Here is a 48,760-nt window from a genome sequence, read left to right on the forward strand (position 1 = left end):
GCGTAAGTCTCGCTCCCTAGCTGCGTAAGTCTCGCTCCCTAGCTGCGTAAGTCTCGCTCCCTAGCTGCGTAAGTCTCGCTCCCTAGCTGCGTAAGTCCTAAATTAATAACTAATCTCTAATTTCATGTCACCAGCAACAATTCTCAACCCTAAACCCCTTCAAACTACTTCATCTAATGATTCTTTAACCATTGCCGGACGAACTTTTAAATCTCGCTTGATGACAGGGACAGGCAAATATCCCAATCTCAAAACTATGCAAGAAAGCATTATAGCCAGTGGTTGCGAAATTGTCACCGTTGCAGTGCGACGAGTGCAAACAAAAGCCCCTGGTCACGAAGGACTCGCAGAGGCGATCGACTGGGACAAAATCTGGATGCTTCCCAATACTGCCGGCTGTAAAACCGTCGAAGAAGCTGTGCGTGTTGCCCGTTTGGGGCGAGAAATGGCTAAACTTTTGGGACAAGAAGAGAATAATTTTGTCAAACTCGAGGTCATTCCCGACGCTAAATATTTACTTCCCGACCCCATCGGCACCCTAGAAGCGGCAGAACAGTTGGTTAAAGAGGGTTTTGCCGTTTTACCCTACATCAACGCCGATCCCCTGCTGGCCAAGCGTTTAGAGGAGGCTGGTTGCGTCACGGTGATGCCGTTAGGTTCTCCCATAGGTTCCGGACAAGGGCTAAAAAATGCTGCCAATATTGCCATTATCATCGAACAGGCCAAGGTCCCCGTGGTCGTCGATGCGGGGATCGGTAGCCCCAGTGAGGCAGCCGCAGCAATGGAAATGGGTGCAGATGCCCTGCTGGTGAATAGCGCGATCGCCCTTGCGAAAGACCCTGTTACAATGGCTAAAGCAGTGGGTATGGCCGCAGAAGCCGGACGCATGGCCTATCAAGCCGGACGTATTCCGATTAAAGCCTACGCAAGTGCGAGTTCTCCTTTAACAGGAACGGTAGGTTAATCTAGGCATAATGGGAGAAGGAAGGATAAACGAGAAATTTCTCTTTTTTCCGATCGCTTTCTCCCGATTACCAGTTGTCAATTACCTAAAATAATGGACGAAAAAACAGCAATTCTTGCCCTTAATGACACCTTTTATCGTGCTTTTGAGAAGAAGGATATTGGTGCAATGTCTGAGGTTTGGTCCCAAGGAACATGGTGTTCTTGCATCCATCCTGGACGGGAAACCCTACGAGGATGGGAGAATACGCGCACTTCTTGGGAACAAATTTTTCGCAATACCAATTACCTCGAAATTGAAACGGAAATTATCAATGTTGAGATCGGAGAGGCGATCGCCTACATCATCCTGGTGGAGAATGTTATGCAAATTGTGGGAAAGCAACGTTATGAAGCGCGATCGATGGCAACGAATATCTTTCGGAAAATGGCACAAAAATGGTATCTCGTTCACCATCACGGTAGCCCTATTGCCAGTAAAAGGGAATAAAAAATGCGATTAATTTCTAAAATTATCAATTATAAAAATGACTTCTTTTGCATTGAAAAACGATCGCCTTCTCCAAGTTGCTTTGGATAATGAGGAAATCTTGGCAACAGCCGGATCGATGGTTGCTTGCAGTGGAAATATTAAATTTGAAAAGGCTTTATTAGGGGGAGAAGGACTATTCGGTGTTCTCAAACGTAAAGTAACAACAGAACAATTTGAACTCATGTGCGTTAAGGGTTCTGGAATTGTGTATTTTGCCAATAAAGCGCAAGAGATTTCCATTCTCCCTTTAAATAATGAAAAAGTATTTATTGAAAGTAATAGTCTCTTAGCATTTGATAAAAATCTGAAAACTAATGTTGCTTTTGCTGGAATTGCTGGGGCGACATCAGGGCAAGGTTTATTTACAACAACGGTTGAAGGAATTGGCCATGTTGCCGTAATTTCTCAAGGGGGAATTTTAGCATTTGAGGTGAATGGAATTTATCCCTTTTGTGTCGATCCTGATGCGTTTATCGGTTATCAAGGTAATGTTCAAAAAGAATTTATTTTTGATGTGAATTGGAAAACAATGATCGGCGAAAATTCTGGAGAAAGCTATCAGTTAAAGTTTACTGGACAAGGAATTGTTTACATTCAAGCGGCAGAACGTCCAAGACCAAAAAGCTAGAATTTAGATAAATTATTATCAGGAGAAATTATGCCAACTTATAGCTTAGTTAATTATAAAATGCTGGCGATCGCACTGGCAAAAGAAGAAATTTTTGCAAAACGCGGTTCGATGATTTGCTATACGGGGAAAATTAATTTTACTCGCAGTTATCTTGCTGGAGGTGGAGTCCAAAATTTAGCCATGCGAGAAGTAACCAATGAAGAATTAATTGTGATGCGGGCCAGAGGAACGGGAAAAATTTGTTATGGTTATGATGGCAAATATGTGACGATTATTCCTTTACGAGGAGAAATGTTATATATTGAAACTGATAGTGTTTTAGCTTACGATAGTCGCTTACAAACTGGAACGATTTTTCAAGGTAATCAAGGAGGAGTACAAGGTATTATTAAAGGGGTTGCAAGCGGTCAAGGTTTATTTACAACGACATTTTCGGGATCGGGTGAAGTAGCTATTATTTCTCAAGGAGATGCGATCGCCCTTGAGGTAACGCAAAAAGAGCCTATATTTGTCGATCCTAATGCTTATCTCGGCCACAAAGGAATGTTAACAACTCAGTTTGTAACGGATGTAAATTGGAAAACATTGATCGGTCAAACTTCTGGAGAAAGCTATCAATTCAAGTTTACCGGACAAGGGACGGTTTATATTCAAGCCTACGAACGAGAAAAAAAACCATGATTTATAACTACGAAACTTTACCCGATAACGACAATCTCAATAATTATAGTTATTGTTTGAATGTTGTCAACCAAATGATTATTACAAAAGGCAAAATGATTGCTTATTATGGAATGTTAAGATTTGAAGCAATTGGAGTAAACTTGCTTGATTTGATTGTACAAGAGTCTTTAAATACACCTCGTTATGGGAATAATTTTGTCGTCGTAACGGGACAAGGAAAACTTGTATTAGGCGATCGCGCTTGCGAAATTGCGTCTTATGATTTAGAAGATGCACATTTGACGGTAAAAGCATCTCGAGTTTTGGCTTTTTCTCCTTCATTAATCTGTCAAGAATCAACGTTAGCTGGTTATTTAACCTTTTTGGGAACGGGTCAATTAATTGCGTCTTCTAACGGTCCTGTGGTGTTTCTGGAGGCTCCTGCAAAGGTCGATCCCGATGCTATTTTAGGATGGGCAGATTTACCCAGTCCTTCTTATCATTATGATTATGAATATATTAAAGATGTTTTCTCTGCGGTGGGAAGTTTAGCCGGATTAAAAAAGTCCGGTGAAGAAAGACAGTTAAATTTTACGGGAAAAGGGACTATTTTGATTCAATCTTCTGAGCAATAATCAGTAATTGATAAAGAATGTGTTATAAAGAACATAACCGATCGCGCTGACAAATTTGCTCAAATAAAAGTTTGGCGATCGCGCTATTTCCTGCGGGTGTGAGATGAACAACATCACGAAAATAAGATTCTGTAGTGGTTGCAGGGTATTGCGACCAAGCTAAGTGAGTATCGATAAAGGAGATATGACGAGTTTTTAAAAACTGCAAAAACTTGGTTTTATAAGCAGGAAGATCGGCATTAGGAAGGACATCAACGCGGTTGGGTGTGAAAAGAACAATAATTGGCAGTGTGCGATCGCGTTTCAGAATACGATCCAACAGCAAGAGATTTTCGTGAAATTGTTCCTCGGGGGTTAAAGTTGGCGGAATTTCTGGATAGGGAGGTTGCAAATGCAAACGGAGGGAAAATTGGGGGAGAAGGTAGCGAGAAAACATTTCTTGTAGTGCTAAAAATGGCTTGTGATCGGGATAATTGGGGTCAATTCCGACGCGATCGCCAACACTGGTGGGTTGAATTAAATCGTGAGTTCCAATCTGTAAAATGAGTAAATCGCTTGCAAATGTACCAAATTTCTGCAAGTATCCGAGTTGATTACCAATGCCCCAAGATCCTGCCGACGCATTCAAAACCTCTGTATTAATTCCTGTCTTTTTTATTTGCGCTTCTAACTGTTCGGAAATAGTTTGTTTTTGATCGGTTAAGGTTCCCCCATTTAATACTGAGTCGCCAACCATGAGAATTCTGAGAGTATTTTTAGGATTTTGGGAAGTAAGGCGATCGGATCTTTGAGAATATTGATTGTAAATGATTTTGCGGCCAAAACGAGTTATATTTTGATTGGGCTGAAAGCGATACCCTGTGGCTGAATCAGTTTGACTTAATACAGGATTCCCTAAGCCAAATTTAAGACGCAATACACCTTCTAAAATGAGAACAAGTAATATAATAAAAATTAGGAAGCGATAGCGAAAAACTGTTTTTAGTTTCATATTTGTCAATGATTACACCCTATTGGTCTGTCAATGATTTTTTGACCGGCAAGTGCTTTCCCGCAAGCCTAGCAAAGCCGTATCGCGATAACTTCGGCGATCGCCCTTATAATGCAAATAATGAAAGGGAAGCAAAAAAATTTTCGACTACCCTTCCCCTCTTCCTTTGTAGATAGTTTTTTGACAGCGAGATAGCAATTATGACCTGGCGCGGTTCTACCACAACACAAGATAAAATCCTAGCAGCTTTAACGTATTTGATTCCCATTCTCGAAGCCTTGCCCTTTGGGATGCTAATTTTTGCCCTCGTCCCCTTTCTGGCGATCCCTTTTATTCCGTTATTTATGTTACTGCCAATTTATTTTCTTTCTATTGGCGGCCTCGCGATCGTGGAAATGGGCATATTCTTCGCAGTTTACATTCTCGTGGTGCAAAATCAAAGACTGCCCCATTTTCTCCGCTTTAATGCCCTACAAGCCCTATTAATCTCGATTTTTGCCTTCTTGTGTCGTTTAGCCCTCGATATTTTGGGACTTTCTCGGGTATTATTCGATCCCTTAGTTGGTCGAGGCAATACTGGTGCCGCGATCGATCTGGGAACACTTTTATCTACCACCGTCTTTATTGGTGTCATTGGTGTATCGGGTTATGCGATCGCCCAGTGTTTTCGCGGTCGCTATGCCGAAATTCCCACCATCTCAGAAGCCGCTTACAGTCAAATTCGCTAAACTATTTAGGATTTAAAATAGCGATCGTGTTTCTAGGAGAGTTGGAATGATACGATCGCATTTGCAATAATCAAGAAAGAGAATCAAGATCGATGTTTAATTTTTGCAGTTTTTCTTGTAATTTTTGCAGTTCAGATTGGATTTGTTCTTTTTGTTGTCGTTCGCGATCGCGCTCATTTTCAGCATTATCTGCCCTTTGTTTTTCGAGTTCCTTTTCCAATCGTTCGCGATCCTTCTCTGCTAGTGCGCGATCGCGTTGCTCGATCGCCTCAACAAACTCAACAAAACGCTCTCCATCGGGATGAAATAAAACCAAATCCCCCTCCCTCGTGCTAAATTTTACCCCCAAAAGTGGACTTCTCCAATTTTCCATTTGAGAAATTTCTTCCAACTTATTCCCTTTTCTCAACCATCCTTGCAAACGATTCTTTTTCGGATTGTAAAGGTAATATTCCTCAATTCCATGCTCTTGATAAAACTTAAACTTGGTGTCCATATCCTTCTTCTTATTACCAGGAGAAAGGATTTCAAACGCCACTTGCGGAGCAATATTGTCCTCTTTCCACTGCATATAAGAACCGCGATCGCCTTTGGGTCGTCCAAAAACGACCATAACATCAGGGGCTTGCTTTTTCGGTTTTTTGTCTGCCAGAATTTCGGCTTGAGTCAGTTGCACCGGATACCAGAGTAAATCCGCAGCCACGAACACATCGTCTCTGTCCTTGAAGAGGGCATCAAGACCCCCTTTAATGGTAAAAATTAAGCGTAATTGGGTCGTGTTATCAGCCAAGGGTTTACCGTCGCTATCGGGATAGAGAAGTTCCTCTTCAATGGAGAGGAATTGGAGTTGTTGTACCATTGCCTCAAAAAAAAGAAAGAGTCAATACATTTGACCCCATTATATAGAATGAGAGAAGAAGTCTTACTTTTTCCTCCTCCTTCCTCTCTGTTGCTCTTTGCCTGTTTCCTCTTGCCTTCTTCCCCTCTTGCCTTTTTCTCGATTATGATAGTGTTTGCTTGCTCAATCCCCAATGCGCTAAAGGAGAAATTCATATTGTCTCGTCGTTATCTCTTTACCTCAGAATCCGTCACTGAAGGACATCCCGACAAAATTTGCGATCAAATTTCGGATACTATCCTTGATACTCTCTTGACCGAAGACGAATATAGCCGCGTTGCTGCCGAAGTGGTGGTTAATACGGGTCTAGTTTTGATCACCGGAGAAATTACCTCTCAGGCACACATTAATTTTGTCAATTTGGCGCGGAAAAAAATTGCCGAAATTGGCTACACGGATTCTAGTAACGGCTTTGCTGCCGATAGCTGTGCTGTCCTCGTTGCCCTTGACGAACAATCTCCCGATATTGCCCAAGGAGTCACCAGCGCCCAAGAAGAACGGCACGAATTAAGCGATGATGAACTCGATCGCATTGGTGCAGGAGATCAGGGCTTAATGTTTGGCTATGCCTGCAACGAAACCCCGGAATTAATGCCCCTACCGATTAGTTTGGCACACCGGATCTGTCGTCGTTTGGCTGCCGTCCGTAAAACTGGGGATCTTCCTTATCTGCGTCCCGATGGCAAATCCCAAGTTAGCGTCATTTATGAAGATGGCAAACCCGTCGGCATCGATACGATTTTGATTTCCACTCAACACGCCCCGGCGATCGGCGAATTGACGGACAATGATGCCATTCAAGCCAAAATCAAAGCCGATCTGATGGAAGCGGTGGTCAAACCCGTTTTTGCGGATATGGCCATTAAACCTGATGCAAATACCCGCTTTCTGGTTAACCCCACGGGCAAATTTGTCATCGGCGGTCCCCAAGGAGATGCTGGGTTAACGGGTCGGAAAATTATTGTTGATACCTACGGTGGCTATTCTCGTCACGGTGGCGGGGCTTTTTCCGGTAAAGACCCTACGAAAGTCGATCGCTCTGCGGCCTATGCTTGTCGTTATGCTGCTAAAAATATCATTGCGGCGGGACTGGCGGAAAAATGCGAGGTACAGGTGAGTTATGCGATCGGTGTGGCGCGTCCTGTTAGTGTTTTGGTGGAAACCTTCGGCACGGGTAAAGTAGATGAAGAGATTCTCTTGCAATTAGTGCAGAAACATTTTGAACTGCGCCCGGCGGGAATTATCCAAGCCTTTAATTTACGCGGTTTACCGAAAGAACGGGGTGGACGTTTTTACCAAGATATCGCCGCTTACGGTCATTTGGGACGGACGGATCTCGATCTGCCTTGGGAACAAACTGATAAGGCTGAATTGTTGAAGTCAGAGGCTTTAGGGGCGGCGGCAGTTTAGTTACTTCCTGAGTTGAATTTATTGCGATCGCCAAGGGATGCTATTTAATTAAATAGCATCCCTTAAAAATCTTCTGGTTGTAAATTCTGCGATTAATTTTGCTTTGCGGATTTACTCAACAGTCAGTGTGCCTGTCATCCCTGCACCTTTGTGAGGAGAGCAGTAGAAAGAGTAAGTACCAGGGGCAATATCATCAGGAATGGTAACGGAATGAGAATCTGAGGGATTAAATAAGGTTTTAGAAGCAGTCATTCCCAATGAAGCAAGGGGTTCTTGGTCGAAAACAACGTTGTGAGGAGCAAGTTTATTGTTTTGGAATTTTACTGTGTCACCGGGGGCAACCGTGAGGGTAGATGGGTCGAATTTGAGTTGGTAGCTATCTGTCCCCATTTTGACAGTGTAGGATTCAGCCGCAGCAGGAGAGGCGGAAAGGGCAAAGGCGGCGATCGCCAGTAAAACCGTAGAAAGAATTAAACCTAGTTTCTTTAACATGATCTTTGACAATGTGTCGTATTTAACTTCAATCAGGATTGTATCAGGAAGTTTGACACTTTGTCGAATTTCTTTGGCGATTCTGTGGGGAGTTGGGGGAGTGTGGGGGGGTGGGGGGAGATTTAGCCATTACTTGTTATCCCTTCTGTCTCGTGGGAAATGGCTAGAACAACCCGCAATGTCTCGATAAAACCAATCAGCCATTGACATTCTGCTTCGGGTTGAGTTTCATGTTCTTGAATGAGTTCAACTGTACAAAAGATAAGCTGCTTGTAACTACTCTGAGAAATAAGAACAATTTTCAGTAAGAGGGTAGCAAGAGTTAGATAATTACTACGACGAGTGAGAATTGTAAAGGGATGACTGGAAATTTCCCAGTTAGGCTTGAGGAGATAGACAATTAAACGCTTACAGGTTCTTAATAGTAAATTACTGTCAACAATTTTATCATTATAGTTTGAGTAAAGAGATTCTAAATATTTGGCAATACTGGCTTGTAACCAAGTTGAGGTTTGGCCTTGTTTAAGGGAAAATAATAAGTATTTGAGAAGACTTTTTTTGAAGTCTTTATACACCATTCCTTCTGTTTGTTTGAGGAAAATATTGGCGAGTCCTTGATAATTTATATTTTTGCGCTTGACTAAAATCTGTTGAATTAAACATAAAGTGCGAAGGTTTAAAGTGGTTGGATTTTGGTCACTTCTCTGAGAAGAGTTGGGTAAGTTAGCACGAGCCAAAAACAAAGCTAGTTTGAATTTGAATTGTTTATGGGACTTATAAGCTAATAACTTGGCAACTTCTCGATGTTCTCTCGGATAATCGGGATTGAAGTATTGAGCCGTTAGTATATAAGCAGTATAGCGGTTTTTCCAAGGGGTAGTATCTTCCGATTTTTGGCGATCGCAAGGCACGAATAACTGCAAACCTTGAAAATAATTACTTTCGAGAAATCCTAAAACCCATTCTTTTAATCTTCGGCGAGTGGGATGGAGACTTTTATAAGAACCTATTTCATTTTTCAATACATCTAATAAAACGGCTATATATTTTTCCTGTTTTGTTACGATCCATTGCTTAATAAGAATAGAACAACATCGATCTAAGAGAATAAAGAAATCTTCTTCACAATTGAGAACAATAAGATCGTATAAAGATTGCTCGATCGCTTTGCCAATGCGATCGCTTTTGAGAATAAAGAAATCTTTAAAATGGTCGATCGCGCTTTGAGGAGATTCGCTGCTAACAATTTCTGTAAAAAAATCACAGATTAGGGTTTGGGGATGCTTGGTATTATTAAGAGAATGAGGCGATCGGTTCTGATCTTGAGAGCGTAACGGTGTCACCTTTTGGTGTTTAGAGTGTCGCACATTTGAGAATGTACTGGAGAATACAGTATTGCGATCGCCATTACTGTTAGGCAAAAACGATAAATCTCGGTCGGCTCTCATTTATTAATCCTCCTAAAATGTCCCTGAGTAAATGGATTATACAAATTTTGCCTTAAATTGGAAACTTGCTGCGATGGATCTTGTTGGAAAAAATATATTCGTAGAGAGAAAATTAAAGATTTGATGAAGGGACAATAATTAAATTAAGAATTTTGGCGATCGCCGCGATCGAAAGTCAAGGTTAGAGAAACTTTACAATTCTCAACGCCCATTATGGTGTTTTCAACGCTTATACTCGATCTCAAAATAGGAAAATAATTTGATGAGTAGTAGCACCGATCCCATCTCTCCTTTGACATGGGAAGAACATCTTAAAACCCTCTTTGACGATCTCTTCCTGACTCGCGAACAAGCATTACAGGAATTGAAAGAAAACCTACAAACTGCCGTTCAGATCGAATTGGCAACGATTCCAATCTACCTTTATACTTACTATTCAATCAATCGTATCCACACAAGAGGTGAAAATGTTGATAATCCCAGCCTCTATGCCAACAAAGCTGCGGGAATTATGATGAGTATTGCCGTAGAAGAGATGCTGCATATGTCCCTTTCTGCTAACATTCTCTATTCTCTGGGAGTCGAGCCGCAATTGTATAAGCGATCGCCAAATTCATACCCCACACCTCTACCTTCTCATAACCCCAAAGGACCCCCCGGACCAGATCGCCAAACAAAGGTACTTGTCCCCCTCTCAAAGTTCAGCTACGAACAACTTTGGCATTGTTTGCAAATTGAGTATCCCGAACCGAAAATTGCTTGGCCTAAAGATAGAAATTGGAATACCATCGGACAGTTTTATTCTTACATCAGATGCTTGATTGAATGCCATCATCTTAAAGACGAAGATTTCCAAGTCAACGGTGCAGAAACCCAAATTCAGAGCTACAATTACTCCCCCAATAGCATCGATACAATCTATCCCGCTCAAAAATTCGATCCGTGGAAAACCCCCGAAGGCAGCCATCCAGGAGGATATCCCAGTGCTGCTGCGGTTGCTCAATATCCGAATAAACCCGACAGCCATGCGGGTCACGCAGAATTGATTACCATTAGTAGCAAACGCGAGGCATTAGAGGCGATCGCTACAATTTGCGATCAAGGGGAAGGATACGCCCATCGAGAGATAGACGATCCCAGTCAAAGCGAATACTCTCACTATTACAAGTTTTTGGGACTGCAAGCGCAACTGGAACGGTACGAACATCATATCGAAAAACTGCCCAATTTGCCCAAACCTCCCGCCCCCATTACCCCCACGATCACCGATACGGATCTCGAAGAAATCATCTACAATTTCCCCGATAACCCCACCACCGCCGGATATCCCCAAGACTACCAAGCCCTATCCAATCTCTGCAACGGGGTCTACCAATATATGCTCATTCTCACCGAAACTATTTACAAAGTGCCGAATCCAGAGCAGAAATTGTTCTTTAATGAAGCCATGCACCGCTCCATGTTGTGGGTCTTAAACCGCTTGATTAAACATACCCGCACCTTTGTTATGGACAACGGCTATAACTTTGCCCCCACATTTGAAAACATCGATCTCGGTTCCCGTCAGGATGCTTACACTAACTTGCTTGCTTTGACCGAAAAAATTACTGAAGAGAGTCAACTAAAGGTCGTGAAAGAGATGATCGAAACGATTAAAACACTACCAGACGCGGGTCCGTACTGGAAATAATCCCGCGCAATTCTGAAAGATTACAAGGAGTACAAAATTATTTATTATGTCTGATTCTCAACCAAAAGCAGGCGAACCCGTCCCTCAACCCTATCCTTATCAAGAGGCACCAACTTGGCCACAGCAAATTGGCACACCTTTGGCATCAGCACATCCTCCTCATGCCTGTATGGGGCTAAATAGTTGCAAAGGTCAAGATCGCTTTGGGGCTGCTGGACCCACAGACGGACCCGAAGATAAAATTGGCAAGCCCAATGAATGTGCGGGTCAAGGATATTGTTCCACGACGACGGATCATAAATGCCACGTGCAGAATGACTGTCGAAATCAGGGGGGTTGCGGGCTGAATGGTACGGCTGAGGAGTTTGAGCAACCCGGTATCAATGATTGTAAATCCCTCGGTTCCTGCGCTACTCCCATCAATTCTGAGCGCTTTATCGTCAATGGGCGCTATCAGGGGCAAAGCGTTTGGCTGAGGGCGCGACAGGTGTTCCATGAAAAGGTTTGGCCACAACTGCGGGAAGAAAATCCCGATCTACCCGAGGAACTTCCCCCTATTGGTGGTGGCGATCGCATGGGTGAACTTTTCCAAGCTGGTCCTGCCTTTTTGTGGATCTCTGATAATAATGCCAATCGCCGCAGCATTGTTGCTTGTGGTTCTAGTGATATGAGTGGTGCTACCCCGTAACATGGAGAGAAACGGTACAGGGGCGATCGCCTCTCTGCCTAAGCTCGGTCTGGGTTTGGGGCTGCGAAGCCTCCATTTTGACCAAATTATCGAGCAGCAGCCGGCGATCGCTTGGTTTGAGGCTATTTCAGAAAACTTTATGGACTCAGGAGGTCGTCCTCGCTGGGCTATTCGCGCGATCGCGGAGCATTATCCTGTAGTTCTTCACGGGGTCTCTCTCTCCATCGGTAGCACAGATCCCCTAAATTTCCCTTACCTTGGCAAGTTGAAAGCCTTAGCAGAGGAAGTAAAACCCGCATGGGTGAGCGATCATCTCTGTTGGACGGGAGTACAGGGGATTAATTCCCACGACTTGTTACCGATTCCTTTAACAGAGGAGACTTTAAGCCACGTAGCGGCACGGGTTCATCAAGTACAGGATTTTCTAGAACGTCCTCTCATCCTTGAAAATCCCAGCACCTATCTCACCTTTACTCAGTCAACCCTCACGGAGCCAGAATTCTTGCGTCAGCTTGTCGAGGAAACTGGGTGCGGATTATTACTCGATGTTAATAATGTTTATGTTACCTGCTTCAATACGGATGCAGACCCCCTCGCTTATCTCGATTCCTTCCCTTGGTCTAATGTCATCCAAATTCACTTAGCGGGACATCAACATTGCGGCACTCACATTATTGATACTCACGATCGCGCTGTAGAGCCTGCTGTTTGGGAATTATATCGCCTAGCGCGATCGCGAAGTCAGGGTGCTTCTACTCTCTTGGAATGGGATGGCAATATTCCCTCCTTGGCAGAATATCACGCCGAATTATTAAAAGCGAAACAGTACATGGATGAAAATGGCAAACCGATGGCGATCGCCGAAGTATCCTTCAACAACAAGGAATCTGTTTCGACTCCCGTAGATTTTCTCGTACCGGAAGTGATGGGAAATACCATCTGGGAGCAAAAATGAAGGAAACAAGCCCATCATTACAAGGGCTACAAAGTTGGATGCAAAATGCTTTGATTGACCCCCAGCAAGCCTCAAGGGAACAAATCGAGGGGATGGTGGCATCTTCGTCGCGCTTAAACAGCAGTCAGAGATTAGCAATCTATCAGCGCAACTATCACATCCGACTATTAAAATGTATGCGAGAGCAATTTCCTGCCCTCTGTCACGCCCTAGGAGCGGATTTGTTTAACGATTTCGCTCGTCAGTATTTGCAAACTTATCCCTCTATTAGTTACACTTTATCGGATTTGGGTAAAAGATTTCCCGCTTATTTGGAGGAAACGCGACCGGATCGGCAGGAAACCTCAGATAAACGAGAAAGTTGGATTGATTTCATGGTGGATCTGGCGCAATTTGAACGACAACTCTTTGTTATGTTCGATGCACCGGGACATGAAGGTAAACCCTTTGCTAATCTGCACAGTCCCGATAGTTGTCTGAAATTGCAGCCTTGTTTCGCCCTGGGAGATTATCGCTTTCCGGTAGCTTGGTATTACCATGAGGTGAAACAGAACAACGATCCCCCTTTTCCACCCTTGCAACGATCGCCTATCGCCCTAATCCGTAAGAATTACTTAACCCATACCTTCTCTTTAACAGGAGTACAGTATATATTTTTGCAGGCACTTTCTCGCGGCTTGAAGATTGAAGAGGCGATCGCCGTTGCGGCACGAGAAGCAGCACAGCCCAGAGAACAAGTATATCGCTCTTGGGCGCAAGCAGGCAGTACGCGGGAACGTTGGCTGGAAGCGTGCTTTTTTATTGTCGGGGATTGAAAAACTTGGAGCAACCAGTAAAATTAAGCAAAATCAAGATTTTTTTCATTCTATGCCAAGATCGCTACCGTAAAAGAAGCTAGACCAACCGAGAAACATCATGACTCAAGCAGCCACTGCCAATTCCGGCGAATTTTTCAACTTTGAGCCTTCTGCTCCTTATCCTACTCAAGATAGCGATCTACTCAAAACTCTCTCCTTTATCCCCAGTTTGCAAGAAGTTTTGATGTTGCGTCAGGTACACGCCCTCGAACACGCTACAGTTTGGGTTTTAAGCGAAATGGGCGATCGCGTTGCTATTCCCGATGTAAATCAAAGCGACGATAATGCTTTAGGGGGATTATCGACAGAAAAAGGGTTTTATTTATACGGTACAGTTAACCCAGATCATCTTCGCCAAGCCGTCCAACGCGCACTCGATCGCCTCCAAGGAGGAGAATGGGATCTTGCTGTTCATCCTCGCTGCGGAACCAATCTATCGGTTAATATTCTGCTGGCAATGGGATTGGCTGCGGGGGCATCTTTTCTCCTGCCGCGCAATCCCCTCGAACAAATGCTGGGCATGGGATTGGCTGCGGTTGTTGCCACTCAAATCGCCCCCGATCTGGGAGAACTGGCACAGAAATATATTACCACCTCGATCCCGTTTAATTTAGTGGTGGATGAAATTGTACAGACCTCCGATTTTTGGGGACGTTCCGCCCATTTTATCTCAGTGCGCTGGCAGGATTAAAGCGAAAAGGGGAAGAGAAAAAGGGGGATTGATACCGGTTTTGCTTAATAAAACTTAAAAACAAAAGCGGGTAGAGAACTCCCGTTGAATAGTAGGCTGTAAGCTAGAGAATCAAAGGAGAATGACTTATGGTTAAACGCAATGACAAAGTAAGAATCTTGCGTAAAGAATCTTACTGGTATAAAGATGTTGGTAAAGTTGCCAGCGTTGACAAGAGCGGTATTATCTATCCCGTCATCGTTCGTTTTGATAAGGTTAATTACTCTGGTGTAGCCACCAACAATTTTGCTGAAGGCGAACTGCAAGTGATTGAGTAAGCAACAGTAAAAGTGGAGATTGGGGATTAATCGTGCCGGAGTTACCAGAAGTCGAAACGGTACGTCGCGGGTTAAATAGACTAACCCTAAATCAAATAGTGCAGGGTGGGGAAGTGTTACTCGAGAGAACCCTTGCCTACCCTGCTTCTATTGGGTCATTTTTAGAGGGTTTACAGGGAGTCTCCATTACTTCTTGGCAGCGACGCGGGAAATACTTGCTGGCACCACTGCGTCAGTCAGACGATCGCGCAGGGGGATGGCTAGGGGTTCATTTGCGAATGACGGGACAGTTATTATGGGGCGATCGCGACGATCCTTTGTCTCCTCATACGCGGGTGCGCTTGTTCTTTCCTGAAGGCAAGGAATTGCGCTTTGTTGATATTCGTACCTTTGGGAAAATGTGGTGGGTTCCCCCCGATCGCGATCCCGAGACGATTATTACAGGTTTACAAAAGTTGGGACCTGAACCTTTAACTAGCAATTTCTCCCCTGCTTATTTAAGCAAAACTCTTGCCAAAACCAAACGACCGATTAAAACTGTGCTTCTCGATCAGCAGGCGATCGCGGGGTTAGGGAATATTTATGCAGATGAGGCACTCTTTAAAAGCGGCATTCGTCCCGATGCGATCGCCTCTCACTTAGAGGAAAAACAGATTGATCGACTCTATCAAGCCATTGTGGAAGTATTAGAAACGGCGATCGCCAAGGGAGGAACAACTTTTAGTAATTTCCTGAGTCTCCTCGGTGTTCCAGGAAATTACGGAGATACGGCGCTTGTGTATGGGCGCAAAGGAAAGCCCTGCGTACATTGTAGCAAGGCGATCGAACGAATTAAAATAGGCGGACGTTCCTCTCATTTCTGTCCTCAATGTCAACAATAAATTTCAACAATAAATGTCAGAAATAAAATTCAGAAATAAAAGAGAGAATCGGTAATCGGAATCGTTAATTGCTAGAAAACCAGGTATCTTTATTTATTGGTCATTTCTTTAGCAATCCAAAGCGGCCAAAAGAGAGGAATTTCTAGCTTCTGTAATACTGGTATCGGTTGACCTTGGCGTTGTTTTTCAGCACGCAAGGCGAGGTAGCATATCGAACCCGAGAATAGATAGGCCATTGCCGAGGAAGTCAAAAATAAAGCTGCAAACATAGTGACACACTCCTGATTAAAAACAAAACAAGTAAGTTAAAACAAGAACTAAAATTGAACAGCATAATAAATTATCTGTAAAATTATTAGCCTCCGTATTTTTACTTATCTTTCGAGGTAAGTCAACCCGAAGAAAGCTAACCGAAGAAAGCTGAGAGTTGAAACTTGCCCCTCATTCCAACATACCCTAGACTTTCAGAAAATCATTCAGAGAAATTGCTGTTTTAATTTTATTATTTCGCAAAGCATTTAAAGCATTTATCGTTATGGTTGGAACATTAAACATTAACGGCGATCGCCTTCTGCAAAATATTGTAGAATTGGCAGCGATCGGGTCTCTTCCTCAAGGAGGTGTCCGTCGTATCGCTTATACTCCCGAAGATATCCAAGGACGAAATCTGGTCAAGCAATGGATGCAGGATGCAGGTATGAACCTTCGTATCGATCCTGCGGGTAATATTATTGGCACTTATGCGGGGAAAATGCCCCAACTTCCTGTTTTAGCAACGGGTTCTCATATCGATACTGTCCCCAGTGGCGGGCGTTACGATGGTACTCTGGGGGTTTTAGCGGGTTTGGAGATAGTACGAACCCTACGAGACGAGAATTTACAATTAAATCATTCCCTCGAAGTGATTGTTTTTACCGATGAAGAAAGCAGTACCATCGGTTCAAAGGGAATGTCGGGAAATATTGTTCGCGATCCCAACTATTATCGCCGTCCCGATGGAAGCGATATTCAAACCTGTTTAAAACGGGTGGGGGGAAATTGGGATGAGATTGAAATTGCCAAGCGAAATGAAAGGGCGATCGCGGCTTTTGTGGAGTTGCACGTGGAACAGGGACCTGTTTTAGAATCAATGCAAAAGGAGATTGGTATCATTGAGGGGATTGTCGGCCAGAGACGCTTTAAAATCCTGGTAGAGGGCAGTGCTAATCATGCCGGAACTACTCCCATGTCTATGCGTCGAGATGCCCTTGTTGCCGCTTCTAGGGTGGTTTTAGCCGTGAACGCCATTGGCAATACTCCAGGTCAGCAAGTGGCAACGGTGGGACAATTCCAAGTTTATCCCAATGCCGCCAATGTCGTCCCCGGTAATGTCGAAATGAGTTTAGATATTCGCGATTTATCTAGCCGACATATCGATCGCCTTTTGCAACAGTTACGCTTGTATTTAGAGGAAATTGCGATCGCCACAGCTACAAAAATCCAAATTCTGCCCCGTTTGCATTTAGAACCCGCCCTGGCAGAGCCTCACATCCAGCGAGCCATTTCTCGTTCTTGTGAATTGCGAGGCTTTACTTACACCTATCTCCCCAGTCGTGCCAGTCACGACGCGCAGGAAATGGCTAGTATTACCGATATGGGGATGATTTTCGTGCCATCTTCTGGGGGAATCAGTCATGCAGAAGAAGAACATACTTCCCCAGAAGAATGCGTTCGCGGTGCCAATATATTACTCGATACGTTATGGCAATTGGATCGATACTATCAATAGGGCTTGCTGTACAAGTGAACAATTCACAACCGAGTCACAACCGAGTTGGAGAAGGCAATCTATCAGATAAGTTACAGAAATTTAATGGGGTTAATTCCTGCAAGATCGAGAATATTAGGAATTAAATCTTCTCTTTTAACCGCCATTAAGTGAACGCCTTGACATAAGCTCTGAGCAAGTTTCACTTGTTCTGCTGCAATTTTTACTCCTTCTTGTAAGGAATTTTCTGCCGTGGCAAGGCGATCGATAATTTCTGAGGGAATATCGACTCCAGGAACATTACGATTGATAAATCGGGCATTTTTAGCCGATTTGAGGAGAAAAATTCCCGCTAGGATGGGTTTATCTGTCCCTGTGGCAATTTCCTGCATGAATTTGTCGAGGCGATCGAAATCTGTAATCAATTGACTTTGAAAAAACTGCGCCCCTGCTTCTAATTTGCGCTCAAAACGCCGTTGTAAACCTGACCAGCTTTTGGATTGAGGATCTACTGCTGCCCCGGCAAAAAGGTCGAGAGGTTCATTAGGAAGGGATTTCTCGTTCAAGTCAAGACCTTTATTTAATTTGCCAATCACGTTTAACAAACGTACCGATTCAAATTCAAAAACACTTTTAGAGCTTTTATGATCTCCTGCTTTAAGCGGATCGCCAGTGAGGGCGAGAATATTGCGAATACCGAGGGCATGAGAACCCATTAAATCACCTTGCAGGGCGATCGCATTGCGATCGCGGCAGGCAAATTGACAAATCGGTTCGATCCCTTGTTGCACAAGGATCGCAGAGACAGCAACCGCAGACATTCTCAACACGGCACGACTGCCATCAGTAACATTAACCGCATGAACTCGCCCTTTGAGAAGCCTGGCCATCTCGAGGGTATGGTCAATATTTCCGCCCTTGGGAGGCATGACTTCAGCAGTGATTAAAAACTCTTTATTTTCAACAGCTTGACGAAAACGAGTCATTTTTGTTGTTTGTTATTCATTAAACTTTTTGGATAGGAAGAGGGGGCAAGCATTGCACCCCTACAGCCTTTTAAAGGCAAGCATTGCACCCCTACAGCCTTTTAAAGGGGTGTAGAATAGCCTAGAGCAGATTTTACCCGAGCGAGGACTTCATTGGCACTTAATTCAGCTTTTTCGCGACCTTCCCGCAAGATAGTTTCGAGATAATCGCGATCGCCCATAATCTCTTGATACCTCTCTTGAATAGGTTTGAGTGCCTCAATAGTTGCTTCCGTTAATAATGGCTTAAATTGTCCCCAGCCCAGATCTTGACATTCTGCGGTAACTTCTTCTTTAGTTTTGCCAGACAGGAGCAGATATAAGCTCAGTAAATTATGGCATTCCGGGCGCTCTGGATTGTCGAATTCGAGTCCTTTCTGGGGATCGGTTTTACAACGCTTAATTTTACGGGCGATCGCCTCGGGAGAATCCAAAATTTCAATGCGACTCATTTCCGCAGGATCAGATTTTGACATCTTTTTCGTACCGTCGGTTAAACTCATCACCCTGGCACCCTCTTCGCGAATTAAAGGTTTGGGCTGTTTGAGGACGGGCTTTTGCTTCTGACCAAACTGGTCGTTAATGCGAATAACAATATCGCGAGTCAGTTCAATATGTTGTTTTTGGTCTTCCCCCACCGGCACGAGATCCGTATCGTAGAGCAAAATATCCGCAGCCATTAACACGGGATAGTCCAGCAAACCCACACTCACATTTTCTCCCTGTTTAACCGCCTTCTCTTTAAATTGAATCATGCGCTCGAGCCAGTTGAGAGGGGTGATACAATTTAACAGCCAAGTCAGTTCCGCATGAGCGGAAACGTGGGATTGTACAAAGATAGTCGAGTCCTGCAGGTCAATGCCACAAGCGAGATAAAGTGCGGCGATCGTATAGGTATCCTTCGCGAGCTTTGTCGGATCGTGAGGAACAGTAATCGCGTGCAGATCCACCACACAAAAATAATTCTCATATTCGCTCTGTGATGTCACCCAGTTGCGAATTGCGCCTAAATAATTGCCTAAATGTAAATTGCCTGTGGGTTGAACCCCTGAAAGCACGCGCTTTTTACTCATTCCTTTATTCGACTCGCTCCCGACTATTTGTATCCATCTTATCAATTATGCCTGACTGCCGTAGGATGAGGCAATGCCTATCCCTTTTTTATACTCATCGCGCTTGTAATGGGGAATCTTTGGTATAGGATAAAGAAAGAATAAAAATATTTGCAAGGGAGTTAACATGGTCGAACATTTACTATTAGGAATCGTTCTCGGCTTGGTTTCCGTGACACTTTTGGGTCTTTTTGTTGCTGCGTATATGCAATACAAGCGCGACGATCGCGCCATTAGCTAGAATAATAGCTAGGAAAATTAGCCCAGAATTCGTAAAACTTAAATCAGAATAGCCCATCTCTTTCAAGATAGGCTATTCTAAAAGCTATGATTTATTTGTAACTCACTCTTCTTCTTGACTGGTTGGACGAGAAGTAAACATCGCACCAGGGGGAGGAGGTTGAATGAGAGGATCTGTGGGCTTTTCTTGGGGATCGATCGCCTGTTCCGGAACCACCTGCATCGGTTGCGCCATTGCACCAGGAGGAGGAGGTTGCACGATCGAAGCCGGCTGTTTTTTCTCCTTCGGTTCTTTGGCTTGTTCCGCTTGCTTAAGTTTTGCAGCTTCAAGACGTTGTTCCGCGTCAGCCATCACCGCATCCATTTTCTCTAAAATCTCCCCTGGATAGGTTTCCAGCATCTTAGTGGAGAAAGAAAGACGATTTTTGAGTTCGTCAATATCAGCAATAATCACCTTGAGTTCTTGACCGATTTTAAAAACCGTATTGAGAGACTGAATAGGACTATCACTAACTTGTTTGATATGTAATAATCCTGTCAAACCGCCAATATCAACAAAAACCCCATAAGGCTGAATGCTGACTACCTTTCCCTCCGCAAGGGCCCCCGGTTCTACCCCCTTAATTGCTTCCGATCGCGCTGCATCTCGTTGAGATAGAACTAATTTGCGTCGTTCCGCATCAACCTCCAAACAAGTTACTGTCAGAGATTTGCCAATTAAATCATCTAAATTTTCCTTTTCCATTAAATGCGATCGCGGAATAAAAGAACGCAACCCATGAACTTGTCCGGTTACGCCCCCTCGATTGACCCCTGTAACTCGCATTTGTACCGACGAGCCATTTTCTTTGATTTCCACCATATCATCCCAGGCTTGCTTGATCGCAAGTTGGCGGCGAGAAAGCAAGACTTGTCCCTCTGCATCTTGTCCGCGAACAATTAAAAATTCTAGTTCTTCATTTAAAGGCAGAATTGTAGAGAGATCGCTTACACGTTCCAAAGCAGCCTCGTCTAGGGGAACGAAGCCAGAAGATTTTCCGCCAATGTCAACATAAGCCCCATCGGAAGCGTGTTCAAAAACTTTACCCTTTACCACTTCCCCTCTCTGAAAACTTTTACTAAAATCTTCTTGTTCGAGGGCTTGGGCAAAGTCATCCATTGAAAAGGATGGATTAGCTGGATTAGAATCGGTGGATTTGGAACTCATAACAGTCTGTACGGTTAAATTAAGCGCTTTCGATCGCGAGGTTATCAAGGGGCAGCTTTTCTCGAGAAAAATTAAACCTTTTCCTGTAAAATCAAAAACGGGATTGCTCTTTATTTACGTTAACCGTTTCCTCGGAAAACTACAGTATTGAGCTAAACAACTGTAACACTTTTTGCCACGCATCTTTTGCGGAAGATTGATCGTAGTCCGAACGGCGATCGCAAAAAAAGCCATGGCCTGCGCCGTCATAAGAGAAAATCTGGTGGGGAATGTTACATTTTTGCAATTCTGTGGCGATCGCCTCTACTTCCGGGAGAGAAATCAACGGATCTTCCTTACCAAAAAAGGCGTATAAGGTCCCTTTAATCTCCTGAGTGCGCGCTATTGTTGGTTCTCCACCCCCAGGAGTCAAAGTGGCAATTCCCGCGCCGTAGAAAGCGGCTGTGGCTTTAATATCTGTCAGGGTAGCCGCCAAATAGGCCACATGACCCCCAAAACAAAAGCCAAGACTTCCCATTCCTGCCGATTTAACTTGAGGCAGGGTTTTAAGATAGTCGATCGCGCTTTGTATATCGCTGAGAAGTTCCTCAGCCTTCGTTTGCACCTTATATTTTCGTCCCAGTTCGATCTCTTTGGGAGAGTAGCCAACGGAAAAACCCGGTGCCAAACGTTGATAAATAGCGGGGGCGATCGCCACGTATCCCTCTTCCGCAATGCGTTCTGTAACATCTTGAATATGCCCGTTAACCCCATAAATTTCTTGAATGACAATTACTCCAGGATAGGTCCCTGGGGCATCTGGTTGGGCGAGGTAGGCATCAATCTGTAAATCCCCGTTGTCTACCTTCACCCATTGTCTGCGAATCTCTGTCACTGTCATAGTTTGTAATCTCCCCCAAAACCGTCTGAGAACAATCTACACTAGAGACACGCGCTCATTTCGTCGAATTCTTAGCTATGGCTAACCCCTTGCAATTTCAGATTCAAACCGATAGCGATATTCCTGCCTCGAAACAACTCTTCGATCAGATTCAGTTTGCGATCGCCTCTCGTCGATACCCTCCAGGTCATCGTCTCCCCAGTACCCGCCAACTGGCACAAATTACGGGACTGCATCGCAACACCGTCAGTAAAGTTTATCGTCTGCTTGAGGAAACCGGACTGGTAGAATCCCAAGCCGGATCCGGCATCTACGTCAAAGCCCAAGGTCACGAAGGAGGCACAAAACTCGGTTCTCCCATTCTCGACCAATACCCAGATGCTTATCAAATCGTCCAAAAAAGCATTGATGAATTATTAGGACAAGGCTGTACTCTTTCCCAAGCGCGGGAATTATTTCTCTCGGAAATTGATTGGCGCTTAAAATGTAGTGCGAGAGTATTGGTCACGGTACCTGAGCGAGATATGGGGGCGGGGCAATTAATGGTTAAGGAATTGGAAGGGGCGTTAAAAATTCCGATTCAATTGGTGTCCTTGGAAGAATTAGTGGGGGTACTCGAACTAACCCACTCCGGCACCGTCGTCACCAGTCGCTATTTTATCGGCGAAGCAGAGGCGATCGCGGCACCGAAGTCCGTGCGGGTGATTCCTGTGGATATTTACGATTACAATCAGGAATTGGTCAAAGTTAAGAACCTGCGTCAAAATAGTTGTTTGGGATTAGTGAGTTTAAGTGATGGGATTTTAGGGATTGCTCAAATCTTAGTTCACAGTTTGCGCGGGGACGATCTTTTAGTGATGACTGCAAGAGTAGACGATACTTATCGCCTTAATGCCCTCATTCGCAGCGCCCACACCATTATCTGCGATCGCGCTAGTTATGACATTACAAAACAGGCTATCCTCGAGGCGCGAGAAGATTTAATTCGCCATCCCGATTTAATTTGCAGTGATAATTATATTGGGGAAAAATCCATCAATTTACTCAAGCGAGAACTGGGTTTGGGGTGATTAGGGATTAACCCTCTAAGGTTTGTTTAAGGCCAGAAGAGAGGTCAAAATTCTCCTCGCATGGCTAGTTTCATTTCTCGCACAGCCCTTTCCATACCCACGAGGACGGCACGACTAACAATCGTATGACCGATATTAAGCTCTTCCATGCCCGAAATGCAACCCACGGGATAAACATTCCAATAGGTTAAACCATGCCCGGCATTGACCCGCAAACCGAGGCTGAGAGCGATTTCGCAGCCTTCTGCCAAAATTTTCAATTCCTGTGCGCGAGAAGTTTCCCCTTCCGCGTCGGCATATTTCCCCGTATGCAGTTCAATGAATTGTGCTTGGGTTTCGGCTGCTGCTTCAATTTGAGCGCGATCGCTGTCGATAAACCAACTGACGGGAATGTTAGCACTTTGAAGGCGATCGACAATTTGAGCGTAGCGATCGCGATCGGCGAGTAAATTCAACCCTCCTTCCGTGGTAATTTCCTCTCGCCGTTCGGGAACAAGAGTGACATAATCGGGTTTAACCTCCAAAGCAATAGCCACCATTTCTTCCGTCGGTGCCATTTCCAAATTAAGGTGAGTTCGCACAGTTTGCCGTAATAGATGCACATCGCGATCTTGAATATGTCGCCGATCTTCGCGCAAATGAACCGTAATGCCATCGGCACCTCCCAATTCCGCCAAAACCGCCGCCGCAATGGGATCGGGTTCTACCGTGCGCCTAGCCTGTCTTATAGTTGCTGTATGGTCGATGTTAACGCCGAGAGTAAGCATAATCAATTATCAGTTTTTTGGTAAAGTTTTGGTAAAGTTTTCTGAACTTGAGGCAAAATCTGCCTCTCGGAAGTGCGATCGCAGGACTTATTTAAACATCAGGTAATTTATATTGACTCACAATTTTCTTGGCAAATTCGGGAACGTGCGCCTCTAGTTTTTCGGGATAATTGCGCTTGACATAAAGATAATTGCGGGTGAAATGAGAATCAATCGAAAAGCGTCCATATTCTAACCCTTTTGGTCCGATTCTTTCAATAACAACCCCCATTAACTGTGCTGCCCACATGGGTAATGTTACACCTTGTTCGTAAGCGGGAATACTTTGCTGTACTGCTTGTTTTCTGTTCCCTTGAGAAGATACTGGCTGAGTATCCAATTGATCCCCAACTAACTCTAACATTTCTGCCCCCGTGTCATTACGAACAACAATCCATTGCCAACCAAAAGGCGCACCCATATATCCCACCACTAAATCGGCGAGAGAGTTAACATAATCAAAACAACTGAGACAAGAAGGTGCAAAAACATCCTTCAATTTCTTAGTATTTAAGCCAAAGAAAGGCACTTTTTCGATTGAACCATCTTCATGTTTAAAATGAACTCGAAAATCCTGCATAAACTCATAATGCACTACTGTATCGGGAGATTTACTCGTTGTATCTAGGAATTTTTGCAACCCTTCCCGACTGACATTATCTACGCAAGGTGTTCCTAAAACATAGAGCTTTTCTAAACCTAATTTCTCTTCTACTTCTCGCAGGGCTTGAATTTGACAACCAACCCCAATAACTAACAGGCGTTTCATGCCCGATTGTTCGACTTGTTCTAAAACTGATAAATTGGGAGAAAGCGTCGGTTTATTGACTTTTGCAGCTAATACTTCTTCTGGTGTCCTAGCAATGACGGGCATGGGTTGAAAGCGATCTTCTGCGGTATTCTGTACGCAAACGACCCCCTCAACTAAACCGCGATCGAGCATTTCACAGGCGATCGCACTAACAATTCCTGTCCATTGCGCCCCTTGAATGGGTTGCTTTTTCCGAGCCGCTATCATAAGCTGATGTACGCCGAAATAAAGTTCGTTTTCATCGTCAAGATGGCGATGGCGATCGTGTATTTTGGCTTCTAATTCGGCAATTTGTTGATTGAGAAAAGCACAGGCTTCTTTCACATAGTGGATATAATAAGTATCGCAAAGACCGCACTCGCTACACAGTTCTTTAGCAGGGCGACGGCTTCCAGGTTTCAAGGCTTTCGATTTTTGGTGCTGGCGATCGCGGGAAGTGGCTGTCATTTAAAAATTTACTATTGCAATAGATTGGGTTCTTCTCTAACAATTTTCTCATACAGCGACTGCAAATAAAAAAATCGCCAGATATTCCGGCGATCGCATTAATAAACAACAAAAGTAAGTTTTTAAGAGTGAAACAGTGTTTCTAAATAAACTTCTGCACAAGCACGATAATTCTGAGCGTCTCTAATAGATTCGTTCGCACTATTGTTTTGTAACAAAAACGAGGAGAGAGCCGCAGCAAATACGCGGTCTTGATCCCAGGTGGGATGACAGTCTAAATAGGTTTTCAAGGATTGGTGCAGATCTTCGGGGATTTCTGCCAAGATGCTAACGATACTTTTCATGACAACCTCGCTGGACTAGATAATGTGGGGGGATACAGCAGGGGGAAAAACTTCCCCGCAACGCTAAATCTCGATACTAAGAACTGGATATTAAATGGGAGTTAGTGCGCTTCTACTCGATGGGGTTGTGTTTTTTAATTCTTAGTTCATTCTCTTCTATTTCGCAGGTAATGGAGCCTTTTGTCAATGCTGAGAAATGTTACGGATTTCTTTGGAAAAACTAAAGATTTACGAGATTACAAGTATTTCAGCCTATTTTTTGTTACTTAACTTTACATAAACTCAGTATAGAATAAATGTTCTGTATCAAGATCAAAAAATTCCCTAGCCTACCGCAATGCTTGAATTTGATTCTTTGACTTGTGGAAAACCTTGGGTAAACTGTGGAAAACTCGGGAAAACCTTGTGGAATGATTGGGGATTTTATGGGGGAAAATAAGGTTAAAGAATAAGAATTACGAACTTAACGTCTTGTTAATGTTGGCTAAACTGCGATCGCCAGCGTCAATTGCTAAAACGAGGAAATGAATTAGAATTTGAAACCCTATCCCAAAATAACCTTTTTTTTGTGATAAAAAAAGGCTTAGTTTCTCACTTTTGTTTGAGTAATTCTGAAGAAAATATAAATCGTTAGAGGTTGTAGCTGTCTTAAGGATTTTCCATTATTTTTAAGCCCAAATCAGCTAATATTTTCGCTTCCACTGATGGAAACTCAATCTTTTCTACCAGTTTTAATGCTTTTTCTATTTCTCCTCGTCTGACCAGTTGTAGGCTTGCAGCTTCGATTATCTCTGAGTTGAAGTTTGTTCCTTGTATTGCATGAAGTAAATGATATCCGCGTTGGATCTCCCCAAGTTTGAGAAATTGGAGTCCGATCGCAATTTTAATGGAGTCTTTCTCTGCTTCCAGATTTTCAGCAATTTTTAAAACTTCCTCTAGTTGCTCGTTTTCTGTCATATTTTCTAGAATCCCGATTAACGCATTTGCTTGTCCAAATTCTTCCTCAATACTAGGAACAAGTTGTAGAGCCTCTTCGATCGCCCCTTGTTCTGCAAAGTTAATGATAATATTAGTTAAGGTTTGCGATCGCCAATATTCATCTTTGATAGTTTGGGCAGTTTGTATCGCACTTTCCTTGTTACCAATGCTTGCTAAAGCTAGGGCAATTTCTCCCTGTAAATTCAAGTTATTCTCAAACTCTTCGAGATCGCGCTCTTCTTCAATAACTGATACTAAATCTAACAATTGTTCAGATGCTACTTCTGTTCTTCCTTCCTGATAATTTTTTTGGGCGATCGCAATTTCAAGGAATACATTCAATACCATCTGGCGAGGTTTGGAGATAAATTGGACAATTCTTCTCCCTTGTTTAACTTCTCCTTTTTCCACAAAAGCTAAAGCAATATCAAGTAAGAAATTTTGTTGAAGAGACAAAAAAGTTTCTCCTCCTATTCCCATTTCATCAGCATTAAATCGAGAGGGATCGGTTAATCTCCTCGTAATAGAAACAGCAAAATCATATTCTTCGATTTTAACTAATTTTTTGGCGATCTCACCCCAGACTTTAACAATTTCAAAATCATTGCTTATTCTCTGAGAACTTTTCCATGTTTCTCGAATTGCGGTAATCTCTTCAATATTTTCTATAATGCGCGTAAAAGCATCAGCTTGATACCATTGAAAAGGAAATTCAAGACTTGAAGCAGCATAACATCCTCGCACGCCTTGGGCAAGTTTTAAGGCAGATTGTAACTCAGCAACTTGACTTAAATTATCGGCGATTTTAGCGAAAAGAGCGTATTCTAAATTATCACAAGAACCATTCGCTTCATAGCCTAAATATTCTTTTTCAGTTTTAGCAACTCCTACAGCTTCAAGGAGAAGTTCCCGAGCCGATTCTAACTCATTATCGGCAATTAAACCTGTTGCAATTTCGTTGAATACTTCGGCACGAGCAAGAGGAGAAGTAATATTTTGAGCTTCTGCTAAAGCGCGATCGCGATAGGGCGATCGCGCCATCTCAATTAGCACATTTCGCAACAACAAATCCCCATAATAGTGACTGTAAAACTCTTCTGGTTTCTGGTTATTATCATCTGTTTTTTGTTTACTTAATTCCAAAGCACGAGTAAAAACAATTTCAGCGCGATCGTTAAAACCCGCTTTTGCTAAACGATTGCCAATGTAAGCAATTGCCTCTATTTTTTCCCTTTTATCCTCGATCGCTTCGGCAATTCCTAAAGCGCGATCAAATAGTTGCGAGGCTTCCTCCTTAGCACCTGTTTCAGCTAAAATAATACCAAACTCGGTTAAGTGGCGATCGCCTTTTTCCGGCTGTGAAAAAGCAAGCGTAATGTCAGAAATACAGATAAATCCTAATGTCATTCCCAAAAGATAAAAATTTGCTACTCGCATTTTCTTCTAAAAAATAAATTTTATGCTGGATTAACAAAAATCATTTAGATTGAGGGTGTAACCATTTGTAAAATAAGCGCGTAAGTAAAGGCATAACGAAATACGTTAAGACAAAAACAGTAATACCAATACTAATCAATTGGGGTAAAAATAAAGGCAGTGCTGCTAATAACGGATTGAGTACAATCCCGAGGACAGACGAACAAAGAAAAACACCCAACCAAACAATTATCGCTGTTTTGTAGCGAGGTGGGGCCGTAACAGAAACACTTCCCGGTAAAGAAACTAAATTTTCTAAACCTGTAATAATTTGCACCTTTTCAGATTCTTGGATGAGGGGTTTAACGCAGTCGATCCATTTTTTCCTCTGGTCGGACTTTAACCATCGGCAAAGTTGGGGATAGGTATTAAAACGAAGGATTGCAACATATTCATTGTGGCCTCCAGGTTTGGGTTTAATAACGGTAACACCATCGTGACCTTCAAATTCTTGCGCTGCTGCACCAATTCCTTTCAACCATTCTTCATAGCCTTCCTCGCGACCGGGACGCACGAAATGAGAAATAATTGCTGTCACTTTTTGATTTTCAGATGACGGGCGATCGCTTTGGAGAGAAGTCATAACTCAATGCGAAATAACAAAATAACAATCCTTGTTATTGATATTCTCATAACTCGAGAGGAAGTCAAAAAGAATTATTTGTTTTGTTAATTCAATACGCACCTTTTTTGCTGAGAATTGCACCAAAAGTTTGCAAAATCAATTTTAGATCGTAGCCAATTGACCACTTTTCTTGATAGTCTAAATCCATCTTCACAATATCTTCAAAATCCTTGACGGAAGAACGACCATTAACCTGCCATTCTCCGGTTAAACCTGGTTTAACCTGTAAGCGTTGCCAATGATAGTCATTATACTTCTCAACTTCATCGGGAGTTGGTGGGCGCGTCCCGACTAAACTCATTTCTCCTTTAAGTACATTCCAAAATTGCGGAAATTCGTCCAAACTGGTTTGACGCAAAAACTTGCCGACGCGAGTAATACGAGGATCGTTTTTATTTTTAAAAATAAAACCATTAGCTTGATTTTTAACCAGATGCTTGAGGCGATCGGCATCTGTTACCATTGAACGAAACTTCCAGAGACGAAAGGTTTTACCGTTTAAACCGCAACGAATTTGACGGTAGAAAAGAGGCCCTGGACTGGTAAAGTGGAGGGCGATCGCGATGGGAATGGCGATCGCGACAGTTAAAATCAATCCCACCAAAGCGCCTAAAATATCGATCGCGCGTTTACTGGAACTGTTAACAGAGGCATGAGTTTTGACTTGCAGCTTGAGATGACTTAAAGAAGAGTTAGTTACGTTAGGAACGTAAGCAATCGTCGATCGCAGATTTGGGGAGAAGTTAGGATAACTAATCACGGCGGTAGATACGAGAACTGGATAGGATTTTTACACCTTTATGCTTTAATCTTAGTCAAGTTCTCTGGAAAAGCCTAGAGAAAAAAGGGAACTTTACCAAATCTTTAAATAAATTCACGAATACTAGAACCGCGATCGCCTAATTTTCCCTAATTTAGATAAGCAATAGTCACTCCCGATCCACCTTCATTTTGCGGGGACAACTCAAAGCGATCGACTTGGGGATGACGTTCTAAAAATTCGTGAACCCCTTGACGCAAGCGCCCTGTACCTTTACCATGAATAACCCATAAAACCCCCGCTTGAGTCGCCGCAGAAATCGCTTTTTCGATTTGAGATTCTGCCTGAAATACCCGACTTCCGCGAATATCAACACTATTTTGAGAAGTTCGCACCATTGCGACTTTGGGGGGAGAAATTTGCACCATTTCTTTTTTCTTTTCTTCTCTTTTTTGCTTCTCTTTTTTCTCTTCTTTTGCGGTCTCCACTTTCTGCCCATCCAAAGACTCAATATCGGTAACAGGAACGCTCATTTTCATTAAACCAAATCGAACATTTAATTCAGTTCCATTGTCATCGATTCCTAACACTTCTGCGGTTTGTCCGAGACGAGGAATGCGAACTTTTTCGCCAACTTTGGGTTGATAGCCGCGATCGGCATTGGGTGCCGCAAATTTAGGGGAATATTCTGCGTCAATTTGTTGAAGATTTTGGATTGCTTTTTGAGCTTTTTGCATAGTTTGCTGTTGGCTCAATTCTCGCATAACTTTAGTAATTTCTGCTTTAGCGGTGGCGATCGCATCATTAACGGCTTTCTGTTGCGATAATTTTAAAGTTCTTTCTCTTTCTTGCAAAGATTGTGCTTTTTGAGAGACTTCCTGATAAAACTTTTCGGTTTGTTGTAATAAATTTGCCGCTTCTTTGGCTTTTCCTTCTTGTTGTTTGCGCTGTTGTTCTAACCCTACAATTGTTTTATTAATCTCTTGAGAAAATCCCCCAACGCGATCGCCAGCTTCTTTGATAATCTCTTCCGGTAAACCCAAACGCCCGGCAATAGTTAGGGCATTAGAGCGTCCTGGAATGCCCCACAACAGGCGATAAGTGGGGGAAAGGGTGACATCGTCAAATTCTACTGAGGCGTTCTCAAAGCGAGAATCTTGGTATTTTAAAGCCTTTAATTCGCCGTAATGGGTCGAGGCAATTGTGAGAGAAACGCGATCGCAAAGATAGTTTAAGAGAGCAATGGCAAGGGCGCTTCCTTCCGCCGGATCGGTGCCGGCTCCAATTTCATCGAGGAGAATCAGAGATTGAGGGTCTTTGGCGATCGCCTTGACAATGCGATCGATGCGGCGAATATGACCGGAAAATGTCGATAAACTTTGCTGCAAAGATTGTTCGTCGCCAATATCAGCGCAAACTCGACTAAACCAAGGCAATTCTACCGGTTCTCGGGCGGGGACAAATAAGCCTGTTTTCGCCATGAGTGCGGCTAAACCGACGGTTTTCAGGGTGACGGTTTTACCCCCAGTATTGGAGCCGGTAATGGCAACGACGCGAATTTCTGGCTTAATTTGCACGTCGATGGGGGTGACTTCTTGGCCTTGTTCGTGTTTGTACTGCCAAATGAGGAGGGGATGGCGCAGTTGGCGCAAGGCGATCGCTTCTTCGGGGTCGATAAAACGCGGGGGGTTTGCTTCCAACCAGAAACTATATCTGGCTTTAGCGGTGGCGAGATCGAGGCTGGTGGCGATGGCTAAGAGGCGTTCTAAATCGTCCTTAACGGCGGCTATTTTCTCCGTTAACCCCCTTAAAATCACTTCTTCTTCTGTTTTTTCCTGTCGCTGGGTTTGTCGCAGTTTATTGCCCAAATCAATGATGGCATGGGGTTCGATGTAGAGGGTAGACCCAGTGCTGGAACTATCGTGAACTACCCCTGGAATTGCATCTTTTTGAGGGGCTTTCACCGCGAGGACGTAGCGATCGCCTCTCTGGGTGATGGTGGGTTGCTGGATCGCTCCTCCTTGGCGTTGAATGATACGCTGAAGGATGCCGTAAATCTTATCTCGTAAGGATTTGAGCTTAGTGCGAATATTTGCTAGTTTGACACTAGCGCGATCGGTGACTTGTCCGCGATCGTCAATACAATGATGAATTTCTCGTTCAAGTTCGGGATAGGTGCGAACGGGGGACACTAAATTTTGTAGAGTGGGGATATTGTCGCGATCGTCGAGAACTCTACGAATACGGCGCATTCCCGCGAGGGTGGTGGCAATATCGAGGAGTTCTTCTCCCGATAGAGTTCCCAATAATTCTACCCGTTCTAGGGCGTTGCCAATATCTTTAATACCGTCGAAAGAAATGCCGGTGCTGGGTTGATTATCTAATAAATACGCCTCTTTGGTTTGTTCGAGTAGGATTAAGGTTTCCTCTCGGCTGGCTGGGGGGGTGAGATGGCGGGCTGCGATCGCGCCAAGTTTAGTGGCGGTAAAGGTGCTAAGGTGTTGGCACAAGCGCGGCCATTCCAGTAATTCTAGGGTTTCATCCATAGGGTAATTGGGAGATTCGTATTGATGAGTGTAATACAGATTGTAACTCAATATGAGGCAGGATTGGCGATCGGGCAATGATTTTCATCATAGGTTGATTTGAAGTCCTTATATCCCTAGGATTTTGGCAATAAATTCCCGAATAAGCGCAATATTCTCTAACTTAAGGGTTTGTGAGTCTATCCAACAATTATCTTTTATGGAAACTTGTATCGCTTTTCCTGGTTTGAGAACACTACTAATGCTCGACACAATTGCTTTATTTTTACCAGCAGGTTTTTTAAATTCTTTTCTGTCTTTTTTTCCTAGACTTGTCAGATCGACACTAGCAATATAACTTTCTGCAAGTCTGTGTAAATCAGTATAATTCATCTTGGCACATTCAATTAAAATTTCCTCTAACGTCCCAGAATCCTTATTATTAGGAATAATAAAAACTCCAAATTTTTTGTCATTTTTTTCAACTTCACCTAATTTTAATGCTTTGAAATCTACAAAATCCAATTTTTTAGATAATTCTGGCTTTGCGGATAATTCTTGAATTAAACGATCAAATCTTTCTGATGGTTTTTCCTTTTGATCGGCATCCAAAATCAAAGCGATCCCAAATAATAACGAAAGATCGTCAATGACTGCTAGGCTCTCTTCTAATGTGTTAGTAATTTGTTCAATTCCATTAGCACTATGTAAAGCGATAGATAAGTTTTCATTTTGCAGAAATTGTGGTATGGGAATACGTTTCACAAAATCACCATCTTTTGGAGGAAATGTTCTGGGAATTAAGTGTTCCCAGAATGAATCTAAATCTGAAAAATACTGGATTATCTCTAACTCAAAAGATTCCATTAATAATTTAACCAGAAATGCAATATCGTGTTGACCTTCAGCAACAAAATAAAAATATTTTTTCATACAAATCACCTAATATCTAATCCTCTTTTTAAACGCAATCTACTTAAAAGATCGCCAGAAAATCTTTTGACAGATTCATCTAAATTATTCAATTGAAAAGCAACAATTGAATCTCGATCGATCTGTGATTCAAGAATTGCATCAACGGCTTCAAGACTATGAGTTGTCACAAAAAGTTGTACATTTTTTATTAAACACGCTTCGACTAACCAAGAAAAAATAGGCGCTAAGGCTAACACATGAATCGATGTTTCGATTTCATCAATAAGTAGTACACCATTTGTAGCAGCCTGTAAAGCCAAAGCAATCGCCAAGGTTCGTTTAATACCATCTCCAAACACATCTAGAGGAATCCGTCCTAATTTTTCATGATCGAGATAAAGAATGCTACTAGATTTTTTAGGAGAGAGAATCATTATATCTTTAATACAAGGATCGAAAAGACGAATTAAATTTAATATTTCGTTTTTACTATTTTCATTTTTTATTATCGATTCGGTAAAACGAACTGTTTCGGAATAAGAATAAGATGGAGATATCGTTACATTATTGATTAAAGCATCACGGCGTTTTCTGTAAACAAAACGTTCATCTTCCCAAAATTGAAACTTTTCACTGTTATAAAATTCAAGTTCATCGGTATTAATATTAAAAAGAGGATATCTTTCTTGTACTTTTATTTCTAATTCTAATCCTTCTCGATAACTTTCAGTATCTTCATTGCTGTGAACTGCTGCACTACCATAAAGTTCTAAAATTTCTACCTCTAATTTTTTTATGGGCATATCTCCATCAGCCTGTATTGTCATCGCCCCAAAATGATTCTCTGTTTCTAGATTTTCTCGTTTTTCTTGTTTATAAAAAATCCATTTTATAGACTCAATATTTGGTCGTAAAGAAGATATGCTATTGAAAAAGAATCTACGTTTGGATACCTCAAGCCAGCGAAAAGGATTTAGAGGATTACAGAAAATTGAGATTGCCTCTAATAAGCTAGTTTTACCCGAGTTATTTGTACCAACAATCAAGTTTACTTGTCCCAAATTGGACAATTCGATGTCTTGAAAACCGCGAAATCCTTGAATTTGCAAATCCTTGAATTTTGGAGTCATATAAAACCGCGAAAAATAAACATTAATGAGGTAATTGCCCAACACAAAAATGCAAAAATCAATTGGCCAGATCCGGTTGAAAGGGGAGAAAAAGTCGTCGTTTGCGGGAATATTGCCAAGCAATTCCTTCAGGGTCTTTGCTTTTACTCCATTCCGCAAAACTCGGATCGGCTTTGCGTTTGCTAATCGTCCCAGAATGAACATCGAGTCGTTTGGCTAATTCTGCTTGAATTAAGGCGACTTTGGCGCGATCGCCTGCATCTGGTTTGAGATAATTTTTAAATTGGGCAACTTCCTCAATACTCATGGCTTCAGCATGGCGATCGGGTTCGCTTTCTGCAAAAATGTTTCCCAAAGCATTTGCTGTTAAAAAATAATAGACAGTATTGCCTGCATCATAATTCTGGCGTTGCGCCCCATATTCGCTGGCCTTGCGTTCCAAAAAACGTTGGGCGGCTTCTAACTTTAAATCTGCTTTCACCGATAAGTCAATTGGTGTGAGACAACCTTGTTTTTCTTCTAACAGTTGATTGAAAAAAGGAGTCACTTGCTGACTCCATTGTTTCCAATGGTAAGATTGCCAAGTTTGCCAAATAATTCCCAATATTGTTGCAGCAACTAATAACGGCCAAGCCGAATAAACGAAAACAACAATCAGGGCAAATGGCAAGATTAAAACTAAGACACTTGCGGCACTTTTTTCCAAAACTTGTCCGGTCATGATCTTTGGTGCAATTCTAGATCGGCAACGGAGGGCAAAATTTACTCCCCTATCAGTCAGTTTAACAGAAATGTCGCCATTCATCTCTATCTACACGAATGCTAGGTAGGAATGATTTGTTCCAAAATATGTTCCAAAATATGCCCAAGGGTCATTATATTAAGCGGAAATCGCGATCGCACCTAAAATCAAATTTGGTTATCGATCGCGATCGCTAAACTCATCCAATCCCCATTAATAATAATCTGCCTCAACTTCAGTTTGAGGAAAGGCAAGTTCAAAATTAGAGGAATCGCGCAAAAAACGGAAAACTTCCTCTTCCAAACGGTGAATGAGATAGGGTTCGAGGGCATTGCTGTGACGGAGACTGGCAATATATCCGTCCATATACAACTGTAGTTCCGTGAAGCGGTTTCCTCTTTGCCAGGATTCCACCAAAGCATCAGTTAATCTTTGGTAGTAGCGAATACACAGTGCATCAGTTAGCATGATCTTAAATTGAATTCAACAAGGGCAGGGATCGATTAAAATGAGACTAAAATGAGACCAAAATAAGAGAGGATACGATTAAAACCGTTTTCTAAAACAAGGATTGACACAATTTATTGTTTATATTCTTAAGTTTATCTCAACCTTCGCGTTTCGGCATCTGACTTCAGGAAGTTAGTGCAGTTAAGTCAAACAAATCAACTGAGGTAGCAAGAGCTACAACAAGTTGATGTAATTTTTGGTACAATGTCCGACATAATTTGCAAGGGGAATAAAGTTAAGGTGGATTCGGTTCAAATTTTAATTGTTCAAGGGAATCCTCACCTGCGATCGCTATTGGGGTGGCATTTGCAACAGGCTGGCTATTGGTGTCAACAAGCCGATACCCTCGATCGCGCGATGACAATTCTGGCTCGTCGTCAGCCTCCCCTGGTCATTGTCGATTCGGATTTACCCGATGGGGATGGTATTGAGTTATGTCGTTGGTTGTATCAACAGAAACAGTCTTTAATTTTGGTACTGTCGGCTCGTATCAATCAAAGTGATATTGTTGCGGGTTTACAAGCAGGAGCCGATGATTATCTCAAAAAACCTTTTGGGATGCAGGAATTTTTGGCACGGGTTGAGGCATTATTGCGGCGTTTGCGGGTTACAAGTGCGCCTCTTTATTTGAACTACGGGGTTTTGAGAATCGATCTGGTACAGCGTCGCGTGCGCTTACAGGAGAATTATATCGATTTAACTCCCCAAGAATTTAGCTTGCTTTATATCCTCGCTCAAGCGGAAGGTACTCCACTGAGTCGATCCGAGTTATTAAATCGCGCTTGGCCTGATGCGATCGATAATCCCCGCACGATTGACACTCATGTTTTATCTTTACGCAAAAAATTAGATACAGAACCCGAGCAACCCAGTTTAATTCAAACCGTGAGGAATGTTGGCTATCGTTTCAATTCTGAGGCACTTGAAGCTCATAATGGGAAGTCTATTCCCTCATCTGAAGCACTACGACGATTGGAGACCAGTCCCGCAGTGGCGATCGCCTCGAATTAGTGGTTAGTGGTTAGTGGTTAGTGGTTAGTGGTTAGTGGTTAGTTCTTAGTGGTTAGTTCTTAGTTCTTAGTTCTTAGTTCTTAGTTATCAGTTCTTAGTTATCAGTTATCAACTATCGATGAGCAAAACCATTGCTGAAATTAATGATAAAATTCGCGCCTCGAAAGCGGTGGTTTGGACCGTAGAAGAACTCAAACAGCGCGTGTCCGATACCAGTATCGCTCAAGTAGCGAAAACCGTGGATGTCGTCACCACAGGCACCTTTGAGCCGATGGAATCCGTTGGCGCTATCCTCAATGTGGGTCATACAGACCCACCGATGAAAATTCGCCAGTGTTGGTTAGATGGGGTTCCCGCTTATGGAGGTTTGGGGGCAGTAGATTTGTATTTAGGGGCGACCATGATGGCGGATTATGGGGAGGCGGAGACGGAACGAATAGCGGGAAACCCTTCTCCTGTCAGGGGAGGAGGTCACGTCATCGAAGACTTGATTGCGGGAAAATCCGTCCATTTACGGGCGACGGGACAGGTAACGGACTGCTATCCCCGCGCTTCTTGGGAAAGCACGATTAATCGAGATAGCATCAATCAATTTTATTTATTTAATCCCCGCAATCTCTATCAAAATTTTATAGTTGGCGTTAACGGTGGCGATCGCATTCTCTACACTTATCTCGGTCCCTTGCACCCGCAATTTGGCAATGCAGTTTATGCTAATCCAGGGGCTATTTCTCCCCTTTTCAACGACCCAGATTTACAAACCATCGGTATCGGTACCAAGATTTTTTTAGGGGGAGGAATTGGTTATATCACATGGGAGGGAACCCAACACTTTCCCCTGCAAAAACGTTTAGAGAATCGCACCCCCATCGGTCCAGCCTGTACTTTGGCGGCGATCGGGGATGCTAAACAGATGAATTCTCGTTGGGTACGAGGTTGTTATTTCCAAAATTACGGCACCGCGATCGTTTTGGGAGTGGGCATTCCCATTCCGGTTTTAAGTGAAGAAATTGTGCTAAAGTGCGCGGTGCGAGATGAAGAAATTGTTGCTCCTGTAGTAGATTTCGCCATTCCTCGGCGAGTGCGCCCCACCTTTGGTTCTTTCACTTATGACCAATTGAAAAGCGGTCACATTACCATTCAAGGAAAACAAGTGAGGACAGCACCTCTCGCCAGTATTCGTCTTTCTCGTCAAGTTGCTGAGGAACTCAAACAATGGATTGAAGCGGGGGAATTTACCCTCACGGAACCGGTTGCATCTATTCCCAGCGATCGCGCTTTCTTATCCCAAGACCCTTCTCTGTCTTAAGGCAGAGAAGCTGTGAAGCCTATCAAAATACAGGGCAAACGCATACTCAATCAAAGTCTTGTCCGTTTATTAGTACGCGTTGCCCTGCCTGAATGCTTACGATTCTTAACAAAGTCTGTGGAATTGTTAATTCTTTCTGCTGATTACCTAACTATAGGTTTCATTAATAAAATATCCGTTATCGTGGTGGTATAAAAACCGAATTTAACACTGAATTTAACAAGGAAGTAAAAAAATGTCTAATCTCATCTGGACTGCCGTTGGTGTGGTTTTCATCCTCTGGTTGCTGGGATTTTCTGTTCACGTTGGTGGCAGCTTAATCCATATACTTTTAGTTTTGGCGCTGATCGGCATTGTCTACAATTTATTTGTTGGACGAAGAATCTAAAAGGTTGTTGATAATTCTTTTCTACTTGCAAAAGTTATCTTCTCGTTTCGTTAGTCGTGTTCATATTTTACTATGAACCATAAATTACTGACGAAACCCCTCGAACATACATCATTCATTTTTTAAGATTAACCATGAGTTTAATTAAACAGCTTCGTCGTCTTTTTCTAAACAGTACTTTAGCTATCTTGCTAACAACTGCGATCGCGTTTGGTTTCGGAACAGCCAATAGTTTAGCTGCCACAACATCTCTCGCGCAATTGAACAATTATCCTTCACTTCAACTAGCATCAATGAATCGAGTCGAGGCAATGCAAAAGAATGTTGAAGGCAAAACCCAAGAGGCGATCGGTAATGTTACGGGCAATGCCAAAGATCAAATGATGGGAAAAGCCAAACAGGTCGAAAGTAAGGTTTGGAATGCAACAGAAGATCTGAAAGATGACATGACATCAAACAATCGGGCTAAAGCAATAGAAAAAAATCTTGAAGGTAAGGCTCAAGAACAGATTGGCAATATTACTGGCAACCGTAAAGATCAGTTTCAGGGACAAGTTAAGCAGGTTGAAAGTAATGTTCGTAATTTGGTAGAAGACATGAAAAATACTGTTAAGGATGCCTTCAATTAGACATATCAAAACAGCTAAGACTTGACAAAATCCCCATTATCTGCATTTACAGCATTGAGATAGAGGGAATTGAAAAAATAACCTCAAACCTGCGCTACACAAATATTGTGTGGCGTTTTTTCTGTCCGATCCCGTTTTCTATGTATTTATTTTTAGTTATGATTATCATAAAAACTATTGTCTTTACACTATACCTTGGAGATTGTATTATCTAAAGTTAATGAGAAATTTGATTAAATTAACTAATCAAACAGCCCTAAAGCGTCTCAACTTTAAATACACCGATTACATCCATCTGAAGGGAATTATGTCTGATTTTCCTCATGTCTCGCGCCGTAAATTTTTAGCAACTGCTGGTGCAACTGCCGCTACCTCGATCTTACTGAAAGGCTGTTTGGGCAACCCTCCCGAACCGAGTAGCAACTCCGAAACTGGCGGTGACTCCAAAGTTGCCACCGATATCGATATCAGCCCCGAACAAATGCCTGAAACCCCCAAGGTTAAACTGGGTTACATTCCCATCGTGGAAGCAGCGGCCTTGGTCATTGCCCAAGAAAAGGGCTTTTTTGCCAAATACGGCATGACGGAAGTGGAACTCTCCAAACAGGCGAACTGGGCTGCAGCGCGAGATAACGTCACCATTGGTTCTGAAGGGGGCGGTATCGATGGCGGTCAATGGCAAATGCCCATGCCTCACTTAATTAGCGAAGGAATTATTACGAATGGGCAAAAAATTCCCATGTATGTCCTCGCTCAATTAAATACCCAAGGCAACGGTATTGCGATCGCGGGCATTCATCAAGGTAAAGGAGTCAGCCTCGACCTTACGGGGGCTGCCGATTACATTAAAGGCTTCCCCGCCAAGGAAGGGCGCAAATTTAAAGCCGCCCACACCTTCCCCAACGTCAACCAAGATTTTTGGATTCGCTACTGGTTTGCTGCGGGGGGAATTAACCCCGATACAGATATCGATCTCCTCGCCGTCCCTCCCGCCGAGACAGTACAAGGGATGCGGAATGGCACGATGGATGCCTTTAGTACAGGAGATCCTTGGCCTTATCGTATTATCGCCGAAGACATCGGACACATGGCCGCCCTCACCAGCCAAATTTGGAAATTTCACCCGGAAGAATACCTTGCTATTCGGGGCGACTGGGTAGATGCTAACCCCAAAGCCACCAAAGCCGTTTTGAAAGCCTTAATGGAGGCACAACAATGGTGCGATAAAGATGCCAATCGTCCCGAACTCGTTAAGTTAGTTGCCGGGCGCAGCTACTTTAATGTTCCTCCAGAAATCCTCGAACCGCCTTATAAAGGACAGTACAAAATGGGAGATGGGAAAGCGGAGATCGATGACAAAATGATGGGTCCTCTCTATTGGAAAGACGGTATTGGCAATGTTTCCTATCCTTACAAGAGTCACGATCTCTGGTTCTTAACGGAAACTCTGCGGTGGGGTTTCCATCGGGATAAAATTAGTGATTTTGATACCGTTAATCGCATCATCAACGAAGTCAACCGGGAAGATCTCTGGCGAGAAGCAGCCAAGGAAGCGGGTTTTGATGCCGATATTCCCGAAAGTACCTCTCGCGGGGTCGAAACCTTCTTTGATGGTGTCACCTTCGATCCCGAAGATCCGGAAGGTTACTTAGATAGCTTAAAAATCAAAAAAGTTTAATGGCAATTCGCAGTTCATCATAGGAGAGTTATGACCACGAGCATAAAATCGCGTAGTTCAACGGCTGCCCCCAACTTTCTCATTCAATTTTGGCAAAAGCAGGCTCCTAATATTCTGCCCCCCGCAATTGGAATTTTGAGTTTCTTAGTGATCTGGCAATTGATTTCCATGTCGGGTTTATCTCGCATTCCTGGTCCTTTGAGTCTCTGGACGGACGATCGCACTCGGACATTGTTGTTGTATCCTTTCTACGATCGCGGTGGTTTAGATAAGGGCTTATTTTGGCAAACTCTTGCCAGTTTAATTCGGGTAGCACAAGGTTACTCTCTCGCGGCGTTTGTGGGCATTAGCGTGGGGGTTATTGTTGGCACAAATCCTCTCATTAATAAAGCCCTCGATCCCATTTTTCAATTCTTGCGAATGGTGGCTCCTTTAGCTTGGGTTCCCATCGCCCTCGTTGCCCTACAACAAAACCAACCCGCCGCTATTTTCGTGATTTTTATTACTTCGGTTTGGCCGATTTTAATTAACACGGCGGAAGGAGTGCGACAGATTCCCGATGACTATAATAATGTCGCCAAAGTCTTGCAACTTTCGCGAAAAGAATATTATCTCAATATTCTTTTTCCTTCCGCTTTACCCTACATTTTCACAGGGTTGAGAATTGCGATCGGCTTGGCATGGTTGGCAATTATTGCAGCAGAAATTGTCATGTCGGGGATTGTCGGTATCGGCTTTTTCATCTGGGATGCTTATCAGCAAAACTACATCAGTGAAATTCTCTTAGCAGTGATTTACATCGGTGCCGTGGGCTTACTTCTCGATCGCGCGATCGCCTATTTACAGCATCTGATCGTTCCCGCAGAACAGAAATAAAACAGAAAAAATATTGATTGTTGGTTATTCGTAAGACCGATTACTCAATAACCAACAACCAATAACCAACAACCAATCAAAAAAGGAGGTATTATGGGCGTTCTCGTCTCAGTTGAAAATATCGAAAAGACATTTCCCTTAGTCGATGGCGGTCAATACATTGCTTTAAAAGGTATTGATTTAGAAATTAAAAAAGGTGAATTTGTCTCTCTCATCGGCCACTCGGGTTGCGGTAAATCTACCTTGTTAAATATGGTGGCAGGGTTAGATTTACCCACCAATGGGTTAGTAACTTTAGAAGGACAGCGCGTTAAAGAACCCGGCCCCGATCGCATGGTAGTGTTTCAAAATTACTCTCTTCTCCCTTGGCGCACAGTGCGAGATAATATTGCCTTGGCGGTGAATGCAGTTATGAAAGATGCCCCCGCCCCAGACCGTAAAGCCTTAATCGAAGAGCATATCGATATGGTAGGATTGCGCCCAGCCGCCAATCGCTATCCGGGGCAACTTTCGGGAGGAATGAAACAACGGGTGGCGATCGCCCGCGCCCTCGCCCTGCGTCCAAAATTATTGTTACTCGACGAACCTTTTGGAGCCTTGGATGCCTTGACGCGGGGGAATTTGCAGGAACAATTAATGCGAATTTGCGAGGAAAATGAGATTAGTGCTTTGATGGTGACTCACGATGTGGATGAAGCGGTTTTACTCTCCGATCGCATTGTCATGTTAACCAACGGGCCAGAATCGAAAATCGGGCAAATTCTCGATGTTGATATCCCTCGCCCCCGCAAACGCATGGAAGTAGTGGAACATCCCAGTTATTACAGCCTGCGATCGGAAATTATTTACTTCCTCAACCAACAAAAACGCATCAAAAAATTACGGGGGAAAAAGACCACCGCGATCGCCCGTCATGGTTTGGAAAAGGTGAATTTGGAAATCGGTTTCGTTCCCCTCACCGCTTGCGCCCCCATCGCCGTGGCTCAAGAAAAGGGCTTTTTTGCCAAACACGGTCTCGAGGAAGTCTCCCTCGTCCGAGAAACCAGTTGGCGAGGTATTGTCGATGGCATAGCTGGAAAGTACCTGGATGCCGCTCAAATGCCCGCAGGAATGCCCTTATGGATGACCCTCGGGGGGGATGGTGCCAAACCCGTCCCCGTGGTCAGTGGGCTGACTATGACCCGTAACGGCAATGGGATCACCCTCGATCGCCGTTTCTACGACCAAGGGGTGCGAAGTGCGGAAGACTTTCAGAAATATTTACAGCAAACCCGCGATCGCACCCATACCTTGGGCATGGTTCACCCCTCATCCTTGCATAACCTCCTCCTGCGTTATTGGTTGGCGGCCTATCAAATTGACCCCGATCGCGATGTTAATCTGCAAACTATTCCCCCCGCCCAAATGGTGGTGGATCTGCAAGGGGGAACCATTGACGGCTATTGCGTGGGAGAACCTTGGAACTTACGTGCCGCGATCGAAGGGGTGGGCTTTACCATTGCCACAGACCTCGAAATCTGGGACGGTCATCCTGGTAAAGTTTTAGGGGTGCGAGAAGATTGGGCGAATGCTTATCCCAATACTCACATCGCTTTAGTGAAAGCTCTCTTAGAAGCCTGTCGCTATTGTGCCGACGAAAACAACGAGTTAGAAATTCGGCAGATTTTGGCGCAACGGCAATATGTCAGCACAAATATTGACTATATCCAATTGGGCAACCCCAACCAAGCCTTTTGCGATGTGGAACAACCCATGCGCGAGTACGCCCATCATCTCTTTTTTAGTCAGTCCGCCAACCGTCCCAGCCGTACCGAACACCTCTGGATTATGACACAATTGGCTCGCTGGGGACATACTCCCTTCCCCCGTAACTGGATGGAGATTCTCGAACGTATCTGTAAAGTAGGTGTTTTCAGTACCGCCGCCCGAGAGTTGGGACTGTTGGATATGAAGTATAACCGCATTCCCATTAAACTGTTTGACGGCACCGTTTTCGATCCCGAAGATCCCATCACTTATCTCAACGAACTCGCTATCAAGCAGGATTTCTCCATCGCTGAAGTGGTTTTAGATGATGATTCTCGTGCTTCTGTCAATCTTGCTGCTTAGTTTTGTTCTCTATTCCTTTTGTTCGCAATTATGATTTCTCAATCCTCGACCGTTCAAAACAACCCATCCGAGGCGATAGTTCTTCAAAAAAGCAACGCTACTTCCTCTCAATTACCTTTTTTAAGTCTAGAAAATGTTGTCAAGCAATACGGCAGTTACACTGTTCTACAAAACATTAATTTAACCGTACAACAGGGAGAATTTATCTGTTTGATCGGCCATTCTGGCTGCGGTAAATCCACTCTGTTAAATATGGTGTCGGGGTTTCAGCAACCAACGGCTGGAAGCGTGTTGCTAGAAGGCCGACCCATTCAAGGACCCGGACCCGATCGCATGGTGGTGTTTCAAAACTACGCTCTTTTACCTTGGCGGACGGTGTTCGATAATGTTTATTTGGCGGTGAATGCGGTCTATCCTCACAAACCTCTCAAAGAAAAACGGGCGATCGTGCGGGATCATCTCGCTTTAGTGGGGTTATCTGATGCGGCGGATAAAAAACCCCCACAAATTTCCGGGGGGATGAAACAACGAGTGAGTATCGCCCGCGCTTTGGCTATTCGTCCCCAAGTGCTGATTCTCGATGAGCCTTTTGGAGCCTTAGATGCTATCACCAAAGAGGAGTTACAAGAGGAATTATTGACCATTTGGAACGAACATCGCTGCACGGTGTTGATGATTACCCATGATATCGACGAGGCGCTGTTTTTAGCCGATCGCTTGGTGATGATGACCAACGGACCGGCGGCCACTATTGGGGAAATTATGCAGATTCCTTTTGAGCGTCCCCGCGATCGCGTGCAAATTATGGAAGACCCAAAATATTATCAACTCCGCAACTACGCTTTAGAGTTCCTCTACGACCGATTTGCCCACGATGATGTTGCTTAAAATGTAACACGATTATGACTCAAAAATGGATTGAAAGTTGGGGAAATATCTTTTCCCTAACTGCTTTCTTCTTTCCTCGAGACTGACTCGCACCCCTCTTTTTCTGATGATGTTATTAACCAAGCCTCACGATCATCCTTTAGCACAAGAAAAACAAATTACATTAGAGCAATTGGCGCAAGAGTCCCTAATTTTACCAGACCCGAGTTCGCCAATGCGGGAAGCAGTCGAAAGATTATTTGCAAAATATAAAATTCCCCTACAGGTTAAGTTAGAATTGGGAAATAATGAAGCAATTAAAGAGGCGATCGCGCTTGGGTTAGGAATTTCTATTGTTTCTTTACACGCGATCGGATTGAATGAATTAAAAACATCTTTTACCCTCCTTAATGTCAAACATTTTCCCATTCCTCTCCGCATTTATACTCCCGAAAGCCCCAAGAAATCCTTGCCAATTTTAATGTTTTTTCATGGTGGAGGCTGGGTTTTGGGGATTTTGGAGAGCTGCGATCGGAAGCAGAAGCCTATAGCGATCGCCTAGAAGAATATGATGTTAAAGTCATGCGCCAATTTTGTCCTGGTTTAATTCATGGATTTTTAGGTCTTCCGAATTTGTGGGAAATTTCCGAAGTGGTTTTAAGAGAAATGGCTGTAGATTTACGAAGGGTTTTTTATCGTATAACCCGAGGCAACAATCATCGAGCCGATCCCTTCATCCGTAAACAGTTCTAATAACAAAGCATGGGGAATGCGCCCGTCAATAATATGGGCAGCTTTTACGCCTTGAGCCAGCGATCGCACGCAACAATTAACTTTAGGAATCATTCCTCCCGCTACAACTCCCGCATCAATTAACTCTCTGGCCTGTTGAATATCCAATTTAGTTAATAGAGTCGAGGGGTCTTTATAATCTTTTAAAATTCCTGGGGTATCGGTAAGCAAAATCATTTTTTCTGCCCCTAATGCTGCTGCAATTTCCCCTGCTACTGTATCGGCATTAATATTATGAGCTTGTCCGTTAAGATCCGCCGCAACACTAGAAACAACGGGAACATAACCCTTTTCTGTTAAGGTTTCAATGATTTTAATATCGACATTGCTGACTTCTCCGACAAAACCAATTCCCTCTTGACCGACGGGGCGAGCAGTAATTAAATTACCATCTTTACCACATAATCCCACTGCCGAACCTCCGGCTTTATTAATGAGAGAAACGATTGCTTTATTAACCCGTCCAACTAACACCATTTCTACGACATCCATTGTCGGTGCATCCGTCACGCGCAACCCATCTTTAAATTGAGCTTCAATGCCGATTTTACCCAGCCAAGTATTAATTTCCGGTCCACCGCCGTGAACAACAACGGGACGGGCTCCCACATAAGAGAGAAACACGATATCGCGAATCACTTTTTCCTTAAGTTGAGAATCTTTCATCGCTGCTCCCCCATATTTAACCACAACAGTTCTGCCCGCAAACTGTTGAATATAAGGGAGGGCTTCGCTTAAAATTCTTACCCGCGTTGCGCCGATTTCTTGAATGTATTCGCTTTGGCCTTTCATAAACCCGTTTGTAAATGATGATAACCCATAATCGATACCGAAAAAAAGGACATAATTCCGTCAAATCTGATACAAAATAGGATTTCTCGATTCCTGCGCTAATACTTCCTTTCTTTGGGTTCAAAGCGATTAATGACCACTAACATATATTTGAGGTCGATCGCCTCGGGGGAATAGTAGGCGAGGGAATGTTTGAGGAAATTGCGATCGTCTCGCTGGGGATAATCTTCCCGTGAATGCGCCCCTCGGCTTTCTTTACGGTTTAAAGCGGAGGTGAGGATGGTTTCTGCCACGATCGCCAAATTCTGCAATTCTAGGGCTTCTACTAACTCGCTATTCCAACAAAAATCTTTGTCATCGAGACGAATTTGTGAGAGTTTGCTTTTCAGTGTTTGCAATTGGCTCAAACCTTCCTGCATAATAGCTTCCGTGCGAAAGACTCCACAATGTTCGCTCATACAGTCTTGGAACTGCGATCGCAACTCACCGATACGAATTGTTCCTTTTTGGTCGATCAGGTCTTGTAAGCGCTGTTTGGCAGCAGTGAGATAGGTTTGCGGGTCGAAGGTGGGCATTGGACGGGACGGGATGTAATTGGCGATCGCCTCTCCAGTTTTGCGCCCATAAACCACGCATTCCAAGAGGGAATTACTTCCTAAGCGGTTGGCACCGTGAACCGAAACGCAAGCACATTCCCCGGCGGCAAAAAAGCCCTCCACTAATTCACGGCCACTCCTTCGCACTCGTCCTTGGGTATTGACGGGAATGCCCCCCATTGAGTAATGTGCGGTGGGACGGACGGGCATGGGTTCGTTAACGGCATCAATACCCACCAAACGATGGGCTTCTTCCCAACAAAAGGGGACGCGACTCATGATTTTTTCTTTCCCCAGATGGCGCAAGTCTAGGTGGATGAAGGATCCCCCCGCACTTCCATCGGTATGAATGCCACGCCCGGCGCGGATTTCCAAAGTAATCGCCCTTGAGGTAATATCCCGAGGGGCGAGTTCCATTTGTTTCGGGGCGTAACGTTCCATAAAACGTTCTCCCTCGCTATTTCGCAGGTATGCCCCTTCTCCCCGCACGGCTTCGGAAATCAACACGCCGACGGGATATAATCCGGTGGGGTGAAATTGGACAAATTCCATATCTTCCAAGGGCAATCCTGCCATTGCACACATGGCTAAACCGTCCCCAGTGGAGGCATAATCGTTGGAGGTGGTATTAAAAACTCGTCCGTATCCTCCCGTTGCAAACATGACGGCTTTGGCGCGGACAATTTCGATAGTGCCGTCAAGGATGCGATACATGACCAATCCTTTCGCTTCATTTTCTTCGAGGATCGGTTGCAGGACGTACCATTCATCGTAAATTGTTACCCCGTTACGGCGCAAATTATTGACCAGTTCGTGTAGGATGGCATGGCCGGTTTTATCGGCGGCGTAACAGGTGCGTTTATGGGAGTGTCCCCCAAAGGCGCGTTGGGCGATGCGTCCGTCTTCAAGGCGAGAAAAGAGGACTCCGAGGTGTTCGAGGTCGATGATAACTTGAGGGGCTTCTTTGGTGAGAATTTCCACGGCATCTTGATCCGCGAGGTAGTCGGAACCTTTGACGGTATCGAAGGCGTGGGCTTCCCAGCCATCATCGGGATCGACATTTTGCAGGCTGGCGGCGATCCCTCCTTGTGCGGCGACGGAGTGCGATCGAATGGGGTGGGTTTTGGCGACTAAACCGACATCGATTTTCGGGTCGATCCGTTTGATTTCTAGGGCGGCGCGGCAGCCTGCGAGTCCGCCACCGACGATAATCACATCATGTTCTAGCATTGAAGTTTGAGGAATATTGGCCTTTATTCTATTTTGGGGGATGCGATCCCTCAATATTGTTAATTTTTTTAGCTTAATTTTTGGTTAATTTTATTTTATTCTTTTTCTTTTGATCTTTTTGTGGTATTCTTATTTCATAATGGGAAGTGGTGGCAGTTATAAATAGGTCAAAATGCTCCCATTATGAATAAATTTTATTTTAAAATGAATGTGGTGCAAAAGTCAAGCAATAAATGCAATTTATTAATTCAACATCAACCGAAGAGAATCAAAACTGAACAAGAGTATCAAAACGCCCTAGCGATCGTCGAAAGCATGATGTCTCGAAAGATGAATGAGGCTGAAACTGAATTTTTCGATCTTTTAGTATTACTCGTCGAAAATTATGAGACTATCCATTATCCCATTGCTCAACCGACACCACAAGCAACGCTAGAATCTCTCATACACGAATTTGAGATTAAACCCGATCGCTTGGTTGCGGCGATCGCGAGAGGAAAACACAAAATTACCTCATCTCAAGCAGAGGCGATCGCTCAATTTTTCAACGATATCAGTCCGAATTTATCTTTAACAGCACAAGATTTTTGGACTTAAGGCAATTATGGATCAATAATTCAGACTGCTGATTTTTAGATTACAGGATAAAATTTTAAGTAGTCGTTTCTGAATTTTATTTCATGACAAAAACAATCACCATCGATATCCCCGATCGCAGCTATCAACGACTCGTCCAAACGGCTGAGGCAACAAAACAACCTCTCGATGCGATTATTTTACGAGTCCTAGAAATTGGTAGTCCTCCAGATTGGACAAATATCCCTGAAGAATTTCAAACAGAGATCGCAGCACTGGATCGCTTAGATGATAATACACTATGGCGTATCGCTCGCGGTCAGAAAAAGCCAGAAGAAATGATTCACTATGATGAATTATTAGCAAAGAATAAAGTCAGACAATTAACCAATGAAGAACGGTTAGAATTAACAGCATTACGCAAAGAAGCCGATCTCTTTATGTTACGAAAAGCTCAAGCCATTGTCTTGCTCCGATGGCGAGGACATCAAATTATGAATATCGGATAAGAGTCCATGTCTGTTTATATTTCTGTCGATCTTCGCAAAAGAGTTCGCAAAGCCGATCGCGATCGCTGTGCTTATTGTTTGACTGTCGAAACAATAAGTGGCATTTCACTGTCATTTGACCACATTCATCCGCTTTCAAAAGGTGGAAAAACTGACTTTGAGAATCTTTGTTTATCTTGTCGATCTTGCAATGAATTTAAAGTAGATATAACAGAAGCACAAGATACTTTAACAGGTGAAGTTGTTAATTTATTTAATCCTCGAACTCAACAATGGAGAGAGCATTTTAATTGGAGTGCAAATGGAACAATAATAGAAGGAAAAACAGCAATTGGTCGAGCTACAGTTATTGTATTGCAAATGAATCATGCAACGATTGTTGCTGCTCGCAGGTTTTGGACTGCGGTAGGCTGTCATCCACCTGAATAGGAATATTTTATACTAAATTAAAATAACTATATAATTCAACCAATGATAAAATTAAAGACTTGGCAATGGGTCATTCTCGCAACCCCGATCGCCGCGATCGCCCTTTTCTTTCTCATCGCAGCAGGATGGCAAATTCAAGCCTGGGGCAT

At 43.5% G+C, this 48,760-nt stretch carries 50 protein-coding genes and 1 pseudogene; 29 read left to right on the forward strand and 22 right to left on the reverse strand.

Translation table 11 applies throughout. The features are described from left to right. Positions 1-175: 175 nt before the first annotated feature. From JUI58_RS05610 to JUI58_RS05630, 5 genes and pseudogenes are all read left to right on the forward strand, one after another. Positions 176-964, forward strand: a pseudogene (locus JUI58_RS05610) (thiazole synthase); the annotation flags it as partial. A gap of 93 nt (positions 965-1,057) precedes the next feature. Beyond that, entirely contained in the window at positions 1,058-1,453 is a 396-nt protein-coding gene (locus JUI58_RS05615; RefSeq protein WP_204102771.1) for a nuclear transport factor 2 family protein, read from the forward strand. 37 nt (positions 1,454-1,490) lie between these two features. Next, positions 1,491-2,123 carry an AIM24 family protein gene (locus JUI58_RS05620; RefSeq protein WP_204102772.1) on the forward strand — a complete coding sequence of 211 codons (633 nt, stop codon included), beginning with the start codon at positions 1,491-1,493 and terminating at the stop codon, positions 2,121-2,123. A 30-nt stretch (positions 2,124-2,153) separates the two neighbouring features. After that, complete coding sequence (locus tag JUI58_RS05625) at positions 2,154-2,807, forward strand: AIM24 family protein (protein ID WP_204102773.1); 654 nt, start codon at positions 2,154-2,156, stop codon at positions 2,805-2,807. Then, entirely contained in the window at positions 2,804-3,424 is a 621-nt protein-coding gene (locus JUI58_RS05630; protein ID WP_204102774.1) for an AIM24 family protein, read from the forward strand. Before JUI58_RS05625 ends, JUI58_RS05630 begins: the two co-directional genes overlap by 4 nt. A gap of 22 nt (positions 3,425-3,446) precedes the next feature. Here JUI58_RS05630 and JUI58_RS05635 read toward each other — a convergent pair whose 3' ends face one another. After that, on the reverse strand, positions 3,447-4,415 hold the full coding sequence (locus JUI58_RS05635) for an SGNH/GDSL hydrolase family protein (protein ID WP_204102775.1): 969 nt from the start codon (positions 4,413-4,415) through the stop codon (positions 3,447-3,449). Positions 4,416-4,615: 200 nt separating this feature from the next. On the opposite strand from JUI58_RS05635, the gene JUI58_RS05640 reads away from it, so the two are divergent. Next, positions 4,616-5,143, forward strand: a complete 528-nt coding sequence (locus tag JUI58_RS05640) for a Tic20 family protein (RefSeq protein ID WP_204102776.1) — start codon at positions 4,616-4,618, stop codon at positions 5,141-5,143. 70 nt (positions 5,144-5,213) lie between these two features. Here the strand turns inward: JUI58_RS05640 and JUI58_RS05645 are convergent, their stop codons facing one another. Next, positions 5,214-6,002: a Uma2 family endonuclease gene (locus JUI58_RS05645; RefSeq protein ID WP_204102777.1), complete on the reverse strand. Its 789-nt coding sequence runs from the start codon at positions 6,000-6,002 to the stop codon at positions 5,214-5,216. A 195-nt stretch (positions 6,003-6,197) separates the two neighbouring features. On the opposite strand from JUI58_RS05645, the gene metK reads away from it, so the two are divergent. Next, on the forward strand, positions 6,198-7,451 hold the full coding sequence (metK, locus tag JUI58_RS05650; RefSeq protein ID WP_239121296.1) for a methionine adenosyltransferase: 1,254 nt from the start codon (positions 6,198-6,200) through the stop codon (positions 7,449-7,451). 111 nt (positions 7,452-7,562) lie between these two features. On the opposite strand, the gene petE is transcribed toward metK, so the two are convergent. Both petE and JUI58_RS05660 read right to left on the reverse strand, forming a co-directional pair. Then, positions 7,563-7,943 (reverse strand): plastocyanin, encoded by a 381-nt coding sequence (petE, locus tag JUI58_RS05655; protein ID WP_204102778.1) that lies wholly within the window; start codon positions 7,941-7,943, stop codon positions 7,563-7,565. Positions 7,944-8,065: 122 nt separating this feature from the next. Next, positions 8,066-9,391, reverse strand: a complete 1,326-nt coding sequence (locus tag JUI58_RS05660; protein ID WP_204102779.1) for a hypothetical protein — start codon at positions 9,389-9,391, stop codon at positions 8,066-8,068. Between the two features lie 262 nt (positions 9,392-9,653). Between JUI58_RS05660 and JUI58_RS05665 the strand changes: the two genes are divergently transcribed. The 7 genes from JUI58_RS05665 (at position 9,654) to JUI58_RS05695 (ending at position 15,470) form a co-directional block, all read left to right on the forward strand. Continuing rightward, positions 9,654-11,081 (forward strand): ferritin-like domain-containing protein, encoded by a 1,428-nt coding sequence (locus JUI58_RS05665; RefSeq protein WP_204102780.1) that lies wholly within the window; start codon positions 9,654-9,656, stop codon positions 11,079-11,081. Between the two features lie 46 nt (positions 11,082-11,127). Then, a complete protein-coding gene (locus JUI58_RS05670) occupies positions 11,128-11,769 on the forward strand; it encodes a hypothetical protein (protein ID WP_204102781.1) in 642 nt (213 codons plus the stop codon). Position 11,770: 1 nt separating this feature from the next. Beyond that, positions 11,771-12,724 (forward strand): DUF692 domain-containing protein, encoded by a 954-nt coding sequence (locus JUI58_RS05675; RefSeq protein WP_239121299.1) that lies wholly within the window; start codon positions 11,771-11,773, stop codon positions 12,722-12,724. Then, on the forward strand, positions 12,721-13,539 hold the full coding sequence (locus tag JUI58_RS05680; protein WP_204102783.1) for a DNA-binding domain-containing protein: 819 nt from the start codon (positions 12,721-12,723) through the stop codon (positions 13,537-13,539). Before JUI58_RS05675 ends, JUI58_RS05680 begins: the two co-directional genes overlap by 4 nt. A gap of 100 nt (positions 13,540-13,639) precedes the next feature. Beyond that, positions 13,640-14,272, forward strand: coding sequence for a DUF6391 domain-containing protein (locus JUI58_RS05685; RefSeq protein WP_204102784.1), 633 nt, complete (start codon positions 13,640-13,642; stop codon positions 14,270-14,272). A 128-nt stretch (positions 14,273-14,400) separates the two neighbouring features. Continuing rightward, on the forward strand, positions 14,401-14,589 hold the full coding sequence (locus JUI58_RS05690) for a photosystem I reaction center subunit IV (RefSeq protein ID WP_204102785.1): 189 nt from the start codon (positions 14,401-14,403) through the stop codon (positions 14,587-14,589). 32 nt (positions 14,590-14,621) lie between these two features. Continuing rightward, positions 14,622-15,470 (forward strand): DNA-formamidopyrimidine glycosylase, encoded by an 849-nt coding sequence (locus tag JUI58_RS05695; RefSeq protein WP_204102786.1) that lies wholly within the window; start codon positions 14,622-14,624, stop codon positions 15,468-15,470. 89 nt (positions 15,471-15,559) lie between these two features. Here JUI58_RS05695 and JUI58_RS05700 read toward each other — a convergent pair whose 3' ends face one another. Further along, positions 15,560-15,739, reverse strand: a complete 180-nt coding sequence (locus JUI58_RS05700) for a hypothetical protein (protein ID WP_204102787.1) — start codon at positions 15,737-15,739, stop codon at positions 15,560-15,562. 266 nt (positions 15,740-16,005) lie between these two features. Between JUI58_RS05700 and JUI58_RS05705 the strand changes: the two genes are divergently transcribed. Continuing rightward, entirely contained in the window at positions 16,006-17,238 is a 1,233-nt protein-coding gene (locus tag JUI58_RS05705; protein ID WP_204102788.1) for a Zn-dependent hydrolase, read from the forward strand. A gap of 71 nt (positions 17,239-17,309) precedes the next feature. On the opposite strand, the gene JUI58_RS05710 is transcribed toward JUI58_RS05705, so the two are convergent. After that, positions 17,310-18,203: a methylenetetrahydrofolate reductase gene (locus tag JUI58_RS05710; RefSeq protein ID WP_204102789.1), complete on the reverse strand. Its 894-nt coding sequence runs from the start codon at positions 18,201-18,203 to the stop codon at positions 17,310-17,312. Positions 18,204-18,304: 101 nt separating this feature from the next. Then, complete coding sequence (trpS, locus tag JUI58_RS05715; protein WP_204102790.1) at positions 18,305-19,315, reverse strand: tryptophan--tRNA ligase; 1,011 nt, start codon at positions 19,313-19,315, stop codon at positions 18,305-18,307. 166 nt (positions 19,316-19,481) lie between these two features. Here trpS and petG point away from each other — a divergent pair, with 166 nt between their 5' ends. Next, complete coding sequence (gene petG / locus JUI58_RS05720) at positions 19,482-19,595, forward strand: cytochrome b6-f complex subunit V (RefSeq protein ID WP_204102791.1); 114 nt, start codon at positions 19,482-19,484, stop codon at positions 19,593-19,595. Positions 19,596-19,697: 102 nt separating this feature from the next. Here the strand turns inward: petG and JUI58_RS05725 are convergent, their stop codons facing one another. Beyond that, positions 19,698-20,801: a S1 RNA-binding domain-containing protein gene (locus JUI58_RS05725; RefSeq protein ID WP_204102792.1), complete on the reverse strand. Its 1,104-nt coding sequence runs from the start codon at positions 20,799-20,801 to the stop codon at positions 19,698-19,700. A 139-nt stretch (positions 20,802-20,940) separates the two neighbouring features. After that, complete coding sequence (locus JUI58_RS05730) at positions 20,941-21,681, reverse strand: dienelactone hydrolase family protein (protein WP_239121297.1); 741 nt, start codon at positions 21,679-21,681, stop codon at positions 20,941-20,943. Positions 21,682-21,758: 77 nt separating this feature from the next. Between JUI58_RS05730 and JUI58_RS05735 the strand changes: the two genes are divergently transcribed. Continuing rightward, complete coding sequence (locus JUI58_RS05735) at positions 21,759-22,751, forward strand: GntR family transcriptional regulator (RefSeq protein ID WP_204102793.1); 993 nt, start codon at positions 21,759-21,761, stop codon at positions 22,749-22,751. Positions 22,752-22,795: 44 nt separating this feature from the next. On the opposite strand, the gene JUI58_RS05740 is transcribed toward JUI58_RS05735, so the two are convergent. From JUI58_RS05740 to JUI58_RS05790, 11 genes are all read right to left on the reverse strand, one after another. Continuing rightward, positions 22,796-23,518, reverse strand: a complete 723-nt coding sequence (locus JUI58_RS05740; protein WP_204102794.1) for a pyridoxine 5'-phosphate synthase — start codon at positions 23,516-23,518, stop codon at positions 22,796-22,798. A 91-nt stretch (positions 23,519-23,609) separates the two neighbouring features. Beyond that, positions 23,610-24,815 (reverse strand): Coenzyme F420 hydrogenase/dehydrogenase, beta subunit C-terminal domain, encoded by a 1,206-nt coding sequence (locus JUI58_RS05745; RefSeq protein WP_204102795.1) that lies wholly within the window; start codon positions 24,813-24,815, stop codon positions 23,610-23,612. 122 nt (positions 24,816-24,937) lie between these two features. Continuing rightward, complete coding sequence (locus JUI58_RS05750; RefSeq protein ID WP_204102796.1) at positions 24,938-25,159, reverse strand: DUF2811 domain-containing protein; 222 nt, start codon at positions 25,157-25,159, stop codon at positions 24,938-24,940. A gap of 648 nt (positions 25,160-25,807) precedes the next feature. Then, complete coding sequence (locus JUI58_RS05755; RefSeq protein ID WP_204102797.1) at positions 25,808-27,574, reverse strand: hypothetical protein; 1,767 nt, start codon at positions 27,572-27,574, stop codon at positions 25,808-25,810. A gap of 40 nt (positions 27,575-27,614) precedes the next feature. Next, positions 27,615-28,196, reverse strand: a complete 582-nt coding sequence (locus JUI58_RS05760) for a hypothetical protein (protein WP_204102798.1) — start codon at positions 28,194-28,196, stop codon at positions 27,615-27,617. Between the two features lie 91 nt (positions 28,197-28,287). Beyond that, entirely contained in the window at positions 28,288-28,908 is a 621-nt protein-coding gene (locus JUI58_RS05765) for a sugar transferase (RefSeq protein ID WP_348539843.1), read from the reverse strand. A 239-nt stretch (positions 28,909-29,147) separates the two neighbouring features. Next, on the reverse strand, positions 29,148-31,544 hold the full coding sequence (locus JUI58_RS05770; protein WP_204102799.1) for an endonuclease MutS2: 2,397 nt from the start codon (positions 31,542-31,544) through the stop codon (positions 29,148-29,150). A gap of 108 nt (positions 31,545-31,652) precedes the next feature. Further along, a complete protein-coding gene (locus JUI58_RS05775; RefSeq protein ID WP_204102800.1) occupies positions 31,653-32,456 on the reverse strand; it encodes a DUF3226 domain-containing protein in 804 nt (267 codons plus the stop codon). 5 nt (positions 32,457-32,461) lie between these two features. Beyond that, positions 32,462-33,568: an AAA family ATPase gene (locus JUI58_RS05780; RefSeq protein ID WP_204102801.1), complete on the reverse strand. Its 1,107-nt coding sequence runs from the start codon at positions 33,566-33,568 to the stop codon at positions 32,462-32,464. Between the two features lie 58 nt (positions 33,569-33,626). After that, the gene (locus JUI58_RS05785; protein ID WP_204102802.1) at positions 33,627-34,289 is read right to left on the reverse strand and encodes a hypothetical protein; all 663 of its coding nucleotides are present in this window, start codon (positions 34,287-34,289) and stop codon (positions 33,627-33,629) included. A gap of 234 nt (positions 34,290-34,523) precedes the next feature. After that, positions 34,524-34,778 (reverse strand): DUF6761 family protein, encoded by a 255-nt coding sequence (locus JUI58_RS05790; RefSeq protein ID WP_204102803.1) that lies wholly within the window; start codon positions 34,776-34,778, stop codon positions 34,524-34,526. A gap of 282 nt (positions 34,779-35,060) precedes the next feature. Here JUI58_RS05790 and JUI58_RS05795 point away from each other — a divergent pair, with 282 nt between their 5' ends. From JUI58_RS05795 to JUI58_RS05835, 9 genes are all read left to right on the forward strand, one after another. Continuing rightward, a complete protein-coding gene (locus tag JUI58_RS05795) occupies positions 35,061-35,831 on the forward strand; it encodes a response regulator transcription factor (RefSeq protein WP_204102804.1) in 771 nt (256 codons plus the stop codon). Between the two features lie 118 nt (positions 35,832-35,949). Then, complete coding sequence (locus JUI58_RS05800; RefSeq protein ID WP_204102805.1) at positions 35,950-37,140, forward strand: homocysteine biosynthesis protein; 1,191 nt, start codon at positions 35,950-35,952, stop codon at positions 37,138-37,140. A gap of 235 nt (positions 37,141-37,375) precedes the next feature. After that, positions 37,376-37,528 (forward strand): lmo0937 family membrane protein, encoded by a 153-nt coding sequence (locus JUI58_RS05805; RefSeq protein WP_204102806.1) that lies wholly within the window; start codon positions 37,376-37,378, stop codon positions 37,526-37,528. 134 nt (positions 37,529-37,662) lie between these two features. Next, positions 37,663-38,157: a CsbD family protein gene (locus tag JUI58_RS05810; RefSeq protein WP_204102807.1), complete on the forward strand. Its 495-nt coding sequence runs from the start codon at positions 37,663-37,665 to the stop codon at positions 38,155-38,157. 307 nt (positions 38,158-38,464) lie between these two features. Further along, a complete protein-coding gene (locus JUI58_RS05815; RefSeq protein WP_204102808.1) occupies positions 38,465-39,835 on the forward strand; it encodes a CmpA/NrtA family ABC transporter substrate-binding protein in 1,371 nt (456 codons plus the stop codon). Between the two features lie 30 nt (positions 39,836-39,865). After that, positions 39,866-40,711 carry a nitrate ABC transporter permease gene (ntrB, locus tag JUI58_RS05820; protein ID WP_204102809.1) on the forward strand — a complete coding sequence of 282 codons (846 nt, stop codon included), beginning with the start codon at positions 39,866-39,868 and terminating at the stop codon, positions 40,709-40,711. A 93-nt stretch (positions 40,712-40,804) separates the two neighbouring features. Continuing rightward, on the forward strand, positions 40,805-42,820 hold the full coding sequence (locus JUI58_RS05825; protein WP_204102810.1) for a nitrate ABC transporter ATP-binding protein: 2,016 nt from the start codon (positions 40,805-40,807) through the stop codon (positions 42,818-42,820). A 30-nt stretch (positions 42,821-42,850) separates the two neighbouring features. Then, positions 42,851-43,708, forward strand: a complete 858-nt coding sequence (locus tag JUI58_RS05830; RefSeq protein ID WP_204102811.1) for a nitrate ABC transporter ATP-binding protein — start codon at positions 42,851-42,853, stop codon at positions 43,706-43,708. 106 nt (positions 43,709-43,814) lie between these two features. Next, the gene (locus JUI58_RS05835) at positions 43,815-44,249 is read left to right on the forward strand and encodes a LysR substrate-binding domain-containing protein (RefSeq protein ID WP_204102812.1); all 435 of its coding nucleotides are present in this window, start codon (positions 43,815-43,817) and stop codon (positions 44,247-44,249) included. A 116-nt stretch (positions 44,250-44,365) separates the two neighbouring features. Here JUI58_RS05835 and argB read toward each other — a convergent pair whose 3' ends face one another. Then, positions 44,366-45,271, reverse strand: a complete 906-nt coding sequence (gene argB / locus JUI58_RS05840) for an acetylglutamate kinase (RefSeq protein WP_204102813.1) — start codon at positions 45,269-45,271, stop codon at positions 44,366-44,368. A gap of 98 nt (positions 45,272-45,369) precedes the next feature. Then, positions 45,370-47,097, reverse strand: coding sequence for a succinate dehydrogenase/fumarate reductase flavoprotein subunit (locus JUI58_RS05845; protein ID WP_204102814.1), 1,728 nt, complete (start codon positions 47,095-47,097; stop codon positions 45,370-45,372). A gap of 183 nt (positions 47,098-47,280) precedes the next feature. On the opposite strand from JUI58_RS05845, the gene JUI58_RS05850 reads away from it, so the two are divergent. From JUI58_RS05850 to JUI58_RS05860, 3 genes are all read left to right on the forward strand, one after another. Next, positions 47,281-47,694 carry a hypothetical protein gene (locus JUI58_RS05850; RefSeq protein ID WP_204102815.1) on the forward strand — a complete coding sequence of 138 codons (414 nt, stop codon included), beginning with the start codon at positions 47,281-47,283 and terminating at the stop codon, positions 47,692-47,694. Positions 47,695-47,777: 83 nt separating this feature from the next. Further along, a complete protein-coding gene (locus JUI58_RS05855) occupies positions 47,778-48,182 on the forward strand; it encodes a hypothetical protein (RefSeq protein WP_204102816.1) in 405 nt (134 codons plus the stop codon). A 6-nt stretch (positions 48,183-48,188) separates the two neighbouring features. Beyond that, positions 48,189-48,611: an HNH endonuclease signature motif containing protein gene (locus JUI58_RS05860; protein ID WP_204102817.1), complete on the forward strand. Its 423-nt coding sequence runs from the start codon at positions 48,189-48,191 to the stop codon at positions 48,609-48,611. Positions 48,612-48,760: the final 149 nt, after the last annotated feature.

Source organism: Spirulina sp. CCY15215 (assembly GCF_016888125.1).
Lineage (GTDB): Bacteria > Cyanobacteriota > Cyanobacteriia > Cyanobacteriales > Spirulinaceae > CCY15215.

What these genes read in the sequence shown, in the direction of transcription:
- JUI58_RS05615 (WP_204102771.1), top strand. Translation starts at nt 1,058, where the DNA reads ATGGACGAAAAAACAGCAATTCTTGCCCTTAATGACACCTTTTATCGT.
- JUI58_RS05620 (WP_204102772.1), top strand. Translation starts at nt 1,491, where the DNA reads ATGACTTCTTTTGCATTGAAAAACGATCGCCTTCTCCAAGTTGCTTTG.
- JUI58_RS05625 (WP_204102773.1), top strand. Translation starts at nt 2,154, where the DNA reads ATGCCAACTTATAGCTTAGTTAATTATAAAATGCTGGCGATCGCACTG.
- JUI58_RS05630 (WP_204102774.1), top strand. Translation starts at nt 2,804, where the DNA reads ATGATTTATAACTACGAAACTTTACCCGATAACGACAATCTCAATAAT.
- JUI58_RS05635 (WP_204102775.1), bottom strand. Translation starts at nt 4,415, where the DNA reads ATGAAACTAAAAACAGTTTTTCGCTATCGCTTCCTAATTTTTATTATA.
- JUI58_RS05640 (WP_204102776.1), top strand. Translation starts at nt 4,616, where the DNA reads ATGACCTGGCGCGGTTCTACCACAACACAAGATAAAATCCTAGCAGCT.
- JUI58_RS05645 (WP_204102777.1), bottom strand. Translation starts at nt 6,002, where the DNA reads ATGGTACAACAACTCCAATTCCTCTCCATTGAAGAGGAACTTCTCTAT.
- petE (WP_204102778.1), bottom strand. Translation starts at nt 7,943, where the DNA reads ATGTTAAAGAAACTAGGTTTAATTCTTTCTACGGTTTTACTGGCGATC.
- JUI58_RS05660 (WP_204102779.1), bottom strand. Translation starts at nt 9,391, where the DNA reads ATGAGAGCCGACCGAGATTTATCGTTTTTGCCTAACAGTAATGGCGAT.
- JUI58_RS05665 (WP_204102780.1), top strand. Translation starts at nt 9,654, where the DNA reads ATGAGTAGTAGCACCGATCCCATCTCTCCTTTGACATGGGAAGAACAT.
- JUI58_RS05670 (WP_204102781.1), top strand. Translation starts at nt 11,128, where the DNA reads ATGTCTGATTCTCAACCAAAAGCAGGCGAACCCGTCCCTCAACCCTAT.
- JUI58_RS05675 (WP_239121299.1), top strand. Translation starts at nt 11,771, where the DNA reads ATGGAGAGAAACGGTACAGGGGCGATCGCCTCTCTGCCTAAGCTCGGT.
- JUI58_RS05680 (WP_204102783.1), top strand. Translation starts at nt 12,721, where the DNA reads ATGAAGGAAACAAGCCCATCATTACAAGGGCTACAAAGTTGGATGCAA.
- JUI58_RS05685 (WP_204102784.1), top strand. Translation starts at nt 13,640, where the DNA reads ATGACTCAAGCAGCCACTGCCAATTCCGGCGAATTTTTCAACTTTGAG.
- JUI58_RS05690 (WP_204102785.1), top strand. Translation starts at nt 14,401, where the DNA reads ATGGTTAAACGCAATGACAAAGTAAGAATCTTGCGTAAAGAATCTTAC.
- JUI58_RS05700 (WP_204102787.1), bottom strand. Translation starts at nt 15,739, where the DNA reads ATGTTTGCAGCTTTATTTTTGACTTCCTCGGCAATGGCCTATCTATTC.
- JUI58_RS05705 (WP_204102788.1), top strand. Translation starts at nt 16,006, where the DNA reads ATGGTTGGAACATTAAACATTAACGGCGATCGCCTTCTGCAAAATATT.
- JUI58_RS05710 (WP_204102789.1), bottom strand. Translation starts at nt 18,203, where the DNA reads ATGACTCGTTTTCGTCAAGCTGTTGAAAATAAAGAGTTTTTAATCACT.
- trpS (WP_204102790.1), bottom strand. Translation starts at nt 19,315, where the DNA reads ATGAGTAAAAAGCGCGTGCTTTCAGGGGTTCAACCCACAGGCAATTTA.
- petG (WP_204102791.1), top strand. Translation starts at nt 19,482, where the DNA reads ATGGTCGAACATTTACTATTAGGAATCGTTCTCGGCTTGGTTTCCGTG.
- JUI58_RS05725 (WP_204102792.1), bottom strand. Translation starts at nt 20,801, where the DNA reads ATGAGTTCCAAATCCACCGATTCTAATCCAGCTAATCCATCCTTTTCA.
- JUI58_RS05730 (WP_239121297.1), bottom strand. Translation starts at nt 21,681, where the DNA reads ATGACAGTGACAGAGATTCGCAGACAATGGGTGAAGGTAGACAACGGG.
- JUI58_RS05735 (WP_204102793.1), top strand. Translation starts at nt 21,759, where the DNA reads ATGGCTAACCCCTTGCAATTTCAGATTCAAACCGATAGCGATATTCCT.
- JUI58_RS05740 (WP_204102794.1), bottom strand. Translation starts at nt 23,518, where the DNA reads ATGCTTACTCTCGGCGTTAACATCGACCATACAGCAACTATAAGACAG.
- JUI58_RS05745 (WP_204102795.1), bottom strand. Translation starts at nt 24,815, where the DNA reads ATGACAGCCACTTCCCGCGATCGCCAGCACCAAAAATCGAAAGCCTTG.
- JUI58_RS05750 (WP_204102796.1), bottom strand. Translation starts at nt 25,159, where the DNA reads ATGAAAAGTATCGTTAGCATCTTGGCAGAAATCCCCGAAGATCTGCAC.
- JUI58_RS05755 (WP_204102797.1), bottom strand. Translation starts at nt 27,574, where the DNA reads ATGCGAGTAGCAAATTTTTATCTTTTGGGAATGACATTAGGATTTATC.
- JUI58_RS05760 (WP_204102798.1), bottom strand. Translation starts at nt 28,196, where the DNA reads ATGACTTCTCTCCAAAGCGATCGCCCGTCATCTGAAAATCAAAAAGTG.
- JUI58_RS05770 (WP_204102799.1), bottom strand. Translation starts at nt 31,544, where the DNA reads ATGGATGAAACCCTAGAATTACTGGAATGGCCGCGCTTGTGCCAACAC.
- JUI58_RS05775 (WP_204102800.1), bottom strand. Translation starts at nt 32,456, where the DNA reads ATGAAAAAATATTTTTATTTTGTTGCTGAAGGTCAACACGATATTGCA.
- JUI58_RS05780 (WP_204102801.1), bottom strand. Translation starts at nt 33,568, where the DNA reads ATGACTCCAAAATTCAAGGATTTGCAAATTCAAGGATTTCGCGGTTTT.
- JUI58_RS05785 (WP_204102802.1), bottom strand. Translation starts at nt 34,289, where the DNA reads ATGACCGGACAAGTTTTGGAAAAAAGTGCCGCAAGTGTCTTAGTTTTA.
- JUI58_RS05790 (WP_204102803.1), bottom strand. Translation starts at nt 34,778, where the DNA reads ATGCTAACTGATGCACTGTGTATTCGCTACTACCAAAGATTAACTGAT.
- JUI58_RS05800 (WP_204102805.1), top strand. Translation starts at nt 35,950, where the DNA reads ATGAGCAAAACCATTGCTGAAATTAATGATAAAATTCGCGCCTCGAAA.
- JUI58_RS05805 (WP_204102806.1), top strand. Translation starts at nt 37,376, where the DNA reads ATGTCTAATCTCATCTGGACTGCCGTTGGTGTGGTTTTCATCCTCTGG.
- JUI58_RS05810 (WP_204102807.1), top strand. Translation starts at nt 37,663, where the DNA reads ATGAGTTTAATTAAACAGCTTCGTCGTCTTTTTCTAAACAGTACTTTA.
- JUI58_RS05815 (WP_204102808.1), top strand. Translation starts at nt 38,465, where the DNA reads ATGTCTGATTTTCCTCATGTCTCGCGCCGTAAATTTTTAGCAACTGCT.
- ntrB (WP_204102809.1), top strand. Translation starts at nt 39,866, where the DNA reads ATGACCACGAGCATAAAATCGCGTAGTTCAACGGCTGCCCCCAACTTT.
- JUI58_RS05825 (WP_204102810.1), top strand. Translation starts at nt 40,805, where the DNA reads ATGGGCGTTCTCGTCTCAGTTGAAAATATCGAAAAGACATTTCCCTTA.
- JUI58_RS05830 (WP_204102811.1), top strand. Translation starts at nt 42,851, where the DNA reads ATGATTTCTCAATCCTCGACCGTTCAAAACAACCCATCCGAGGCGATA.
- JUI58_RS05835 (WP_204102812.1), top strand. Translation starts at nt 43,815, where the DNA reads ATGATGTTATTAACCAAGCCTCACGATCATCCTTTAGCACAAGAAAAA.
- argB (WP_204102813.1), bottom strand. Translation starts at nt 45,271, where the DNA reads ATGAAAGGCCAAAGCGAATACATTCAAGAAATCGGCGCAACGCGGGTA.
- JUI58_RS05845 (WP_204102814.1), bottom strand. Translation starts at nt 47,097, where the DNA reads ATGCTAGAACATGATGTGATTATCGTCGGTGGCGGACTCGCAGGCTGC.
- JUI58_RS05850 (WP_204102815.1), top strand. Translation starts at nt 47,281, where the DNA reads ATGAATAAATTTTATTTTAAAATGAATGTGGTGCAAAAGTCAAGCAAT.
- JUI58_RS05855 (WP_204102816.1), top strand. Translation starts at nt 47,778, where the DNA reads ATGACAAAAACAATCACCATCGATATCCCCGATCGCAGCTATCAACGA.
- JUI58_RS05860 (WP_204102817.1), top strand. Translation starts at nt 48,189, where the DNA reads ATGTCTGTTTATATTTCTGTCGATCTTCGCAAAAGAGTTCGCAAAGCC.